Genomic DNA, 57,671 nt, shown 5'->3' on the forward strand with positions numbered 1-57,671 from the left:
ATGGTCGATCAAGCGCTGCGCGGCGTGGTGAAAGACATTCTTGCGCGTGTGGCCGAAGAAGGCCTTTTCGGCGAGCATCATTATTACATCACCTTCCAGACCAATCATCCCGGCGTTATGTTGCCCGAGAATCAGCGCAAAGCGCATCCTGACAACATCACTGTTGTCTTGCAGCACCGATTCTGGGATCTGAAGTCTGAAGACGATCATTTTTCAGTCGGCATGAGCTTTGATGGCATGCCTACGACTTTGGTTGTTCCGTTTGATGCGATGCTGGCCTTTGTCGATCCGTCCGCCAACTTCATGCTGACCTTCAGCGTTGAAGAAGAAATGGATGACGACGATTTCGCCTATGACGAAGATGACGATCTTGATGCCGATTTGCTTGACGGGGATGAAACCGCACCGACCCTGGTTGCCGAACCATCGAAATCACGCAAAAAATCCAAACCGGATTCGAGTGAAACCGGCGAGGTCATTGCACTGGATGCATTCCGCAAAAAATAACGATTTTTAAAAAGGGTGGATTTATTCCGCCCTTTTTTTGTACCCGAACCAACGGTGCGTTCGCGCATTCCGGTTTCGATATGCAGGCATGATCCTAATGTATCGTGGAAATTCGACGCGTTTGGCGCTAAGAACAGCCACATAAAGAACAAACCCACCTTGTTTTTGAGAGAGACGAGAGCCTTCCCATGAGTGATTTTGTCTATAAACCCATGTTCGAACAGGGTAAGGACACCACCCCGTATCGCAAGATCGGGGATGAAGGTGTTTCGACCGTTGACGTTAATGGCGAGACCTATTTGAAAGTCGAACCCGAAGCGATTGAGAAACTGACCCTTCAGGCGTTTTTTGATTGTTCGCACCTGTTGCGTCCGGGCCATCTGGCACAGCTTCGCAAAATCCTTGATGACGACGAAGCCACCCCGAATGACAAATTCGTGGCGATGGATCTTTTGAAGAACGCATCGATCGCATCGGGCGGGGTTCTGCCGATGTGTCAGGATACCGGAACGGCAATCGTCATGGGCAAACGCGGTGGCAAAGTCATCACCGATGGTTCCGATGAAGAAGCGCTTTCCAAAGGTATTTGGCAGGCCTATCAGAAACATAATCTGCGTTTCTCGCAGGTTTCCCCTGTTGATATGTTCGAAGAAAAGAACACCGGGTCGAACCTGCCAGCCCAGATCGATCTCTATGCGACCAAGGGCGATGAATATAAATTCATGTTCATGGCCAAAGGCGGCGGGTCGGCCAACAAAACCTTCCTGTTCCAGCAGACCAAAGCGCTTTTGAACCCTGAAAGCCTGCGCAAGTTTCTTGATGAGAAAATTCGCACATTGGGGACCTCGGCTTGTCCGCCCTACCATCTGTCGATTGTGATTGGCGGGACGTCTGCCGAAGCCTGCCTTAAAACCGTTAAAATGGGATCTGCGCGTTATTATGACAGCCTTCCGACCGAAGGCGGTGAACATGGTCAGGCCTATCGTGATCTTGAATGGGAACAGAAGGTTCTTGAGATGACCCGCGAAATGGGCATCGGCGCACAGTTTGGCGGCAAGTATTTCTGCCACGATGTGCGCGTGATCCGGTTGCCGCGTCATGGCGCAAGCTGCCCGGTTGGTCTGGGTGTGTCGTGCTCTGCCGACCGTCAGATTCTGGGCAAGATCACCAAAGACGGTATCTTTATCGAGGATCTTGAACATGATCCGGCGAAATACCTTCCGCAGGTGACGGACGAGCATCTTGATGACGAAGTGGTCAAGGTTGACCTGAACCGTCCGATGGATGAAATCCGCAAACAGCTCTCACAATATTCGGTCAAAACCCGTCTGTCGCTGACCGGGACGGTTATTGTGGCCCGTGATATTGCGCATGCCAAAATCAAGGAACGCCTTGATGCGGGCGAAGAAATGCCGGAATACCTGAAAAATCATCCGGTCTATTACGCCGGTCCGGCCAAAACCCCGGAAGGCATGCCTTCGGGTTCGTTTGGTCCGACCACGGCGGGGCGTATGGATGCCTATGTTGAACAGTTCCAGGCCGCTGGCGGTTCGTTCGTCATGCTGGCAAAGGGCAACCGTTCCAAGCAGGTCAAAGATGCCTGTAACAAATATGGCGGTTTCTATCTTGGCTCCATCGGTGGTCCGGCTGCACGTCTGGCGCAGGATTGCATCAAGAAGGTCGAAGTTCACGAATATCCGGAACTTGGCATGGAAGCCGTCTGGAAAATCGAAGTCGAAGATTTCCCTGCCTTCATCGTGATTGATGACAAGGGCAATGATTTCTTCTCTGAATTCGGCATCTGATTTCAGAGCGATTGCCAATATGACGAAAACGGCGCAGGGGAAACCTTGCGCCGTTTTTCATTGGGCACAGAGCCTATGCATAGCTGACCCGTGGTCAAGGGGCTTGCGTCAATTTGGGGCACATGGTCTGTTTCAGACCAAACCAAATCAAACCCTTACCGGATAAATTGATATGTCTGAAACTTCCGCGCTTCGTGCTACCAGTGCGACGGAAAGCCGCTTTGTCGGTGTGACATCTGCTCTTGCCACTGTCTGCATCTGGGCGGGGTGGCTGATTGCCACCCGCTATGCCATGACTTCAAGCTTTACAGCCGTTGATATCGGCCTTTTACGCTTTGTCGTGCCGTTTGTTCTGTTATCCCCCATCTGGATCAAAAAAGGCATCTGGCCCAAAGGGTTGTCGTTGATTAACGGGCTTATGATGCTGGCAGGATCTGGCGCGTTTTATACCCTGATGGTTGCCAGCGCGTTGCAATTCGTACCGGCCAGTCATGTGGGTATTTTATTGCCCGGTGTGATGGCCGTCTGGGCGGTTCTGATTGCGGTTGTCCTGTTTGGTGAACGTCCGGGGAAAGTCCGCATTGCCGGATATGGTGCAGTGATTGTTGGCGTCTTGTCGTTGGTTGCCCTGAAACCGGCAGGTGAGATCAGCAATGACATGTTGCTTGGTTATGGTCTTGTATCAGCGGGTGCGTTTATGTGGGCGTGCTACACCCATGCCATGCGTCAAAGCGGGCTGGGCGCGCTTGAAGCCGCATCCTTTGTCGGTTTCTGGTCCTTTGTCATTATGGCGATCATCGCACTTTTCACCGGCACGACATTGGGCGATGCGCCAAGGGGGGATGTGATGATGTTGCTGACCGCACAGGGGCTTTTGGCGGGCTGTGTGGCCGTGATTACCTATGGTCTTGCTGTGCGTCATATCGGATCGACCGGGGCATCGGCCTTTGGCGCGATGACACCGGCACTAACCGCGCTTGGCGGTGTGATCGTGTTGGGCGAAGCAAGTAACCTTGCCCTTGTTCTGGCAGTGGTTCTTGTGATCCTTGGCGTGATGACGGCATCTGGTGTCTTTCGCCGGGCGAAGGCATAAGCCGTTCACTAAAAACACATTTTCCGAAAGTGTCCTCCCCTAGGGATGCCATATTTTGGATAAACTTTACCGCGCATGCGAAAGGCCCTTTTCGCGTGTGCGGTATTACGCTAATGTAACAGGATGTGAAGGCAACGACGCCATTCACATCCCGATTGATCGGCAGGCAACGAGGCTTGCGCAACGTGTTTGGACTTCCGGATGGAAGGCCGACCTGTTTTAGCCTCGGAGTACCCAATATGTTTGCCGGTCTTATTCGTTCCATTTCCCCCGAAAATGACCAGGATTTGCGTCGTGCAAAAAACAGCACGGGGCTTGCCGATATTTTGCGGCTGTTGCGCAAGGTCAGTTCGGTTGCCGACGCGGCAAGTGCACGGAACGATGCGATTTCCGATATCCTGAATGCGGTTTGTGATTACTGCAAATGGCCGGTTGGCCATGCCTATTTGCGCGACGGCGATCAATTGTCATCGGCAGGTATCTGGTCAATCAGTTCTTCGATTGCGGCATCGACAATTGCCGAGTTTCGAACCCAGTCTGAGCAAACCGTTTTTGCCTTGGGGCAGGGGCTGATTGGATCGGTTGCGGCCAACGGGGCGGCGGTTTGCATTGCCGATGTGACGCAAAAGGACGGGTTCTTACGCGCCGGTTCTGCCGCCCGTAATGGATTGCGCGGCTGCTTTGCCTTGCCGGTCAAACTTGCCGGACGGACCGAAGGGGTGATTGAATTTTTCAGCCCCGATGTGGCTGAGCTGGATGACGAGATCCTTGAGCTTCTTGGGTTTGTTGGCGGGCAGGTTGCCCGTGTGCTTGAACGCGAACAGATATTGAAATCACGCGAACAACTGGCATCTGATTTCGAAAGTCAGGTTCAAGGCACGGTCGGGATGCTGGGCGCTGCGGTCAGTCAGATGCGCAGTGCGCTTGATGTTTTGGGTGATAGTACCGATCAAACCCGCACCTGCAGCGATGGCATTGATCGGGCCGCCCACCGGGCCCTGTCACGCATTGAAAATGTCGCCGTTCAGATGGAAAATCTGAAAGATCAATTGGTGGTCGTTGGCGCAGATGCCGCCGAAACGGTTAAAACCACCCATGAAATTGGCCGTCAGGCCCGTGATATGCGCGATGGCTTTGCGACCTTGCAAGATCGCGCTGCCGATGCGGAAAAGATGTTGTCATCGGTTGCGGCAATTGCGGCACAGACCAAGATGCTGGGTCTAAATGCCTCGATCGAGGCGGCACGTGTTGGCGAGGCGGGCAAGGGATTTGCCATTGTCGCCAAGGAAGTCAAAGCCCTTGCCGGGCAGTCTGCCAGTGCGACCGATGAAATTTCACGCTGGATGACCTCGATGCTCGATGCGATTGCCAAGGCGGGCAGCGATATCGAACAGATCGCTGTTGCCATGGATGATCTGCAAACCCGCGCAGAAGCAACGGCGTCTCAAACAGATCAGCAGGCCGGGATTTGCATTTCTGTGGCATCGGATGCCGATGCCGCCGTCGGCGAAGCCCGCTTGGTCGGGGAAAGTGTTGTCGAAATCAGTGGTGCAATCAAGCACACCGATACCGTTTCAAACGAACTGGGGCATGCTGCCAAAAACTTGGAAGCGCAAGGGGCGGAACTCAGCAACCGGGTCGAAGGATTTGTTGGCAAAATCCTTGTGATGTAGGGGTGTTATGCCCCTCTATAGGTCGCTTTTGGATACTGATGGCAGATGGGCTGTGCGCTTTGCCACCCATCGGGCAAGGGGCGGCCCAAATGCCAGAACCATAAAGAACCTTGTAGCCTGCAAGACCAAGATAAAGGACAGATCGACATTGGTGCTGGCGGCAATGATGGCGACCGAATCAAGTCCGCCGGGGCTTGTTGCCAGATAGGCGGTAAGCGGATCGACATCCAAGAAAATCACCAGCAATGCGGAAATCCCGGCGCAAAATCCGATCAAAACGACAATGGACAGCAAAACCTTGGGAAAGGCATGTGCCGCATGGCGAAGTACGGGCGGGGTGAATTTAAGCCCGATCACCCAGCCGATCATGGCATAGGTCAATCCAAGGAACCATTCGGGTAAAACAACGTCAAGAACGCCGCTGACATGCAAGATCATGGTGACAATGATCGGAACCAACAGTGGTCCCGACGGCAGACGTGATTTTGCCCCGATAAAACAACATGCTGCTGCAAGACCAAGTGTGATGGCAAAGCCGCCAAGATCAAACGATGGGAACCAGTCGTGCGGCCCCATTGCAGCAAGCAGGGCGGGATCAACCCAGAAATTGGCAACGCTTGAGGCCACAGCCACCACAATCACCACCCGGACATATTGCATAAAGGCGACAAGGCGGGCATCGGCGCCAAAGGCCTCTGCCATGATGACCATTGCCGATGCAGCCCCCGGTGATGATCCCCAAATGCCCGCTGTACCGGGTAAAACCTGTTTAACGCACAGGATCCAACCGAGAAAGCTGCTGGCCAGCAAGGTTATGGTCGCCACACCAATGATCAGCGGCCAGTCCTGTGCAAAGGATGTCAGGATGCCAATGGTCATTGATCCACCGATCATGGTGCCAAGAATGGCCTGCGCGCCAAGATAAAGCGGCTTGGGCGGGGTGATGGTCGCGCCATTGGTACCCATGAAAATACCAATGACCATGGGCCCGACCAACAGGGATGCCGGAACGTTCCAGTGATGCAACAGTACCGAAAATGCCAAGGATACCGAAACCATGACGCCCCATTGTGCGGCTTTGGGCAGGCGACCTAGGCGTTCTTTTGGCGGAAAAACAGGGGCTTCTATGTGATCTGGTGACACGAATATTGGCCTTTGCAAAGAAGGAAGGCGGATTATCGCGGGTGGCGCGATTGGGTGGTGTGCCGACGTTTGGGGCGTGTCGGCGGGGCAGGTTTGGTCATTATAACCTTATAATCATTCGGGAATCGAGACTTTGCGAACTGGCGGTCACGCAAAACAGCCCTGCGCCAATGATTGCACTTGGACAGATGATGGCAAGTTTCGTATGTGTAACAGGATCGAATGTGCCGGGAGTTTCAAGTGATAACCGATGATCAGATTGAATTCCTGTTTGATGGTGATGAAAACGCAAAGCTGACCATCGTTCTTGCCCATGGGGCAGGGGCGCCGATGGACAGTCCGTTTATGAATGAAATGGCGGGAGCTATTGCCGATAACGGGTGGCGGGTTGCGCGGTTTGAATTTCCCTATATGGCCAAGCGCCGGAGTGATGGCAAAAAACGCGGGCCGGTTTTACTGGACTTCTTTGGTGAGGTTGTGCGCCAGCTTGGCGATCCCAACCATCTGATCATTGGCGGCAAATCCATGGGTGGGCGCATGGCCAGCATGGTTGCGGATGACCTTGGGGTGGCGGGGCTTGTTTGCCTTGGCTATCCGTTTCATCCGCCGGGGAAGCCTGAAAAATTGCGTACCGATCATTTGCTGGGCTTGAAAACATCAGCCCTGATTTGCCATGGCACCCGCGACCCGTTTGGCAAACCCGATGAAGTGGCAGGATATGGTTTATCGGATGCCATCAAACTTCACTGGGTTGAGGATGGTGAACATGATTTCAAACCACGCAAAAGTTCAGGTCGAACGCAAAGCCAGAACATAACCGATGCCGCCAAGACGATTTCGGACTTCGCCAATGTCATGGTGAAATGAGAAGCAGCCCGCCAATTGACGGACTGCTTCGTTTTCATGCAGGGGAAGAAGATTGGGTGTTCTTTCCTAGCCGTTGGGAAGATGGCAAACGGCTTCGATATTCACCCCGTCCAGATCAATAATGAAGGCTCCATAGTAATGTTCCCCGTAATGCGGACGTAAACCCGGTGCGCCATTATCGATACCACCAGCTGCAAGGGCAGCCGCATAAAAGGCATCAACGCTTTTACGATCTTTGGCCTTAAAGGCGACGTGGCTCATATGCCGGTCGGCCTTCATCAGGCCGCCAATCCAGAATTCGGGGCCGTGTTCGGTTCCGAAACCTGCGAAATCGGTGGTGCCTGTGGTTTTGGCATCTTCTTCATACTGGATGCCAATCCCCAGTGGGGCCAAGGCCATTAGATAAAAGGCCTTTGATTTCTCGAAATCGGAAACTGGCAAGGAAATGTGATCAATGATCATGGGGCATTCTTTCGTGATTTTTGGGCGCGAAGGGGCTTAGGCCAAGATAGCTTGGGCGTCGTCGAGAAAGTGCTGGGCATATTCCGGTGCGACTTCACCATTCTGACTGGCGACATCAATCCGAACCCCGTTGGGATCAAGCAGGGCAAAATGGCGTTGCCCCCATGGTTCATCACGCAGATCAACAGCAAATTCAAAACCGGCAGCACGCAGTTCATCAGCGGCGTCAGATGCATCTTCGACTTCAAGGCACATGACACTGCCTTCGCCCAAGGTGGCGGAGTGGAAAATGGCAGGCTGAGTATCATGACCCGGTTTCATCAGACCCAACTGGACAGATGGAAAATCTGACCAGACAAGCTGGCAATACCATTCGCCGTCAAAGACCGGGGTAAAGCCGAGTTTCTTGTAAAAGGCGCGGCTTTGGGTGAATTTTTCGGTGATAATGATTGGATATGAGTTGGTGACTTTCATCGTCATGCTCCTGACGTTGGTGTTTGATCCTGTCCCGATTTCTGCATGGTTGCACATCCCTCCTGACAGGAGCCTGTCAGGAGCGTTATGATAATTATCAGGGCAGGATGACGAAGGAGCGATCATGAGAAGGGCCGACCGATTATTTCGCCTTGTTCAAATCTTGCGCCGCCGCAAACTTTGCCGTGCACGTGATTTGGCCGAGGAACTTGAAGTTTCCGAACGCACGATTTACCGTGATATTCGCGACCTTGCTGCATCGGGTGTCCCGGTCGAGGGCGAGGCGGGGGTAGGCTATATCCTGCGCGATGGGTATGATTTACCACCTTTGATGTTTGATGCCGACGAGATCGAAGCATTGGTGGTTGCCGCCCGGATGGTGCAAAGTTGGACCGATCCGCAAATGGCGCGTGCCGCGGGCGATGCCCTGACCAAGATCGAGGCCGTTTTACCGGAAAAAATGCGCGGACTGATTGGCGGGGTGCCGATTGCGGTGGCCGAGATCGCACAGGAACCAATTGCGATATCCATGCCCGATTTGCGCCGCGCGATCCGCGAGCGCAATCTTATTGATATTGATTACACCGATGCCAAGGGGGATCATACCAAACGCCGGGTCTGGCCTTTGGGGATGTTGTTTTTTGGCAGCACGTGGCTTTTGGCGTGTTGGTGTGAGTTGCGCGAAGCATTCCGTGTTTTTCGTGCCGACCGGATTGTCATCATGGAAATTTCAACCAGTAAATTCCGGCCCGTTCCGGGGCGTTCATTGCGCGATTATCTGATATCCGAAGGAGTCGAAGGCGAGATATTGAACAATATTGGTCGCTAACAGATTGGTTCGTACCGATTGACAGCTTTGTGCGTCTTTGACGGCCCGTTGGGCAGGATTGCAGCAGGTAATAAAATAACTTTCTGCCGGACTCTGCGCGATTAAACGGATCAATCCGGCCTGTATATCCATCTATACATGGCAAATTTACCTTTTGTATGACGAATAGGTGATGAAGGTATGTTCTCTGCCGCGTTTTCTGTGTAGTCTTTTGCTATGGTAATGAACGCATTGGGTTTTTGATACCGTGGCTTCCGGTTCTTTTTGGCAAGGATTTGCCGACTTAATCAAGATACAGACCGAAAAACCTGAGCTGATCCGTGCTCAGGTAGAGGCGTTGTCACGTTTGATTCCGGTTCTATACATGCTGTTGCTGGCCAACGCAGTGGCACTTGCCTACACCCATTATGGGATCGCGCCAGACTGGTTGACAGTTTATGCCGTTATCATTCTTGGCGTGATTTGTGTGGTGCGGGCTATTTCCTGGAGCCGGGCCAGTGTGGTTGTTGACGATATTGATGCCTGCATCCGCAACCTGAAGCGAATTAGAGTAATGGCTGCGGTTATTGCCGTACTCTTTACGACCTGGGCAATCACGATGTTTGGATATGGTGATCCTTATCAGCAGGGTCATGTCGCATATTTTATCTCGATTACGGTTGTGGGCTGTATCTTTTGTCTGGTGAATTTCCCACCAGCGGCCTTGTTGGTTGTCGTGATTGTGCTTGGCACATTCGTTCTGTTTTTTGGATTTAGCGGCAACGAAGTTTACGTCGCGATTGCCGTCAATATGGCGCTGGTGTCGCTGATGATTATTCAAATCATCAGAAGTTATTATGCCAACTTCTCCGGTCTGGTTGATACGCAGCTTGATCTTGAAAATCAGCACCAGAGAACAATTGAATTGTCGCGCCAGAACGAAGCATTGGCGTTGATTGATCCTTTGACTGGGCTTTCCAACCGGCGTGCCTTTTTCGTGACCCTTGATAAGACCGTCAAAGGGGCTCAGGCGACAGATCGGTTTGCTGTGGCGATGATTGATCTTGACGGGTTCAAACCGGTCAATGACGTGCATGGTCACCCGATAGGCGACGAACTTTTGATGCAGGCAGGCGAACGTCTGCGGCGCATTTTGGGGGAAGATACGCTTTTAACTCGTCTGGGCGGGGATGAGTTCGGTATCCTCCTGACCGAGTATAAAGATGCCATTGATCTGATCGAAATGGGCGGGCAGCTTTGTGCGGCATTAAACCGTCCCTTTGCATTAAGTGGGGTTACGGTTCAGGTGTCGGCATCCTTGGGGCTTGCGACCTATCCGACGGTGGCGCGCAGTTCGAACGGGTTGTTTGAACGGGCGGATTTTGCGTTGTATCACGCCAAGAAAAACTGTCCGGGCGAAGCTGTGTTGTTTGCAGCCCACCACGAAACTCTGATCCGCCATGATTCCCAGATTGAACAGGCCTTGCGCAAAGCGGATCTGTCCAAAGAATTGACCCTTCATTATCAACCGGTTTTCGACACAGATACGGGGAAGGTCAATTCGGTCGAAGCCTTGGCGCGTTGGGACAGTGATTTGATGGGCCGCGTGTCGCCGGGCACGTTCTTTCCTGTTGCTGAAAAGACCGGTCAGGTCGGTTTCCTGACCCGCGTTTTGTTCGAAAAGCTGTTGGTCGATATGGCAACATGGCCGACGGATGTTTCGGTGTCTTTCAACCTTTCAGCCCGCGATATCGTATTATCGGACACGGTGGAATGGCTGATTGATGAAATCACAGAGCATGGCATTGACCCAAAACGGCTGACATTCGAGGTGACGGAAACTGCGTTCTTACGTGATTTCGCCGCAGCCCGTACCAGCATTCGTTACTTGCGCACACATGGTGCGCGGATTGCGCTGGATGATTTCGGGATTGGCTATTCCAGCCTGCGCTATGTCCATGAACTGGAATTCGATACGCTTAAGGTTGATCGAAGTTTCGTCACCCCCTTACCGGTCAATGAACGCAGCCGCCGCATTGTTAAGACGGTGATTGATATGTGTGCCAATCTTGGCATCGAGTGTGTGCTTGAAGGCATTGAAACGGAAAGTCAGCGCGATGCGATCCATGCATTGGGCGGCCGATTGATGCAGGGGTATTTGTTTGCCCGCCCTAGCCGTGAGGCGGTGTTTACCCCGTTGCATCAAACACTTAAATCCTGATTTGATCCCCAAGCCGGTTTGTAACTTTTCTTGGCAAGATGTCAGAAGGTGCGACTCGGTTAATCTTCCTGCAACCAGATGGCGGTAATCTATGTTCCGCGGGACCATCAATACGTTCACCTTGATGCGTTAATCGGTCCCGAATTTTGGCGGGAACGGGACATTCGGCAATGTCATCGCAGACACAGATTTCGCAGCCATTTGAAATGGCCATCACAAGCGAGATTGATCTTGCGCCTGAAATTCGAAGTCGCCTGCGGCATCTGGTTGACAGTTTGCCCGGCCAACCGGCACGACTTCGGGTCTTAGGGCATGTCCTGCTTGATCTGGGCTTAAGCGAATTGGCGTTGAACGCCTTTGGCCGGGCTCTTTTGCTTGATGATCTTGATGCTGCGACCCATTTGGGGTTGGCGCGCACCTATACCCAGACAGGGCGGCGTGAAACGGCACTCGAACATCTTGAAATCGCGATCAGCCTGCGCCCGGATGCCCGTGAATTGCGCGTCTTGGCCGCCGATCTTGTCGGATGCCGGGATAAAATGCGCGCCCTTGATCAATTGGGCACGGTTCTTAGCCATGATCCCGATCATGCGGGTGCGCGCAAAGGGCTTGCCAATTTGGTTCGCACGGTGATCTCAGGACGGATTGCCGCCAAACGTGAGATCGTGGTCAAAGATCGCGCGGAAGTCATTGTCGATCATTCGACATTTGTCTGGGGCGATGCAGAGCCATTTGGCGATATTGTTCTATCATCACTTACCCGCGGGCGCTACGTTTCCTAGGAAAATGCCGGTGCGCCATATTCAGGTTGCGCTTGGAACGGCCGCAGATTGCAGTGATACGATTGTGAAATCGTCAGAAAGCTGTGCCGGGGCGCGATCCATGAATTGGTCGGCGATCTGTGCAGCCAAGTCGACTTCTTTCCCACCTTCCAGAATGGTTTCACGCAGCATCGTAAGAAGTTTTTCCTCGCTCAGGAATTGCCCGTCATCAAGAGTGGTTTCGATCAGGGCATCACTGTACAGCAACAAAAAGCTGTTCCGGTCGAAGGGAACTTTGCGGTTTTCATAGCGCGCATCGCGGATCACCCCAAGCGGGAGGCCCGTCCCGTCAAGATAGCGTGCTTCGCCCGTGGCGCTGTTGCCTAAAACCGGTGAGGTGCAAGCCGCACTGGCATAGGTGAATGTATTCTCATGACGATCAATAATGCCATACAGCATGGTGGCATATTGACCAACGGGCAACAGTCCCTTGAGGTGACGGTTAAGGATCTCAAGATATTCGCCTGGATCCCTGTCGCGCACTTGTTCCGACCAAATAAGCGAATGCAGGCGGAATGTATTAAGTGCCGCCCCCAATCCATGTCCGGCAAAATCAACGATGTAAACGCCAAGCTGGTAGGAATTGATGGGGACCAGTCCCCACATGTCACCGCCCAGTTCCGAAGACATCTGAAAAGTTGCGCTGATGCGCATGCCGTAATCAATGCCGGTGCCGCGGTAATGTTCTGGTGCAGGGTTAAGGTTTTCTTGCATGTCACGGGCAAGTTCAAGTTCGGATTGGGTCCGTTCCTGATAGGCTTGCAACTGTTTGACCAGCAAGCGATTTTCAAGATGGATTTTTATGCGTGCAATCAGTTCCGCCTTATTGAGCGGCTTTAAAATAAGATCGGTCGCGCCATCAGTGAAGATCCGTGTTCGGCCCTCATTTTCTTCAAGTGCTGTTTGGGCAATGATGGGTATTTCGGCATAAGCAGGATTTGCCCGAACGGCCTTACAGACGCCGTAACCGTCAAGTTTTGGCATGATGATGTCGAGGATGATCAAATCAGGGGAATGTTCCTTGATTTGCGCCAAGGCATCTTCGCCATCCTTGGCAAAAACAAGATTTGTATAGCCATCTGCGCGCAAATAGGACGCGATAATTTCACGCGACAACATTGTGTCATCTGCAATCAGAATGGTCGCATTCTTCGGATTGCGCAGTTCCCCGTCTTGTCCGTGACCATCGTGTTCTTCCAGATTAGTCAGGAAAGTAGGATCGGCGGGCAAAATGTCGGTTTGGTCATGAGAAAATTCGAGTTCAATAGTCCGACCGCCGCGCGAAAAATTCACGGAATGGCATAGACTTCGGACCAAGGGTAGACCACGGCCGAACGTCGTTTCATGGGCGGAGACATCCTTGATTTCTTTTTTGTTCGGGGGCGTGAAGCCGTTGCCCTGATCATGAATGGAAATAAGGAGATGACCGTTTTTTCGTCTGCGCGCCGTCAAAACCATGGCACGGGCACCATGCTGATTAGAGGCAAGGCGGCGTTGGGTTTCTTCGCCTAACTCGGTGAAGCTGTCCATCGAAAGGTGGCCGCGTGTATTGAGCTCAAGATTGCCGTGAAGAAGTGAGTTCGCAAAGGATTCCTGTACCGCCATCTCAACCGTCGGGGCACTTTTTTCGCTAATCAAGCCACGGTGACGCAACGCAGTTACGAATTTGCGTGCAATTGGCAGGTGATAGGCGCATCGCGTTGAAAGGCATACCGTTAGCGCATTTTTGGGTGCGTTTTTCGGGGATACCAGCGGGGGTAGATCGCCCAGATCCATTCCAGGCGAGCATGCGATAAATATTTCGCAATTCAAACGGATCAAGCTGCCCAGCCAGTCGCGGTTGACCTGCGCGGGCAAAAAGCAAACCGAGTAACGTTTGTTTTGCGGAAAGTCTTCGGGGGTTTGGCCGGTTACGTATTTTACGGCAATCTGATCTGGCTGTTCCCAGATGATGCCATTGGCAAGCATGCGTGCCACACTGTCTCGCGTCAGAGATTGCGCAAGGGCAACCGAATGGTTTGTGCGGCTTTCGCTGCCAACGGCCATCAATTTAGTCTTCCAGTTTGAACAAGGTGTCGAAACGGGCGACTTCCAGCATGCGTTTGACTTGTCCCTGTGCGCCTTTAAGGATCACGGTGGTGTTGGACTTTTCACCTTCATCACGGGCGAGCAGCAACATGCCGAGCCCGGCAGAATCAATAAATTCTATCGCAGTAACATCCAGAACATGCGTTTCTGCCTGATGGGTGCGCATTTCTTCGATCAGTTTGCGAAAACTGGAATGATCACCAAATGTAAAGCGGCCACTAAGCTCAACCGTCGCTGTGCCATTGGCGAATTCTGTCTTGTAGTTCAATTTTAGCTCTCCTGACAGCTTGTAACGCCGTTAAACTATGCTTTTTTAACCATAATATGATTGTGTATGGTTTGGACAGCCACTGCAAGACTGTTAGCAGTTGTGACAGGCACAGCTCTATCGGTATGTTAGGTCAAGTCATGAGTGGCTATATCGGGACACGAATACAAAAATGCCAGAGCAGGCACGCATCGTAATTGTAGAAGATACGCTTTCGCTTGCGAGAGTTTATCAGGACTACCTACGCGCAGATGGCCATTTGGTTGATCATGTGGTTAACGGTACAGATGCGATTAATTGCTTGCGGCAAGACCCGCCAGATGTGCTTGTTCTTGATTTAATCTTGCCCGATATGGATGGCCGCGAAGTTCTTCGAACGGCGGCGCAAATATGCCCGAAATGCAAAGTTGTCGTGATTACGGCCCATGGTTCGGTCAATGTTGCCGTTGAAGCGATGCGTGAAGGGGCGTGGGATTTCCTCTTAAAGCCATTCACAGCCGACAAGCTGCGTGAAACCGTATCGAAAGCCTTGGCCGGTGCCGCGACGGTTCCCGATGTCCCTGATATCGAACTGGACGGTGCTGATGCGGACGAGATGTATTTCGATATCATCGGCGGATCGGACACGATGCGTGACATTTATCGCATCATTGAAAATGCTGCCCCTAGCCGGGCGACGGTTTTCATTACCGGGGAATCAGGAACAGGTAAGGAACTGGCGGCTGAAGCCATCCATCGACGTTCGGAACGAACGAAGGACCCGTTCATCCCGTTAAACTGTGGTGCGATTCCCAAAGATCTGATGGAAAGCGAGATTTTCGGGCATGTCAAAGGTGCGTTTACCGGGGCTGTGGCCGACAGGGAAGGGGCAGCACACCGTGCCGAAGGCGGCACCCTGTTCCTTGATGAAATCTGCGAGATGGATTTGGAACTGCAAACCAAACTTTTGCGGTTCATCCAGACCGGAACCTTTCAGAAGGTTGGCGGCAGTTCGATTGAATCAGTCGATGTGCGGTTTGTCTGTGCGACCAACCGTGATCCGCTCGAAGAAGTTAGAACCGGTCGGTTCCGCGAAGATCTTTATTACCGTCTGCATGTGATTCCGCTGCATATGCCGCCCTTGCGCGAGCGTGATAAAGACATATTGCAGATCGCCAATTTCTATCTGGAACGCTATACCCGCGAAGAACACCGTGATTTCGAACGGTTTAGCCCCGAAGTTTCGGCCCTGTTTGCCCGCTATGCTTGGCCTGGAAATATTCGCCAGTTACAAAACATCATTCGTAATATCGTTGTTCTGAACAACGGTACGGAAGTCACACTTTCGATGGTTCCCCGCCCGGTCAATAGTGGCACAGACGATGATAAATTCGGATCAGCGACGATCGAAGCCCCACCACCCCATCCTGTGGTCTCAGGAGATATCAGCGGTACGGGACGGTTATGGGAAGGCGACCCGGAAGCCTTGGCCTTTCTTGCCGGAGCGCGGCAAATGCGCAAGGTTGTTGAAAATCAACAGTCTGGAAAAGCCAATCAGCTTGTCGGTGTCGGGGCGGCATCAAATGACGGTGCTGCGACATCCCCCCAAATGCTGGGCACAGGCGGGTTGGGGTATTCTGAAATACGCCCACTTTGGCAGGTCGAAAAACAAGCCATTGAAGAAGCAATAGAGCGATGCGGTGGGTCAATACCGCGTGCTGCGGATGCACTGGGGGTCAGTCCATCGACAATCTATCGCAAGAAACAGTCCTGGGAAGACGACGGCGTTTGAGGGCATAACCCAATCACGCTTAATTTGATTGAATATCTGCCCAATCTGTCAGGGCGACTTCAAGATTTTGCCAGTCTTGCTGTGTGCCGGGAAAGCCAAAACGAACTTTCTCCCGGTCATGATCAAACAATCGAACCAGAATACCGCACTGGGCAAGATATTCCGCCAGTTTCTGGCAATCAGTCCCATGGTAATAGCGAAACAGATCCGTTCCGCCAAACAGCGCGAGGGCTGTTTTATCGGCAATCAAGTTATCAAGACGCAGGCTATCCGTTGTAAGACGAATACGGGTTTCTTCCTGCCAAATGCGATCAGAAAAGGCCTGTGTCCCAATCGCGATCGTTGGGCCGGGAATAGCCCAAGGACCAACACGTTCGGCAAGATCACGCGCGAGATCAATGGCCATAACCGCACATCCAAGACGTGCACCCGCCAACCCAAAGAACTTACCAAACGAACGTAATACAATCGTTCTGGGCAGGTCTTCTATCATCGGGCAAACCGATAAATCGGGTTGGCAATCCATAAATGCCTCGTCGAGGATCAACCAACAATCGCGTTGTTGGGCAAGTCGGGACAGATCCGCAATGTCAGTCGGTGGAAACATCGCGCCGTCAGGGTTGTTGGGATTGACCAGAATGACGACGTTGCCACTTTTTGCCGATGTCAGAATTTCAGTCGCACGGGCAAGACGTTTATCGGGCGTGGTTTCATCAATGGCGCAATCATGTCCTGCACGTTGCCAGCATCGGGCATGTTCACCGTAGGTTGGCCCCATGATGTGGACCTTGCTGATTGCAGTCTGATCTTTGAGCCAGAATGGAATGGTTTGAATAAGAGACTGGGTGCCCGGTGTGCAGACAACATAATCTGGGCCCGGCAGCGCGTAATAGTGAGCAGCAGCGCGTTTTAATCCATCGAGTTCTGATGCCAGAGGCAATCGTTGCCAATGGGCAAAGTCGATTTTGGGTACGGGATAGCCTTGCGGATTAATCCCGGTCGACAGATCAAGCCATTCGGCGGGCGGAATTCCGTATTTTTCTGCCGCGGCATCAATTGCGCCGCCGTGATTGATTGTAGCCACTTTGAGTGGCGTAACGGTGTTGTCTGCCATGATTGCTGCCAAGCTCAGTATGTGTCGTGCATTGTGTCATACATCGTGCCGCGCAGTGTAGCGAGATATCGAAGGGGACTTGCCATCAAAGTGTACACTGCGTATCGTCCGGCCACTTTCAATACCGGACATTCACCGATGATCACACCGAAAAACGCCACCCGGCCCGAGATATGGCAACAGCTTAATCCCCAATTGACGATTTCCACCGGGATTGATCCGGTTGTGGCTGTTGACGAAATCGGCGCAGGCGATGGCGGTTTTGTGGGTGGCGAATTGTCAGACCGGTTTTGGGAGGAGGGGTATTTTCTGATCGAAGATATTTTGCCAAGAGATGAGTTGGCAAAGCTGCGCCAGGGAATTGAGACCCTTGTTTCCAATGGAATGTCGCCTGCCCTGATCTATTTATATGACGAGGCATGGCAAGTTTTTCGGCGTTTGAAGCCGTTGCTGAGCCATTTCCTTGGTGAGCGTGTTGCGCTTCTTCCGCATTTCTGGGCATGGCATGTCGATCCCGGTCAGGACGGCCGTGGCTGGCCACCACATCGGGATTATCAGGGTGAAAGTGTTGTTGGTGACGACATGCTGATCAGTCTGTCTCTCTGGGTCCCGCTGAGCAAGGCGAGCCCAGATAACGGGTGCATGTACGTGTTGCCGCGTTCTTTCGAAAAGTGTTATGATTTAGCGGTTACTAAACCAGAAGATGTTTTTTTGCAGGATGTAAGGGCGCTACCAGCCGGGCCGGGGACGGTGATGGGGTGGCGACAGGATTTATACCATTGGGGCGGGCGTGCAAGTAAACATGCGTCGGAACCACGGATAAGTTTGTCACTTGAATTCCAGAACGCAGTTTTTGATCCGCTGGCGGATCAACTTCTGGATTTGGAAAAAGCACCGGAATTTATGGATCGATTGGGCTTGATCGCGAGCCAGTTCGAGAAATACCAGCATATGCAGTCCATCGATGCCGATACTGTAAACTGGGCGAAGGCAGTTCTGGAGAATTATTCAGTCAGTCGGGGCGGTTAAAACCCCGGCGGGTGTCGGGGGAAGGCGGATATATGGTCCGATTATTGGCCTATGCAGGGTTTACTCTGATCACTTTCCTGACAATTACGCCTGTTTTCATTTTCTATTCTTCTTTGCCCGACGAAATTGTTGGCAAAATCACCTTCTCAGTCATTGCCTCGGTCGAAATCATCGCGCTGTTAACCATCGCCATTGGCTGGATGGTCTATGAGCTGACGCGCCGTGCCCAATATGTTTGCCTCGTGATCATGATGGGGCTTTTGCTGTTGGGCGATCTTGTCGGGTTGCCACGGTTATTTGGCGCCAATGATATTCTGGGCAGCGAACAGGCCCTTGGGACTTTTACCGGTCTTTTGGTTCTGGTGACCCGGTTTCTCGCGGCCATGGCATTTGCCTTAAGTTGGCATTACGCCAACAAGGATGATCAGATATTCGTTCAGGAACAGGTGATTATTGCGGCATTTGTGATTTTTGTTGTCGCCTCTTTATCGATGGTGGCACCGATCACGTTCTTGCCGAATGTTGAATTTGGACTGAGCCACGCCTTTCAGGACATTTCCACCTTGATCCTGACACCGACCCTGCTGATGGCCTTTATCGGGGCGGCAGGATATTTGGTGCGTTGTTTTGTCCGGCGTTCGGCGATGGAAGCTTTATTGTGCATTTGTATGATGATTGGTGCGTTTAATCATCTGGCTTTGTTTTATCTTGCACCAAATGGCGCGGAACTGGCCGCACGATTCATCATTCCGTCAAGAATGCTGACTTACAGCATGACCCTTTGTTACATGCTGCTGTCGCTGCGCAGCCATTTTCTGCGGTCCTATCAGGCAAGTTCGGCAAAAAGCGAATTTCTGGCAACCATGAGCCACGAAATCAGAACGCCTTTGAACGGTGTTTTGGGGCTTGCGCAGTTGTTGCGCGAAAGTGAGCTTACAAAAATGCAGCTGGAACGGGTCAATGGCATCTTGTCGTCGGGCCGGACCCTGATGGCTTTGCTGAACGATATTCTTGATATGAGCAAAATCGAAGCTGGCCGGGTTGAGCTTGAGAACCGTCAGTTTTACCCATCAGACATCATGTATGATCTGAAACAGTTTGTTGGCGCTGTCGCCAAAGAAAAGAACCTTGATGTCGTCGTTGATGACGGGGTTTTTAATGATCTTATGTTGACGGGGGATGAGGTTCGTCTGCGTCAGATCTTATGGAACCTGATGTCAAATGCGGTGAAGTTCACCAAAAAGGGATCCGTCAGGCTTGAAGTTGCGAAGGTCGAAGAAAGGCTATCGTCACTTGAAGATGTGCGCGCCTTGCGCGACGGCGAAATGCTGTTTCATTTTGCTGTTATTGATACGGGGATCGGTATTTCCGACGAACGGCAAAAGCTTATTTTTGCGCCTTTCACGCAGGCGGATAATTCGACAATGCGTGAATATGGCGGTACCGGGTTGGGGCTTTCGATTGCGTTTAGTTTGACGGAACTGATGGGCGGCAAGATGATGGTCAGCAGTGTCGAACATCAAGGGACACGATTTGATGTCTGGCTGCCATTCAAGTTTGAACACACCGAAAGACATCTTGTAAGCACTGCTGAAGAACCCTTGGATAGTGGGGACACTGTTCTTGCCGGCGCAAGGGTCCTTGTCGTGGAAGATAACGAGATCAATGCCAACGTTGTCGGCGGGATGCTTAAGCGCCATGGCATCGACGTCACATTGGTCGCCAATGGGCGTGAAGGCGTTCACGCCTTCCGCGATGGGGCCTTTGATCTTATTTTGATGGATGCCCATATGCCTGTTCTTGATGGCGAAGGGGCAACCCGCCACATTCGTGAAATTGAACGATTTAATGGTGGTTTACGTATTCCGATTGTGTGTCTGACGGCGGAGGCTTCTTCGGCACGCCATCGCGATTTTTTGGCAGCCGGCATGGACGAGGTTTTGACCAAGCCGGTCGAAGAACGAAAGCTTTATAGTACGCTGTTGCGGTTCTTACGCGATCGGGTGCGTGGCACACACCAAAATGACGAAGATGAAAGTGCGGCACAGCCAACCATAAGTGCCAAGCCATTGGAAGCGCCTACACAGCACTTCAATGTTGTTGCTGATCGGGATCATGATCACAGTGATCAGGTGCAGGGCGATGATATAGCTGTGCTGAATAAAGCTGTTTTGGTTGAGGAAGTTGCAGAGACCCACGATATTGAAAACGCATCTGCGACGAAAGAGATGAAGATGGATTTGATTGATCAAGGTCGGTTTGACGAGGTGTGTGCTGCCCTTGGTAAGGAACAGCTTGCGATGCTGGTTGGCTTGCTTCCTGCTTCCTATCAGGAGGAACGCGAGAGGTTGATTGAAGCTGCAAACAATGGTGACAGCGACGTGCTGCGTCGGGCTGCCCACACCATTAAAGGGATGGCCGCAAATATGGCGGGGCAGAAACTTGCAGCAGAAGCACGCAAGCTTGAAACATATGACGGCAGTTTTGGTAAGGAATTGCTCGAACGGATAACGGCACTTGATAAATTGGCCGAGGACACTGTGGCCGCGATGCAAGCAGCGTTGCGTTAGGGCGCGGTCTGCTGGGGCGCCTTGGTCATCAGGTCGCGCGTAATATACCAAGAACGGGCTGACCAGCGATGGCAGCCCGTTCTTGGTTCTTATTACCTGAATGGGTTTTAACGTGTGATCAGATCAAGGCTGTGGCGTGAAACGCATTCATTGCCATTTGCGGTGACGATCACCGAATGACCGGGACACATGGCAACGCCATTTTCGCTATCCATCAGGATCATGTGCAGGAAGAACACCATGCCCGGTTCGGCAATAACCGGGTTGTCATGGTAAAACATCGGCCAATCCATCCAGTTCGGGGCAAAAGTCGTCCCCATAGAATAGCCACACGCATTCAAACGATGGGCGAACATGCCACCTTTGTCGCAAGTTTGGGCATAGGCATCAAAGACCTTGCCGATGGGTTCTCCCGGACGAAGCGCCTCGCGGCAGGCGGCCATGGCGTCCGTTGCCACCTTATGCATTTCGGCATGGCGGGGCAGGGTGTTCCCAACCGGGATCGTGCGCATCATAGCAGCATGGTAGTGACGATAGGCACCTGCCCATTCAAGCGTAATCTGATCGTTCTGGGCGATGTTTTTGCGGCCGGAGAAATAGCGACATAAAAGCGCATCGCGCCCGGCACCAATGATGAATTCATTACCGGGGTAATCACCGCCACCGGCAAAGATCGCACCTTGCATGGCGGCAAGAATATCACCTTCAAACGCACCGGCATGGACGGTTTTAAGGGCCGCATCCCACGCATCATCTGCCAGTTCGGCAGCCTTGCGGATATAGTCAAGTTCAGCCGGGCTTTTGACCACACGCAGTTCGGAAACCAGACCGGAAGCATCTTCCAGCGTGCAAAATCCATCCAGCGCGGTTTCAAGTTTTTTGCCATTGGCCGCGGTCAGGCCATAGGCATCATATTCAACGCCAAGCTTTTTGCCTGAACAGCCAAATTCAGCCAGCATATCGCGCAGTTGAAATGCCGGGTTCACATTCGGGCCATCGACCCAGATGCGGATATCTTCAATGTCAGAAGTATGCTGTGCCTGGCGCAAATCGGGGGCGCGGGTGATCAATGACACACGGCCATCGGTGCTTAGATACAGGCATTGGAAAAACACATAGCCAAAAGTGTCATATCCGGTCAGGTAAAACATGCTTTCCTGACGAAACATCAAAAGGCCATCTAACCCGGCCTGTTCAAGTTTCTTGATGGTACGCGCGCGGCGGGTTGCCAATTCTTCGCGGTCAAAATGTAGTGCCATCCGAGGCCCCCTGATGTTGTCTTTTGAGCGATGCTATCAGAGATATTTTGAACCAAATAGAGAAAACACTAATTCAACGATAAATTGCCGTTAAAATGTAATTGTATCGGGTGGGCAAGGACTTATTTTTTGTTGCTGCCCAGTCGCTTACACGAAATCAGGACGAAAAAATCAGGACGGGGAATAGAAATTCCAGGAAACGGCCCTAAATGAAATGTTACGGCACTTTTACATTCAGGGGAGAAATTTGTGCCGCAATCGCTTGTGACCGTCCCATACAGGAGGCAAGAGTGGCGAGCTTTAAAAGACTCTCTGGCGAGATCGAACGGGAAGAACCCGCGTTTCGCATGCATCGGAAACCCGTTTTCGACAAATGGCGTCGGGATGATCTTTATCATCTGGCCCAGCAGCACGGTATTGAAGACCGTGCGAATATGACCAATGAAGAACTGGCGCGTGCCCTTAGTCGTGCTCAGTCAGGTTCGCCGTAAAATACGCAACCTGTGAAACCCTTACAGGAATAATCCAGATCACCCTGCTGATGTATCCGTCAACGGTCATTGGACAATTGTGAAATTGTCCAGATTGCGGGCCTTTTTGCGTGGCTGGACGCTAAAGCATGTTGCAATGATGATCGCACAATTTGACCTTTCAGGTTCAATTGTTTATCCCGGCTGATTATAAGGTTTTTGTAAAATACCTTTGTCGTCGAACTGTCTGTCTTTTGGGGAATGCGAGTTGCGAAGCTACGGGGCGTGGTTGCTGGGGTTGTGTGTGTGGTTCTTGGTGCTGTCACCGGTTCATGCACAGTCCGTCATCGCTGAAAATGCACAGGAGCCAGTCAGGGTTGCCTTTATCAATCCGGGTTATGGTGATCGGGGATTCTGGAAAGACGTGCGCGATACGATGCAGGCGGCCGCGGATCAGTTTGGTTATGAGCTTATTGTATTTGACAGTGACCGCGACTGGAAGATGATGACTGAAAGTGCGACACAGGCATTCGCACTTCAGCCTTTGCCTGATTACATCATTGCCGTGAATGAACACCAGCAAGGCACGCGTATCATTCTGGAAGCCAATACGCGTGGCATTCCCGTGATCATGTTGCTCAATGATTTGACCGAGGCACAAAAGAACGCCTATGGGCGTCCCGTCAAAGACATTGAAAACTGGATATTGACCCTGACACCGGACAATGAGCGTGCCGGTTTTGAAATTGCAAAGTCGTTGATTGATGCTGCCAAACAGGCCAGCAACGGCCAGTCGCCCGATGAGGTGTGTTTGTTGTCGATTGCTGGTGATCGCAAAACGCCGGCATCCTTACAGCGGCTTGACGGCTTGGATCGTGCGTTAAGTCAGTTCCCCAATCTCAAAGAACAGCGTCGGATTGTTGCAAACTGGTCTTTTGACGAGGCATATCGTCAAACATCCGCCTGGATCAGCCGTGGGGGATGTGTTGATGCGGTGTGGGCGGCGAATGACGACATTGCGCTTGGCGCGATTTCGGCTCTTGAAGACGCAGGACGTGTTCCGGGAAAAGACGTATTTGTTGGCGGTTTGAACTGGTCTTCTGAAGGATTGCAAAACGTCGCTGCCGGAAAAATGAGCCTAACCCATGGCGGACATTTCTTTGCCGGGGCCTGGGTCATGGTCTTGTTGCATGACTATATCAATGGGGTCCAAACGATCAAAGATCATCCAGAGATATCTTTCAAGATGGAGGCGATTACGCGCAAAAACATCGCTGACTTTGAAGAAGTCCTGACGATGCGAGACTGGCGAAAGATCGATTTTACCCGGTTTAGCCTTGCCAATTCGCCGTCGGGAGCCGAGTATAACTTTGGACTGCATCCCACGAGCGGCAGATAGTCTTCATTGCGAAGTTTGTCGGTATTTAGATGACGAAGATGAGGTGAGAAACGGTGGCGAAGCAGTCGGATCAAAAGCATGATGATGTGCTCGCCGGCTTGAAGCTGGGAAGTACCATTGCCGCACGTCAGCTCAAATATTCATTGTTTCTTGCCGCTATCCTTGGGTTTATTATCGTTGGTGTTCGGGGGCTTCAGGACTACGAATGGCTTGAAGATGTATATCATCAGGGAACCCAACGTTCGACATCCTCCAGCGTTGCTGTTGCGACCCAGATCCTTACAAACCGCGACCTCGAATTGGCCGAAGTAATGGCGCGTGGTATGATGAACAATCGTTCTATTGCCCGTGTTGCCCTATTGAATGCAGAAGATGGCATCTTTTTCGAAATAAAACGCCCTGCAGGTGAAATACCGACATCGCGATGGGCCGAAAAAATGTTTGGTGGGCTGCAAACCATCGTTGTTCCGGTCCGCGACCCGAATAAGAAACCCGCAACAACCATCGGCGAAATGGTCGTAGACCTGAACCCGCAAGTCTTTGTTTCCGCATATATGAGCCGATTGTCATGGTCATTCATGACCACAATGGTTTTGGCTGTGCTGATGGCCGCTGTCTTTGCAGGGATGAGCTATTTTGTCTTTTCGCGGCCATTGGTGCGCCTTGGTGCTTATCTGGTAAAGTCAGACCCGACAGATGACAAAAGGCCGTTGGAAATGCCACCCCATCATCGTTATGACGATGAAGTGCAGTTGTTGGGGTCTGTGACGGTTGGCTTGTTCGGGATGATCCGTGGACAAGTGGGACAATTGCGCAAAGCACGCGATGAACTGCAAAATGCGAACATTAATCTGGAAGCGCGTGTCGAACAGCGCACCAAAGAATTGAACGAAGCGATGCAAAAGCTTGAAGTTCTGGCATCGACAGACCCGCTTACGGAACTGCCAAACCGGCGGGCATATCTTGGCCGTCAGGAAGAAGCGATTTCGATCTGGTGTCGCCGGGATACACCCGTTTCAATCATTCTTCTCGATATTGACCGGTTCAAGTCCTTTAACGATACATATGGCCATCAAGCAGGCGACGCTGTGCTTGTTGAACTGGGCAAAACGATGAAAGGAACCTTGCGCACGATTGATGTGCCAGCAAGGTTAGGCGGAGAAGAATTTGCTGTTTTGCTGCCCGGTGAAGAACTTGAAGGGGCAATGAAGCTTGCGGAACGCCTGCGTGTTGCCTTTGAAGAAACCCGCGTTGAGTTTGGCGGCAACACTCTTTCATTCACCTCAAGCTTTGGTGTGTCCGGCTTGCCATCAAAATCCGGAATGACGGGTTTTAGCGATGACGTGATCCGTCAGTTCGATGCCCTGAAAAACCGGGAGATTTCGGAAATCTCGGCCACGCTTTATTCGATGGCGGACAGTGCGCTATACCTTGCCAAGGAAAGCGGGCGTAATCGCTGTGAAGTTGCCGACTTCCAAGAACTGATGGAACATGCAAATGCTGCTGCGTCTGAGGCGTAGCTGCTATCAGTTCCGACCGTCGTCATTACCCTGACGGGAAATTCGGATATCGCGGTGGATTGAGACGCTCATCAATAGGCCGAAGCTGACCAGAATGGTCATCATGACCGTTCCGCCATATGACACCAGTGGCAATGGCACGCCAACCACCGGGATCAGACCCATCACCATTGCAATATTGATAAACACATACAGGAAGAAGGTCGAGGTCACGCCAATCGCGACCAGACGGCCGAACTGATTGCGGCATCTCAGCGCGATAATATAGCCATAGGCGATCACCAACGCATAAAGCGACAGCAGGGCCAGGCCACCAACCAGACCGAACTCCTCGCCAAGCATGGTAAAGATAAAGTCGGTTTGCTTTTCAGGCAGGAAGTTCAGATGGCTTTGCGAACCAAGCATGAAGCCTTTACCAAACAGTCCCCCGGACCCCAATGCGATTTTCGACTGGGTGATATGATAGCCAGCACCAAGCGGGTCGTTTTCCGGGTTAAGGAATGTCAGAACACGGTTCTTTTGATAATCGCGCAGGAACTGCCAGCCAATCGGAATGGCTGCCATGGCACTGCCAAGGATAAGGGCGAATTTCCATACCCGTACCCCGGAAAGCCAGAAAATCACGCCACCACCGGCTATCAGCAACAAGGCAGTACCAAGATCAGGTTGGCGCAGAACGAGTGCAGCAGGTGCCAGCACCATCAAAAGCGGCGGGATCAAAAGCGGGATGCGCCCGGTATCTTCCACCGTCAATCCGTGGAAATAGCGCGCCAGTGCCAATACCAGCGAGATTTTCATCAGTTCAGATGGCTGAAGCTGGAAGAAACCAAGGTTGATCCAGCGTTGTGCGCCCATGCCGATATCGCCTTTGATCTCAACCCCGACAAGCAAGACCAGTGCGACGAAATAGGAAAAATAGGCAAGCTTTAGCCAGACCCGTATATCGGTCACGGCAATGATAATCATCAAGGCGGCCCCAACACCAAACCGCATCATTTGGCGTTCTGCCCATGGTTCAAACGATCCATTGGCAGCCGAATAAAGCATCGCAAAGCCGATACCCGACAGGGCAGCGATCAACAGGACCAAAGTCCAGTTTAACAACAATAAACGGCGGCCAATCGGAACGTAATCCGGATCTTCGCCAATGCGGTATTTGCTCATCGCCATTGATCAGCCCTCGTCTTCATTGTTTTGGGCTGCTTCCGAACGTCGTTGCGCGCTGTTGGGCTGGTTGGCTGCGGAAATACCCTGACGGGCAGATTGCAGTTCCTGGGCCTTTAGCAGCAGGTCACGGACAATCGGGCCGGCAACGCTTGACCCGCCACCACCATGATCAACCACGACCGAGCAGGCATAGCGCGGGTTCTCAACCGGGGCAAAAGCAACAAACAATGCATGATCGCGGTATTTCCACGGCAAATCGTCATTGTCGAGAACCCCGGTCGTTTGGCGTTCACGCATGGTAATGCGGCGCACCTGACTGGTGCCACTCTTGCCCGCCATTTCCATGCCTTTGGCCGAAATACGTGATCCATGGCCGGTGCCACGCAATTCGTTGGTCACACCATTCATGGCATCGCGAATGCGTGCAAGGCTTGCCCGGCTGACTTGAAGTTCGGGGAATTCTTCAGCCTCACGCGTGGTGACACCTTCGGGGGTGACATGATCACGTGTCAAATGCGGGCGCACAGCTTTGCCCGATGCAAGACGTGCTGTCATGGTGCAAAGCTGAAGCGGGGTTGTCAAAACATAGCCCTGACCAATCGATGCGATCAGGGTTTCGCCACCTTGCCAACGTTTGCCAAGCTGGATTTCCTTCCAGTCCTTGGTCGGGATCAGGCCGCTGCGTTCATTGGGAAGGTCAATTCCGGTATCTGCACCAAGACCAAGCTTGTTGGCCATGGCAGCAATCCGATCGATGCCAATTTTTTGCGATATTTCATAGTAATAGACATCGCAGGAATGTTTGAGTGAGTCATGCATGTTCATCCAGCCATGCCCCCCGCGTTTCCAGCAATGGAAGCGCGATGTGCCCAGATCAAGATAGCCATTGCAGAAAAACCGTTGCCCCGGGGTAATGATCCCGGCCTCAAGCCCGGCAAGGGCGACACACATTTTAAAGGTCGAGCCGGGGGCATAGGTTCCGTTTACCGCCTTGTTTGATAAAGGCGCATAAGGATTGTTGACCAGACTGTTCCACAATTTGTGTGAAATGCCGGTGGTAAAGGCATTCGGGTCATAAGCAGGGTGTGATGCCAGCGCCAACACTTCACCGGTATGGATATCCATGACCACGGCTGATGCGCTTTCCTGATCGGAAAGGCGTTGGTTGGCATACCGTTGCAATTCAAGGTCAAGCGTCATGACGACAGTATTGCCGCTTTCGCCTTCTTCACGTTCAAGTTCGCGAATAACCCGGCCTAGGGCGTTTACTTCGACCTGACTTGTCCCCGCCGATCCGCGCAGCGCAAGGTCATAGACTTTTTCAACACCGCTTTTGCCAATGGTAAATCCCGGCAGCTCAAGTAGCGGGTCGCCCGTCAGTTCCTTTTCCGAGACAGCCGCAACATATCCCAGCGTATGGGCAAGATGCGGGCCTTCGGGATAGTCACGCGACCGTCCTGCATCAATGATCAGACCGGGAAGGTCAGGGGCGTTTACGCCAACACGGGCAACTTCATCCCATGTCAGATTGTCGCGCACAGTGACAGGAACGAAGGATCGTCTGCGTTCAACATCGCGCTCGACACGCTCGATTGTATCGGGGCCAAGTTCAATGATCTGATCAAGAATTTCGAGTGTGCGACGGACATCGGGTGTCTGTTCGCGCACAATCATGATGTGATAGTTCTGCCGGTTTACCGCCAAAGGTGCGCCAAAACGATCTGTTACCAATCCGCGCGGTGGTGGCAGCAACCGGTGAGAAATCCGGTTTTCATCGGCAAGAGTGCGATAGCGGTCGCTTTCAAGCACCTGCAGATAATACATCCGTGCGGCCAAACCGGTCAGTAAAACACCCTGACCTGCGCCCAGTATCAGGGCGCGTCGGGTGAACATTCTGAACCTGTCTGAATCACGATGCCACATGGGCGGAGAATACCTGTCTTGTCTCTTTAACCGATGCGGTTAAATTTCGCTGATTTCGGCCCGTTTTATCTTTCTTGATTGGACTTGGAAACCATCTTGTTCAAGCATAGCCGATAGCTGTTGCCAAAACATCAATTTTGCAATGATTTTCGGGGTGGTGAGCCGACTTATACATAGCGCAGAAGGCTGTTTTGCGCGCGTGCCAAGGCCCAGGCGACAATGGGAAATAAAACGGCGGTCAGTATATAGCTGACCAAGGTTGCCTTGATCGGCAAAAACGCCCCAATCAGGGCTGAACTCAGCAACCATTGAACCAACAGGGCCGGTATCGCGACCAAGGCAAATCCCCACCACATGACGACGAACGGCTTGTTATGGAAAAAACGCCCCTGACTGGCCGATCCGGTTTGAACCAGCAACAAGACCAGCGAACTCACACCAAGCGGCAACCCCATCAAAAGATCCTGCAACAGGCCAAGGAAGAAGGCGGTAACCGCTGTCAAAAGGTCCGGACGGTTCACAGACCAGTAAAACACCGCCATCAGCGAAAGGGCCGGTGAGGCGGTCGATAGAAGCGGGATACTGACCGGCAGCAAATTGATCAGAAGAAGGATAAAGACGCTGAATGCCGGAAGTAAACCACGTGCGATAACGTCCATTCGATGCCAGACGCCGGGTTTCACGGAAGTTCCCCTACCGGCATTTGCGGTTTCGCGTGCGTATCCACATCTGCTGGCGCGGATGGGACAACACCAACGCCGGTTGGAATATCTGGCGCAAGTTGGGTGTCGTTTGTATTGACCGGTGCCTGACTTTCGCGGATGCGCTGATCGCTTAGAATACCTTGCAGGCCGTAATCGGCAACACGCAGATATTCAAGCTGATGACGGCGGAACAATGGTGCGACGCGCACCGAATTTTCCGAAACCGATGACACCACGCCAATGGGAATGCCCGGCGGGAATGCGCCGCCATGGCCGGATGTCAAAATGCGGTCACCCGGCGCGACGGCGGCATCGGCGGTCAGGAATGTCAAAAGCGGGCGGTTGGTATTGTCACCGGACAGAAACGCACGATCACGGGAATTTTCAACAATGACCGGCACGCGTGAATTGATGTCCGTGATCAACAGAACCCGGGATGCCTGATAACCGGCTTCGGCAACGCGTCCAACAAGGCCCTCATCGGAAATTACTGCTTGTCCTTTGGACACGCCATCACGCGAACCAGCGGAAATCATCACACTATGGGCATAGGCCCCGCCCATATCGGCAATAACACGTGACGTCACAAGATGCAGAACGGGGGGGGCGGTGTAACGGGCAAGGTCACGCAGACGGGCATTTTCATGCGACAAATTGCGGGCGGCTTGCTGCCATGCCAGCAATTGGTGGTTTTCCCGACGCAGGCGTTCATTTTCCTCATACAGATGTGCGAGGTTGTAAACTTGGTCGGTGATTTCATTGATGCTGGCAGCCGGACGGGAAACGATGTTCATAACCGGGGAAACAAGATCAGCAGATGCAGCGCGGATGCGTTCGATTAAAACTGTATCCGCTTTGCCCAGCAACATCAGTCCGAAGGCCGAGCAAATCAGCAGTATAAAAGCGAAACGGTGAACCGCCGTGCGTAACGGCGAAAATATTCGCTGCTGCGGACCGCCATGCTGTGCCAATGTGTTCCCCGCTATTTCCCAGAAGGTTGTCTTATATCCCGATGGGGATATTCAACCATAACGAAATCACCGAGTCGCGTCCAGAGTGGATACGACCCGGTGATGATATTTTAAGTCTGATTTTCTTAATAAGCTGTGTGCAGAACGTTACGCAGCATCTTTTTCTCTTCCAGTGCGCGACCGGTACCCAGTGCAACACAGGAAAGAGGATCGTCTGCAATCGAAACCGGAAGGCCGGTCGCGTGGCGCAGAACATAATCAAGATTGCCAAGCAATGCGCCGCCACCGGTAAGGACAATACCCTTATCAACGATGTCAGCAGCAAGTTCCGGCGGGGTTTGTTCAAGTGCGACTTTCACCGCCTCGATAATCGCCGATACTGGTTCTGCAAGACTTTCCGCGATCTGACGTTCAGAAATCAGCAGTTCCTTTGGAACGCCATTCATCAGGTCACGACCACGGATTTCGACGGTTGCCCCATCTCCATCATCAGGGGCGCAAGCCGATCCGATTTCTTTCTTGATGCGTTCAGCCGTGCTTTCACCAACCAGAAGGTTATGGGTGCGACGGATGTAAGCAATGATCGCTTCATCCATTTTGTCGCCGCCAACGCGAACGGACCGTGCATACACGATACCGCCAAGCGACAGAACGGCAACCTCGGTGGTGCCACCACCGATATCAACAACCATAGAGCCGGTCGGCTCGGTTACCGGAAGACCGGCACCGATTGCAGCAGCCATTGGTTCATCAATCAGCCAGACTTTGCGTGCGCCAGCACTCTCGGCACTTTCCTGAATGGCGCGGCGCTCAACAGCGGTCGACCCTGAAGGCACACAAATGATGACTTCCGGACTTGCGAAGTTGCGGCGATTGTGAACTTTACGAATGAAGTGCTTGATCATTTCCTCGGCGATGTGGAATTCCGCAATTACACCGTCACGTAACGGGCGGATCGCCTGAATGTACCCCGGGGTACGACCGAGCATTTGTTTGGCCTCTTCACCAACTGCAAGTACCTGTTTCTTGCCTTTTTCGTCGGTGATGGCCACCACGGATGGTTCGTTAAGGACGATGCCACGCCCTTTGACGTAAACCAGTGTGTTGGCGGTACCCAAATCCACCGCCATGTCGGAGGATAAAACCCCAAGAAGCTTGGAAAACATTCCTGCCCTATGCCCCGGTTAATAGTAAAATCTTGAATACGAATGTACCGGCTTTGATAGCCTAAGGATTAAGCCGATGCACGAATAATCTGCGCAGGGGATTGAGGAATAATTAAGGCGCGTCATTTTCCTGAAATAAGGCGGCAAAAACATGATCAGGAATATGGTCTTGGCGGTTTAATTCAATTTTGCGTATTTTTTTCTGTTACATGGCTTTCCAAAAGGAAATTCGTCACCATGGCGACTATTGCGGGACTGCTTTCTATTGAAAGGAGCTTGCGAGTCGCTTGTTTTTCAATTGTTTCGCCACTTTCGAACACTTCAAAACGGACGGGTTCCCGGTTGGGAGCAAGGTCAGGTGAAAGGTCCCTGTCCAGTCGCCAATGACACCAGGCAGGCGGGTTAAACGGATCATCTTTCAGCCCGATCAGAAGACTGGGAGCCAAATTGTCCATTTCCGACATACATTGCGGGCGCAGACCAATTAACGCCTTAAACTGCGTTTTCGAATGTTTGGCGTGTCCGTGGCGATAAATCGCCAATTGTGCGGCCCCTGCACCATAGCCATAGCCAAAAACAGCAATGCGGTTTGGATCAATTTCGTCTTGCGTGGTCAAATATTGAAGGGCGCTTAGGGCATCAAAGGCCCAATAGGTCAGGCCGTGTTTGGGAGCTTCAAGGGATCCTTCGGTGCAATAGGCCTGTGACGGGTGTGCCTGATTTGGTGAAATCAGCAGGACACCAATCCCGTCATTTTGCAGTTTTTTGATCCAGCTATCAGGAAAACGATCATTACAGTCGGGCAGGGCAACGATTGCGGCATGCCCGGTATCAGATGCCAGTGCCGTCGATGTTGGGGGGTAATACTGCGCGGGAATGTCTGCTTGCAGGCTGTTATCGACGTCTGGAACCGTCTTGCCTTGTGATGCGAGGCGCTGACGGAGCGCGCTTTTGGGGTAGGGCTGGGCTGGGACGGTTACCGATTGCCCGTCAACGGCCGGCGCGGGGAGGCTGTCAACGGGGTTCAAGCCGATTGCAGCTGCGCACAGCAACACACCAGCCGTTATCTGACCCAGATGGTTGGATACAAAGGCATCACGTTTGAACATGTGTAAATCCCTTTCGCGTGCTTGAATGTAGCACAGGGAAGGGTATTTGAATATTCACAGCATGGTGTGGAATGGTTTTTTGGGCTGATGACAAATGCACATAAAAAAGGGTGGCGAAACCGCCACCCTTTCAAAAGAATTACAGGCAAGAAAGTTACTCAGGATGCCATGGCGTCCGGCGCGGTTTTCTTGCTTTTTTCGATCAGTTTGTTCACCGCAGTGACATAGGCCATGCAGGATGCGACAACCGTGTCGGTGTCAGATGCATTGCCAACCACGGTGCGGTCTTCGCCGTCGAGTTTGACGGTGACGGTCCCTTGGGCGTCAGTACCCTCGGTCACGGCATGGACCTGATAAAGTTTCAGGCGCCAGTCATGCGGGTAGATTTCCTTGATCGCGTTAAAGGTCGCGTCAATCGGGCCATCACCGGTGGTTTTGGCTGAACGGACTTCACCGTCAACGCTGAGTTCCAGTTCGGCAGTCTGTGGGCCTTTTGAGCCACAGGTAACCGTCAGGCCAACAAACTTGATATGTTCGTTGTCGCGCATGCCATCATCGACCAGTGCGACAATGTCATCGTCATAGACTTCTTTCTTCTTGTCGGCCAAATCCTTGAAGCGGGCAAAGGCATCTTCAATGGTGTTGTCGCCCAAGTCGGCAAAGCCCAGTTCTTTAAGCTTTTCGCGGAAAGCATGGCGACCGGAATGTTTGCCCATGACCAAGCTTGATTTGTTCAGGCCTATGGATTCCGGTTTCATGATTTCATAGGTTTCGGAATTCTTCAGGAAGCCATCCTGATGGATGCCGCTTTCATGGGCGAAGGCGTTCGCGCCAACAATTGCCTTGTTGGGTTGAACGACAAAGCCGGAAACGGCCGACACCAGACGCGATGCGTTCATGATCTTGGTGCTGTCAATGCCCGTGGTGAACGGGAAGGCATCGTTACGGGTGTTGATCGCCATGACGATTTCTTCGAGGGCGGCATTACCGGCACGTTCGCCCAGACCATTGATCGTACATTCGATCTGACGGGCACCGGCATTCACCGCAGAGATCGAGTTGGCAACCGCCATCCCCAGATCATTGTGGCAGTGAACGGACAGGATCGCCTTGTCGATGTTTGGCACGCGGTTAAACAGCATGGTCATCAGATCGGCATATTCGGTCGGTGTGGTGTAGCCAACCGTATCCGGGATGTTGATTGTCGTCGCACCGGCCTTGATCGCAGCTTCAACGCAGCGGCACAGGAAGTCATGTTCGGTACGTGATCCGTCTTCTGCCGACCATTCGACATCATCGGTGAATTTACGTGCCAGCGTGACACTTTCAATCACCTTCTCCAGAACGCGTTCCGGTTCCATCTGCAATTTGAATTTCATATGCAGGGGGCTTGTTGAAATGAAGGTGTGGATACGCTTGTTTTCAGCGGGCTCCAATGCCTCGGCAGCACGTTCAATATCGCCCTTGGCCGCACGGGCCAGCGAACAGATGGTCGGGCCAGAGATCTGTTTGGCAATTTCATTGACGGACTTGAAGTCACCGTTCGATGCGATGGCAAAGCCTGCTTCGATAACATCGACCTTCAATTCCGCCAGTGCATGCGCCACGCGCAGCTTTTCGTCAAGCGTCATCGATGCACCGGGGGACTGTTCCCCATCACGCAAGGTGGTGTCAAAAATGATGACGCGATTGTCGTTTGCACTAGCCATTATCTTGTTTCCTGATCAAACGGGCATTGCCCGGTATATAATTTCTGTCTGGAAGGAGTGCGGGCCGTCTGGCGCGACTTTTTCCCCTGAGCTGCGGTAAGTGGATCGACATATTGTCTTTGTGATCCGAACCGGCTTTTTCGCTCAGGGGCGAGTAAGTCGTAGCGAGCCTAAGGCTGCGAGACCAAGGAGACCGAGAAGCAGGTTTAGGGCAGACAGCGCAAATGCGCCCGAAGCTTTTGCTTCAGTGCAATCGGCATATGCATCAATGTTGCAAATGTCTGCGGTCATCGGTCTTCATCAATTGGCTTCACATGCCAGTCATAGCTGGCGACGTCCCCAATTTCGTTGGACCGCCCGCCGAGGTCAAGTAATTTTTGTACTTTTGAGTGTGTTTTTTGGGTGGAATTTAGCGAGGGGCTTTGCCGATGTCCGGGTATCTCACGATTTTCAACGTATTTTCCGGATTTGGGGCGTGGACGTGATTGGCGTAAACAGGTCTGTATTCCAGCCAATTTAATCGGCCCTGACCCGAAAAAGATGCTGGTCGGAAATTAGGTTATCGGGTAGTGATTTTCCCCCGACAAAAGTCATGCCCCATATATGACCGTCAGGAATGCGCGCCACCCGAAGTCACAGGAATATTCCATGATCAGTTTATCATTGATCGGGGCTTTCATCCCGACGGCCTTTTTCGTCTCGATCACGCCGGGCATGTGCATGACATTGGCACTGACCCTTGGCATGACAATTGGTCTTAAACGCACACTTTGGATGATGGTGGGCGAACTTGTCGGTGTCGGGATTGTGGTTGTGGCATCGGCGCTTGGTGTTGCTGCTGTGATGTTGCAGTACCCTGACGTATTTGCCGTTTTTAAATATGTCGGTGGTGCCTATCTGGCATGGCTTGGCATTCAGCTTTGGCGTTCACGCGGGCGGATGGCAATTTCATCCGAAGTGGAAGGGGCCAAGACGGCAACCGCGTTCGGATTGATGACGCAGGGTTTTGTAACTGCCATTTCCAACCCGAAGGGCTGGGCTTTCATGGTTTCGCTTTTGCCGCCATTCATCAGTCTGGAACATGCAATTGCGCCGCAGCTTTCCGTTCTGGTTGCGATCATTCTGGTCACGGAACTGATTTGTATGACGCTCTATGCGACGGGCGGTCGGTCTTTGCGCAAGTTCCTTGAAAAAAGCGGCAATGTCCGCGTCTTGAACCGGGTTGCCGGTACGTTGATGATCGGCGTTGGTGTGTGGTTGGCGACCAGCTAATCGTCTATTGTTCAGTTCTCGTTTCCAGCGTTGAAGCGCCAATAAGTTGTTATTTTTTGGTGTGTTAATGTTTGTTTTGTCGGTCCGTCGTAACTATATGTCATAAAATAATTATTGCAGGATGATCAGTGATGCGTGAACTGCGCTGCATTGTTTTTGAAGATGGCGAACTGATCAAGGCGCTTATTGCCCATGGGCAGCGTACCGGCAAGGCGATGCCGCCTGGCCAAATCAGCAGTTTTGAAATCGAGCGAACCCCGGAAGTCGTCGCACGGATGGTGATTACCTCTGACGCAGGGGAAAGGACGGTTGTTCCAACATCCGGTGCGCAATTGGCGGCTGCGATGATTGCTTATTGTATTGACCGAAGGGTGCCTGTTCCCGCACATGCTGCAAAATCAATTACCGTGATTGACGGACATGTTGCATTGAAAATTACCCTGCGCCCGGACTAGGGATCGATTGATAACGGGTCTATCGGCAAGCAAAATATACAAAAGGCGCGGTTTATGTTCCGCGCCTTTGTTATTTTGGAGGGCAGGTCAGTATTTTACCACTGCATCATTTTGCCTTTGAGCGCACCCATACGATCATCTTCATTCTTGAAGTTCTGACCCGATGCAATGCCATCTTGCATCTTGGTCATCAGCAGCCATTGCTTGACCTTCATAAACCGTGGGGCAAGGAACTGATAAGTGTCCTTGACCAGCCGCACGGCAAGCGGGCCGCGTTCAAGTTCAAGTTCTTCCCACTGAATGATCAGCGGTTGCCAAGCACGCAGGCGCTTATACAGGTCATCACGTTTGGCGCGAATATATTGGCGCTGTGATGTGAAGTTACGCAAAACAGACATGATCTCGCCTGTATTGGCGTCAACTTCTTCAAAGGTTGTCTCGAATTTTTTCTTGGCGTCATCAAGCAGTCGGATGGATTGCGTGACGGTTTCAAGAATGCCCTTTTCATGGGCGTAAATCCGGCGCAGTTCCTGCAGTTTACGGTCAACCATCAAGATTTTGCGATACCGCACGCGAAGCGTCTCAATATAGGACAGTTCATCCGCAACCTGATGAACAAGACTGACGACTTCCTCGCGGTTTCCTTTGCCGATACCAAGTTTTTCGGCCACCTCGTCAAAGGCTTGGTTGATCTTTTTCTTGGTGTTCGGGTCTTCGGCGATCTGCATCAGTTCGTCCGGGTCGGTGATGAGTTCTTCACTCCCAGACATCCAGGTCACCAACTGCATGGTTATACGGTTATAGGCAATCGCCTGATGGGCTTCATCGACTTCCCATGATGCTTCACCGGTCAGGATTTCAAGCGGAAGATTATCCCCGGGACGCAGGATATTGATGAAGTTAAGTGACTTGTCGATCAGGCTGATAAGGTCGCCATCCTTGGATTCAGGATCAATGTCGAATTCGCGACAAATGGCGAGAAGTGGCAAAGACACAACAGAACCTTCTGCCATTTTAAGGACAAAAAGAGCTTCGTCTGAAATATCAGACTTCTGAAAATGACATTCTTCGAACGTTTTGAAAATCTTGTGTTCAAGCTCGATCTTGCGTTCGGTTTTGGGTGTCTTCATATGGTTGCTCCGCCCTGCAAAGCCTTTGTACTTATTATGTTGTACATCCCAGGTGTGATTGTAAGAGGTTCAAACCTGTAGATTATGGCCCGTCAGGACACCTGTGTTAGCTCGATGTCTTTTTCTAATTGTAACTATTGTTGTAGCGATCTCTTTTGTCAGAGATTTAGGCGCTTGTTGACTTGATTGTCGCCGTTTTGCGCGTTTGCAGATCAGTGCAAAATACAGGTATTTCTTCCTTCCTGTTTTGCCTGATAGAGCGCATTGTCAGCACGGTCAACAAACTCAAGTATATTCTCCCCTAGCTGGTAGGACGTCAAGCCAATAGAAACGGTTAACTTACCGAAATCCTTGCCAGTTTTTTTATTTATAATGCGTTGGTTTGACACATTATCCCGTAACTTGTTCGCCAGTTTTGCGGCGTTTTCCTTGGATGTGTCTGGCAATATGACTGCGAATTCCTCGCCGCCATATCGGGCAACCGTATCGGCACCTTTGGTCGAGCGTACCAAGACGCGTGCGACCGCCTTGAGAACGCCATCTCCGGCACGGTGTCCGAAATTGTCGTTAAAGTCTTTGAAGTGATCGATATCGATCATCAGCAAGGACAATGGTGCCCCGGATTCCATGGTTGTTGTCACCGCATCACGCAAGGACGTGTCAAAGTTCTTGCGGTTGGCAATTCCCGTGAGCGTATCGGTCATGGCATCACGGCGCACCATCTCAAGCTCGGTGCGAACACGGCGGACTTCATTGTGGTATTCTTCAATATTGCCATTGAAGGAGCCAAAACACCCGCGCGCCTTGCTTGTTGTGTCAGAAAGGCTGCGGCTGACAGTGCGGGCATCCTCGACAGTGATGTCTTCAGCAAGCAGCCGATGGGATGCGGTATCCAACTCGTTACAAAACTGTTCTGTGTCGCGCATGACCGTATGAACGGCTTCTTCTACACGCTCGACGGCGGCCTGGAGGCCTTCTACGCCCTGATTAATGTGCTGCTGCAATGCGTGCGTTCCCAGATACTTGTGGTAAATCCGAAAAACGGTTTCCTCGTCAAGTTCCTGGGTGTTGCGGATGAGCACTTTAATAAGCTGGCTTAGTTCCGGGACTTCATTTGTAAGATAGCTATAAAACACGTGATAAACCTGCGGCGTGGGCTGCAAGTTGAGCTCATCAATAAGCATCATGACGTTATGTGCAATGTCACGTGGGTTTGCGATCTTGGTTGTCGCTGTCACTGCCTAATTTCCGATCCGAAAGTCTTTCCCATTCAGGTAATCAGTGTCCCGTTTCGTGTTTATCGCATCTTATGACTGATGCTGTTGGAAGACGCGCCTGCCATTTATATGTACGCGTTTTATAAACCTTTGCCTATCATCGTTCGAACCATGGGTGATTGTCACGTGAAACCGTCTGTTGAAAAATGACAAAATCAGACATTCCTTTCATGTGGGCAATCAAGTGATTGAGCACAACAGCTTCTTGAAGTGAAACGTGCCCCGCGCCACATGCCCATAATCACCAAGTTTGCCGTCAGGATCATGGATATGGTGTTTTTGCGATCATTATTGATTGGGGCGTTGCTGGTTTTTGGCGTCAAAGGGCTCGCGGGGATTGTTTTAAGTGATGCCAATGCCACAGGTGTATCGGTGTCGTCAGGCGTTTCTGTGCCCATAAAAGTCGGGAATGTTGCTTTGGCGACACCGGAATGGCAAAGCCGCCTTACCGATTCCCAGTTCATATTTTACGACGCATTAATATCGGCGCCGAATATTGAGTGGAATGATGGGGTGCCGTATGACCGCCTGGTTAGTCTGTACGAAAGCGGCGATCTTGATTGTATTGTTGGCCCGACGTATTTCCCAAGAGAGGGAAAGGTCTTTTCCGACCATGAGATCCGCTTCGAGATGGTGATGTTTGGACGGCGTGGCGAAAGTCTTCTAAAGCGGGACACAATCACAGTTGGATATCTTGCCACCTTGCCCCGATTTGATTTGCCAATTGTTCAGCCGGTTGAATGGTATGGTTTAAGGACGATCCAACAGGGAACTGATTTGATCAAGATCGGCCGAATAGATGTGCTGATTGCTCATAACGGTTTTTTTGATGGTGATCCCGTGATCGAAGAAATGCCATTTCCGCCGGTTCATGCAGTTGACCTGACTTTGCAATGTCATGACACCCCGTCTGCCCGTACATTCCTTGCCGCCTTCGATGCGCGTTTGCGCCATGAATATGACAATAGCGACAGCCGTATCTTTGAAGGCAGACTGGGAAAAAGGAACAATGTTTCCTGATGGGACGGTACTGGTCTCGTCCAACCTAGTGCGTTGACGTAACCTCTGGCAGTCGCCGGTGAGCCAAAGCTTGTTATTGCACGTATATTCAAGGCACGGTTCTTACGACGACATCTCTTGAAAAGAGTTCAGAATGCTGTTTTACAGCTACACAGGAAGCGCGAATTGAAACATCAGGGCAAGTGTTCTTCAGGCTTCCTATGCCAGTATCTGGTTGTGTTGTTTGGCCTGCTTTGCTTTCCTGTTTCCGCACATGCAGAAGGCCCCGTTCGGATCGCAAGCAATATCGGGTTTGATGCAAACTGGCTTGCGCATGCGTTACCGGATCAGCGAAAGTTTGTGACCCGACTTCGGGCACAAAATCGTCCTGTGATATTTGAATCACTTCCTTACAATCGATTTCAAGAAATCTTGGAAAGTGGCGAAATCGATTGCGTGATGGGATCAGACCAGGCGGATTTTGAAAATAGCATCGCAACGCAAAGCAAGATCCGTTTTGAATTAAGGTTATTTCGCCGCGAGGGTGTTGATCTTCGATCTTTGCCGGTTGTGAATGTCGGGATCCTTGCCAATTTGCCAAGGCCGCATGTTCCCATAAGCTCTGAAATTCATTGGCATGATCTTAGGAGTCTGGATCAGGCGGTCGAATTGCTGGTCGCGGGCCGTCTTGATGTCATCGTAGGGGATGCCACAAACATTCGAATGTATGGCAGAGCCGAAATTGTTCAGGCCGATCTTCCGCCTGTGATTATCGCCAACTTGTCTCTTATTTGTCGGGATACAGAACCCTTGCGTGAATTCGTCGGTGGCTTCGATTCATCTATGGGGGTGTCGAACTTGCGACAATCGCAACCAGATGAAAGCCGTTACACGGTTATGAATGGTTGGTAGCGAAAAAAGAACTTCATACATGAATCCATTGCACTAAGGCCAAAATTCGGTAATTATTGAAACGGTGCAGTACATCTTGCGGGGGCATGGTTGCTTTCTGGTTGATAGAAATCATGCTCTTTTCGGGTGTATTGTAGGGACGATTATCTAGCAGTTCCTCAAAAGGGAAATGCGCTTACTAAACTAAGGACGACTACGGATATGGCTACCGGAACGGTTAAGTGGTTCAATGCGACCAAGGGTTATGGCTTCATCACCCCTGACGAAGGCGGCAAAGATGCATTCGTGCATATCACCGCTGTTCAGCGTGCTGGTCTGCAGGGACTTGATGAGGGTCAGAAGGTTCAATTCGAGCTGATTGAAGGTCGTAACGGCCGCATGTCGGCAGAAGAACTCTCCATCGGGTAATTAATTTTGGATTGCAGCTTTTGCTGACAACCGTTAACGCGCCGGGTTTCCGGCGCGTTATGCGTTTGTGATGTTTTGTTGTAGGCTGTGCCAACATGAACATCAACGCACTGTATTCCTTTCCATGCGCCTTGACCTGCCGTCTGCACCCATAACCAAAGATGCCAATTGCCAATCAGAATGGCGCCATGCCGTAAGGCGGGCATTGCTTGGGTGGCGTGCGGCCTTGGATGCCGCAACGCACGAACATCTTTCCGATCAAATCCGGATGCATTTTGCGGCTTTCTTGAAAGACCGGGCTGCGGCAACTGTCGGGTTCTATTGGCCGATCCAGAATGAAGTCGATTTGCGTCCGGTGATGGAAAATCATCTGGAAGCAGGGGGCAGGGCCGCTTTACCCGTTGTGCCGGGCAAAGATCAGCCGATGGTTTTCCACAATTGGACGACGGATACGGAAATGGCACCGGGTTTTGCCCGCATTCCCGAACCGCGTGATACAGAAAAAGTCCAGGTCCATGTATTGCTCGCCCCGCTGGTCGGGTTTGACCCGGCCGGGTATCGGCTTGGCTATGGCGGCGGGTTCTTTGATCGCACATTGGCCGCGCTAAAACGCAAACCGCTGGTGGTCGGTATTGGCTTTGAAGCCACACGCCTTGATGACATCCTGCCGCATCAATATGACGTTCCGGTCGATGTCGTGATTACCGAACAGGGGGTGCGCTATATGTCCGAGTGCACAGCATCCGAAGCCGAGAAAGCAGACCAGACATCACCGCCATGTCATCTAGGCGACTGAACTTGAAATCGGTGCAGGGGCTGTGCTGATCAGTCCGTGATTTCAGTCTTCGGTGCGTTCAGTACCTTCGCGATCACGTTCATAAAGTTTGCGGATCGGAAAGGCAGGCAGCCAGTTTTCGCGGCGATCCGTAAATAATTCATAGGTCGGCTTGAACTGACTGGGTTCATCCAGTGTGCCCAGATTGACTTCAATCTCATCGTCGCTTTGCGAATAAACCGACGACCCGCACTTGGTACAGAAATGCCGTCCGTCATAGTTGCCGGTTACGCCGCTGACCGTGACAGAGGTTTGTGGGAAGATGGCCGAGGCATGGAAAAGCGCACCATGATGCTTGCGGCAATTAAGGCAATGACAAATCCCGACCCGATAGGGCGTGCCTTTTGCGATAAGCCTTACTTTGCCACACAGGCAGCCGCCGGTAACTTGATCCATGTCGTGTCTCCTTTGAACTTGTTCGTGTGAACAGACAGTCCATCATAGTGCTGCGCCAAACGTTTGTTCAGATCGCTTGCGATGCCAGCATATAAAGTGTTGTGGAGTGTTCAGCTTTGGAGAATGTGCACGTAATAAATAACACCCGCCTTCGCTACGCTATGGCGAGGCATTCCGTTTCACACGTTTCGTCTCGAGACAGTCTCGTCGAAGCTAAATTTTGCCTTTGGCAAAATTAGTGAAGACGGATGGCTGGGGAACCTGGACTCGAACCAGGACTAGCGGAGTCAGAGTCCGCGGGTCTACCATTAACCTATTCCCCAGTAGGGTGAACAAGAGTGTTCAACACAAGCACTGGACGCTGTGGAGGTGTGTCGTAATGGATTGGAATTTGATTGTCAAGGCGGCTGTTGAGCAGGCTGAAACTGAATGATTGTTCGTCTTAAATGAAGTGTGGAATGTTAAAAATGCTTCTTGGCAAAAGCTCGCCCGGAGGACGATTTCAAGTATTTTTCGAACTCTTCGGCTTTGGATGAATCGTCAAACCTGATGCCTGTTCGGATTTTCCATGGCTTGAACTTGTTCGTGTGAACAGACATTCCATCATTGTGCTGCGCCAACCGTTTGTTCAGATCGCCGGTTATGCCAACATAAAAGTGTTCTGGAGTATTCAGACTTTGGAGAATGTACACATAATACATAGCGCCCGCCTTCGTTGCGCTTCGCTTCACTATGGCGAGGCATTCCGTTTCACACGCTTCGTCTCGACATAGTCTCGTCGAAGCTAAATTTTGCCAATGGCAAAATTAGTGAAGACGGATGGCTGGGGAACCTGGATTCGAACCAGGACTGACGGAGTCAGAGTCCGTAGGTCTACCGTTAACCTATTCCCCAACAAAACTTAGGCCCGCCCGACACGTGATGCGTCGTGGCGTGGGGCGCTATGTATAAAACCCGCCCGGTTTTGGCAACACTTTTTTATTCCAATCACGCCAACCATGCGATTCCTGCATACGGGAATTGCCTTGTTCTCGATTGTCGTTACACTCATATAGCTGATTCGCGAGATCGTCATATAATTGTCGTGATCGTCAGCGACAAGTTTGGTGCAACGACATTTGAAGTCAGGTTTTGATAAGGTGAAACACGTATCTCCCCATAGCAACTCGCACAGGGCAGAACGCCCGGCTAGCGGCGCTGCAATGGGCGAGCACGCCGTGCTTGATGCACCTGACAAACCCGGCATGCCCAAGCCTGGTACCGCCGTTCACATCCCCGAAGGCGGCAATAAAGCATCACGGATTGTCGATTGCATCACAGCCCCGCTGTATGCCGCGATCGATCTTGGCAGTTCAAATTGCCGGCTTTTGGTCGCGCGTCCCTGCAATGACGGGTTCAAGGTCATTGATGCGTTTTCGCGGGTTGTGCGTCTTGGCGAAGGTGTCCGCGAAAAGGGGTATCTGTGCGAAGCTGCGATGGAACGTGCGATTGATGCGCTTCGGGTTTGCTCCAAAAAACTCCGCCGTCATCCCGGTGCACGGCTTCGCGCCGTTGCGACCGAGGCGCTGCGCACGGCCAATAACCGCGATGAGTTCCTAAAACGGGTTCTGGATGAAACCGGCATAGCGCTTGATATCATCAACCCCGACGAAGAAAGCCGTTTGGCCCTTCAGGCCTGTTCGGCGCTTCTTGATGATCGCCCTTATGCGGTGGTGTTTGATATTGGCGGTGGTAGTACGGAAATTTGCTGGATCAAGGTTGATCAGACGGGCAAGACCCAATGCATTGAAACCTTATCCATGCCGTGCGGTGTTTTGTGCCTGACCGAACGGTATGCATCGGTTGAGGAGCGCCGCGAACGGTTTGAGGCCATGCGCACCGAAATCCGTCAGCGTCTTGAAGAATTTGCCAAGCGCAATTGCTGCACAGACATGCTTGATGATGACAAGGTACAGATGGTTGGAACGTCGGGAACAGTAACGACCTTCTGCGGGATCGCCCTTGGGCTTGAGCGGTATGAACGCCATAAGGTTGATGGATCTGATCTTCGCTTTGATGATGCCGAACGTGTGACAGAACTTTTGCTGCGCATGGAATCAGATAAACGCAAAGGGCATCCATGCATCGGTAATCAGCGCGCCGAATTGATGGATGCCGGGGCGGCGATCTTTGCCGCGATTCGCGATATTTGGCCTTTGGCGACGTTAAAAGTCGCCGATCGGGGCCTGCGCGAGGGTATTTTGGTCGATTTGATGCGTGCAGACGGTCATGCTATTGACCCATGCGACGCGCGCCGTCATACAGTGTCGCATATTCCAGCCTCATCCTGACCGGTTAGACGTAAACGTCCCGACAGGGTAGTGGCCAACACAGAATTCAGTTCAGGAACGATCATGAGCGATAAAGGCAGCGGAAAAGGCGGTACACGTCGCCGCAAAGGTTCGGCCATTGCAGCCATTGATACCGGTGCACGGCGTGGCCTGCGTACGCGTGTCAAAAGTGCCAAGGGGCGCAAGATCTCGTCGACGCGCTGGCTTGATCGGCAACTGAACGATCCCTATGTCCAGGAAGCCAAGCGCCTTGGCTACCGGTCACGTGCAGCGTTCAAACTGATTGAAATCAACAACCAGTTTGATCTGCTGCGTCCGGGTATGCGCATTGTTGACCTTGGGGCGGCACCGGGTGGCTGGACGCAGATTGCCGTTGATATGGTTGGCTCCAAGCATGGCAATGGTCAGGTCGTTGGTCTTGATATCCTTGAATGGGAAGGGATTTCAGGGGCGACCTGTTTACAGGCCGATTTCCTTGATCCCGCCGCACCGGAAATGATCAAACATGCCCTGCAGGGCCCGGTTGATGCCGTGATTTCCGATATGTCCCCGGAAACCACCGGTCACCGTCAGACCGATCATATCCGTATTATTGATCTGGTCGAACATGCCCTTCTGTTTGCCGAAGAGGTTCTGGCACCGGGGGGTATTTTCATCGCGAAGGTGTTTAAGGGCGGGACGGAAAACGATCTTCTGAACCGGGTTAAAAAGAATTTCCGCGTTTCCAAGCATGCCAAACCACCGGCATCGCGTCCCGAAAGCCCGGAAGCCTATTTGATCGCGACCGGGTTCCGTGGGCAAAACAATGCCGAAGCTGATATCAGCAATGCCGAACTGCATGAAGACGATAACTGGTCACCGGTCGAATAGATCGGGACTGTAGGAAGTTTTCAAATGTGGAAAGGATGGCGAAAATTCGTCTTCCTTTTGCGCTACATCAAACCCCCGTTCCGACGCGCCAGGCTATAGTTGCAAAATAAATTTGCAACTTTGCATGGTGTGACAGCCTGACCGCGAAATACGGTCGTTGTGGGTGGGGTATCTTTGATGAAGCAGGAACAGCTTTTCCTGACGGGCGTCGAACGTCATTTCGATGAACACGAAATCATCGTTTCGAAAACCGACCTAAAAGGCCGGATCACATATGCCAATGATACGTTCCTGCACATAGCAGGCTACCGGGAACGTGATATTCTTGGCCAACCCCATAGCATTATCCGCCACCCCGATATGCCCAGATGCGTCTTCTCATTGCTGTGGCAGACGATCGAAGCCGGGCGCGAGATTTTCGCATATGTCATTAATCGCTCGGCAAATGGCGATCATTATTGGGTCTTGGCCAATGTCACGCCGACCTTTGGCCCGAATGGCAAGATCATCAGTTACCATTCCAATCGCCGTGTGCCGCGCCGGGATGCTTTGGCAAAGGTTATCCCGCTTTATGCCGCTCTTTGCGAAGAAGAAAACAAAGAACGCAATCGCAAGGACGGTATGGCGCGCGGGGCGGCGATGGTTGGGAAATTGCTGTCCGATGCCGGGATGGATTACGACGAGTTCGTCTTCACCCTTTAATATATCATCGCACCAAACGCTCGCATGTTCTTACGGTTGAACTGCGGCCTATAAGTGTGTTTGTGCATCGGGAACCGGGAAACAAAAAAGGGGCCTGCCTGACAGCAGCCCCATCGACCAGTTTCTAACGGAATGGGGAAAAGATTGCAGCAATAAAATCACAAGGCTGATATGGGTGCAGAAAACTTGGCATTTAGGCCGTAACGTGTATAAGTTCCGCGCCAACTCAGATTAACGAGGTGGCCAGATGACCCGCATAGCCGAAGCCCTGACGTTTGACGACGTACTGATCAAACCCGCAGCATCAGATGTGTTGCCTGCTCAGGTGCAGACCAATACCCGCATTACCAAGAAGATTGACCTCAGAATCCCGCTGCTTTCCTCGGCTATGGATACCGTGACCGAAAGTGCAATGGCGATTGTCATGGCACAACATGGCGGCATGGGGGTCATTCACAAGAACCTCGATATCGCCCAGCAGGCCGAAGCCGTGCGCCGCGTGAAGAAGTTCGAATCGGGCATGGTGGTCAACCCAATCACCATTCATCCCGATCAGACGCTGGCAGATGCGCTCGACCTGATGGATGTTAACCACATTTCCGGTATTCCGGTTGTTGAACGGTCTTCGAACAAGCTGGTCGGCATTCTGACCAACCGTGACGTTCGTTTTGCATCCAACCGCGCACAGCCGGTTTCCGAACTGATGACCCACGAAGGTCTGGTGACGGTGACCGAGAATGTGAACACTGAAGAAGCCAAGAAGCTTCTGCACCAACATCGCATTGAAAAGCTTCTGGTGGTTGATGAAGCCTATCGTTGTACCGGCCTGATCACGGTCAAGGACATCGAAAAAGCCAAGCTTCATCCAAATGCCTGTAAAGACGATAGCGGTCGTCTGCGTGTTGCAGCGGCAACCGGTGTTGGTGAAGCGGGCTTTGAACGGGCTGCTGCCCTTGTTGAAGCCGGGGTTGACGTTCTCGTTATTGATACCGCCCATGGCCATTCAGCAGGCGTGATCAAGGCTGTTGAGCAGATTAAGGCACAAGTCGGCGATACCCAGATCATTGCCGGTAACGTTGCAACCGCTGCGGCGGTCAAGGCCTTGGCCGAAGCCGGTGCCGATGCGGTCAAAGTTGGTATCGGTCCGGGGTCGATCTGTACGACCCGTATCGTTGCCGGGGTTGGTGTGCCACAGCTAACCGCCATTCTTGAATGTGCCGAAATGGCGCAGACACTTGATATTCCAATCATCGCTGATGGCGGGATCAAGTTTTCCGGTGATATCGCCAAGGCAATGGCAGCAGGTGCAAGTACTTGCATGGTGGGGTCGCTTTTGGCCGGTACGGACGAAGCACCGGGCGAAGTTATTCTTTATCAGGGCCGTTCGTATAAATCCTATCGTGGCATGGGATCAGTTGGTGCAATGGCACGTGGTTCGGCGGATCGTTACTTCCAGCAGGACGTTCAGGACAACCTGAAACTGGTCCCCGAAGGTATCGAAGGTCGCGTCCCGTACAAAGGCCCGGCTGGTCAGATTATCCATCAGTTGGTGGGTGGTTTGAAAGCATCCATGGGCTATACCGGTGCCGCAACCTTGGCTGATTTCCGCGAACGTGCAGAGTTTGTTCGCATCACCAATGCGGGCCTTCGTGAAAGCCACACCCATGATGTGACGATCACGCGCGAAGCCCCGAACTACCGTCCGGGCAGCTAGGCTGCGCTGCTTTGCTTCTTGATTGGCTGGTCTGCTCTGCATTTCATGCGGTTGGCGAACCGATAAAGCCATGATATGAGCGGCACAGAATTTATAAGATGACGGCAGGCTTTCCTGCCGTCATCGTCTTTTTTATCGTATTTATCGCAAGGTGTGCTGGCACTTCCCATATCCGAAGCAGCAGCATTACCCACAGACAGGTTGGATTTTCGCTTTGAAACCCGGTGCACGTATCGCCGCCGTTATTGAACTCTATGACGGCTGGACCCATACCCGAGACGACGCAGACCGCGTTGTATCAGCCTATTTCGGATCACGCCGTTATATCGGTGGTGGCGATCGCCGTGAAATCAGCGAACGTTTCTATAACCTGATCCGTCATCAGGCCCGTCTGGGTTGGTGGTTGGCCGAATGCGGGTATGAGTTTCAGGACGGTCGTGCACGCATGATCGCTGATCTGGTGTTGCATGACAGTTTGAAAATGGTCGACCTTGAAGACCGTTTTTGTGGCGAACAATTCTGCCCGGACCCGCTTCACCCCAATGAAAAGCATCTGATCAACAAATTGTCTGGCCAAAAACTGGACCATGATGCGCAGCCAGGTGCGGTTAAAACCGAACTACCAAAATGGCTGTATGCGGAACTGATGAAGCTTCATCACGAAAATCTTGCTGACGAAATGGCGGCTTACAATAAGCCAGCCAAGCTTGATCTGCGTGTGAACCGCCTGCAAGGCACCGTTGATGATGCCATCAAATCGCTCAATGCGGACGGCGTCAAAGTGATCGAAAGAACGCCTTATGCCCCGCATGGTCTTCGGTTGCCGCTGGGTGTCAACATGCTGGTGACGGCCGCCTATAAAGATGGCCTGATCGAAATTCAGGACGAAGCATCCCAGATTTGCGTCAATATCGTCGATGCCAAGCCGGGTATGACCGTTCTTGATATGTGTGCGGGTGGCGGTGGCAAAACGCTTGGTATTGCGGCGGACATGCGCGGCAAGGGTCGTATTCTTGCCTGTGATACCCATGGTGCCCGTCTGGACAATGCGCGCAAACGTGCGCGTCGTGCCGGGGCTGGTGATTGCATTCAACAGCGCATCATTTCCGATGAGCGCGATACATGGTTGCGCAGCAAGTCGGGTTTCTTTGACCGTGTTTTGCTTGATGTTCCATGTTCGGGACTGGGAACGTTGCGCCGTAATCCGGCTTTGCGCTGGCGTATTGGTCAACGCGATGTCCGTGCGATGATGGCAGAACAAAGCAAAATCCTCAAAGCCGGTGCTGCGCGCGTAACGCGCGGCGGGCGTTTGATTTATGCAACCTGTTCGATCATGCCCGAAGAAAACGAACGTCTGATTGAAACCTTTATGCGTGATCGCAAGGATTTCAAACCGGTTCCGATCAGTGATATCTGGCCGGACGCACCGAAATCCGTTCCGGTTCCGGGTGGGAAAGACAAGCCGTGGCTGCGCCTTTCGCCAAACGTTCATGGCACCGACGGTTTCTTTGTTGCGGTGTTCGAACGGACGGCAAAAAAATAATGGCACCTGCGGCAATGGCATATGGAACCCAGATCCAGACCGCTGCCGCCCTTAATCTGCCTGCACAAAAAAAGGCCCTGCGCACATATGTCGCAGGGCCAGTTTTGTTTTACCGTAAACGCAAGATTGCGTTGAAGACATCTTCTACAGGCTGCTCAGGCAACCAAATCAAACCGGGCTTAGAGGACTGGACAGATCAATTATTCTGTCTTCTGGGCCGGTTCGTTAAGAGGATCTTCCTTGGCGGCGCCATCGTTGTTAAACAACTTGTCCATGCCCGGAACTGTGCTGCCATCTTCTTGTGCCTGTGGTTTGGCTTCGTTCTGGCTATTTGTCATCGGGTCAGACGGCACCGGTGCTTCACCGACTTCGGCATCAGGGGCCGGAATTTTCGGGATTTGAACAGCACCGGTCGCATTGCTGCTGTCTTCAGTACCAAACAATGGAAGCGTCGCGCCGTCGTCTTTTTGAGTCATGGCGATCGCGGTCGCGGTACCGGCGATCAGAATAAGGCCAGCAACGGCCATTGCGATTTTACTACCTTTGGAAGTGCTCATAATCTTGTGTCCCTTGCTTTGATCAAGTGTGCTGTGCTCATGAATGGACGCGATGTTTCCCGCGTTCCGTTGATGGGTAATCTGCCCGATCATTGCGATGGAAAAAGGGACCAATTGTGTATTTTTCAGGGGAAGATGCGCGTAAAAACGCCGCAATCCTCCCCAAATGTCCGGTTTCAGGGCAAAAGATTTTCGAATGCATCATTGGGGGACCATCTGCGCCGGGTTGCCCATCATGATGGTTTGGCGTATGTACGGCGCAACCCCATCTTCGACGGAGATACGGCCCGATGACTGATCGCGTGCTGATTATTGATTTCGGATCTCAGGTCACCCAGCTTATTGCACGTCGTGTACGTGAAAGCGGTGTCTATAGCGAGATCCATCCTTTTAATAACATCTCGGATGAATTCCTTGATGAATATGCCCCAAAGGCCGTGATCCTTTCGGGTGGCCCGGCGTCTGTCCATTGGGACAAGGCACCTTCCGCCCCGACCAAGGTGTTTGAGCTTGGCGTTCCGATCTTAGGCATTTGCTATGGTCAGCAGACCATGGTCAACCAGTTGGGCGGCAAAGTCGCAACATCTGACCATCGTGAATTTGGCCGCGCCTTTGTCGACGTGATCGAAGACTGCGCGCTGTTTACCGGTGCGTGGGCCGAAGGTGCCCGCGAACAGGTCTGGATGAGCCACGGTGACCGCGTTGACGCATTGCCGGATGGTTTCCGCGTTGTTGGTAAATCTGAGGGCGCACCGTTTGCCGCCATCGCCAATGACGAGAAGAAATTCTATGCGGTTCAGTTCCACCCGGAAGTGGTCCATACCCCGCATGGCGCACAGCTGCTTAAGAACTTCACCCACGGTGTTGCGGGATGTTCTGGCGATTGGACGATGAATGCCTATAAAGACGATGCGATTGATAAAATCCGCAAACAGGTCGGCGATGGCAAAGTCATCTGTGGCCTGTCAGGCGGTGTTGATAGCTCGGTCACGGCCGTTCTGATCCACGAAGCGATTGGCGATCAGTTGACCTGCGTGTTTGTGGATCATGGTTTCATGCGTTCGGGCGAAGCCGATCAGGTGGTGAACCTGTTCCGCGACCATTACAACATTCCGCTGGTTCATGTTGATGCCTCTGACACCTTCATCGGTGCCATCGAAGGCGAGATCGATCCGGAAACCAAACGCAAAACCATTGGTCGTCTCTTCATCGAAGTATTTGAAGAAGAAGCCAAGAAAATCGGCGGTGCTGATTTCCTGGCGCAGGGCACTCTTTACCCTGACGTGATCGAAAGCGTGTCCTTCACCGGTGGTCCGTCGGTTACGATCAAATCACACCACAATGTCGGTGGCTTGCCTGAACGCATGAACATGAAGCTGGTCGAACCGCTTCGCGAATTGTTCAAGGATGAAGTGCGCGACCTTGGCCGTGAGCTTGGCTTACCTGACAGCTTCGTTGGCCGTCATCCGTTCCCCGGACCTGGTCTTGCTATCCGTATTCCGGGCCAGCCGATCACGCGTGAAAAGCTTGATATCCTGCGGAAAGCCGATGCGATCTATCTTGAAGAAATCCGCAATGCGGGTCTGTATGATGCGATCTGGCAGGCCTTTGCGGTTCTGCTTCCGGTGCGCACCGTTGGCGTGATGGGCGATGGTCGGACATATGATTATGCCTGTGCGCTGCGTGCAGTGACCTCAACCGATGGCATGACCGCGGACTTCTATCCATATCCACCAGAACTTCTGGGCCGCATCGCGAACCGGATCATCAACGAAGTCAACGGCATCAACCGTGTCACCTACGACTTCACATCCAAACCACCCGGAACCATCGAGTGGGAATGAAGCCGGTGATTTCAGCGGCTTTCGCGGACTATCGGTATTCTAGCCTATCTCATTGAAAATAAACAATAATATGTTGATATCTATCGGCCTCTATCGCCGACAAGCGAAACATTCTGACGGTATCCCTGACGGTATGTGTTTTGGCCTCCTGGACGCTCGCGCGGCATACCGTCAGGCTGAATTTCCGGTACTCCCCACGAGAAACGCAATTATCATATTGAAATATAACGATAAATATGAGGTTCTTGACGGTATATTTTCTGACGGTATATTTTGATCTTTGATAGATCGAAATTGCCCGAAAGTCGCCCAAACATGTTAACAGACGCTGCTATTAAGCGATTGAAACCGCAAGATAAATCATACAAGGTCGCCGACCGTGACGGTATGTATGTGACGGTCATTCCTTCAGGGGGTATCACCTTCCGCTATGACTACCGGCTCAATGGCCGACGCGAAACGCTGACCATCGGTCGCTATGGCCCGGATGGCGTTTCGCTATCGGAAGCGCGCGAAAAATGCCTCGCCGCGCGCAAGCTGGTGGCGCAGGGCATCTCGCCCGCCCAGAAGAAACAGCGCGAGAAACGCAAACTCTCCGCAACGCCAAGCTTCGGCGAGACCGGCAAGCAGTGGTTCAAGGACGCCAAAATGGCGGATAGCACCCGCTCGATGCGCAAAGCGATTTTCAACCGCGATATCCTGCCCGTTTGGAAAAATCGTCTTCTATCGGAAATCACACCCGACGATCTGCGCGCACTCTGCCTCAAGGTGAAAGAGCGCGGCGCGCCGGCCACGGCCATTCACGCGCGCGACATCGTGAAACAGATTTACGCCTTCGCCATTCTGCACGGCGAAAAAATCGCCAACCCCGCCGATGAGGTTGGCCCCGCGTCCATCGCCACTTTCGCGCCGAAAGATCGCGCCCTCTCGCCCGCCGAAATCCGCCTTATGCTGGCTGAGTTAGAGCAGGTCGCGACCCTGCCGACCATCCGGCTTGGCCTCAAACTTATCCTGCTCACCATGGTGCGCAAAGGCGAATTGCAGGATGCGGTCTGGGATGAGGTCGACTTCGAGAACGCCGTCTGGAGCATCCCCAAGGAACGGATGAAGAGGAAGAAGGCGCACAATGTCTATCTGTCGCGGCAATCGCTCGACATCATGATCGCGCTCAAGACCTGCGCGGGGAACTCGCGTTATCTATTGCCATCCCGCTACGACGCCGACGCCCCTATGTCGCGCGCCACATTCAACCGCGTCACTATGGCCATCATCGAACGGGCGAAAAAACAGGAATTGCCGCTTGAACCCTTCACCGTCCATGATCTGCGCCGCACCGGCTCGACGCTTCTGAACGAACTCGGCTTCAATCGCGACTGGATCGAAAAATGCCTTGCGCATGAGGACAGTCGCTCATCGCGCGGCGTCTATAACAAGGCCGAATATGAACCGCAGCGGCGCCATATGTTACAGGAATGGGCCGACATGATCGACGCATGGGCTTCGGCCAAGAAACATACGCCAACGCTCCATCCGCCCAGCATGGAAGCGATTGCGCTTGATCCAACTTGATTTGGATTATTTGACAGGCCGCGTCTTGCGCAGCCGAACATCGGGCGCAGGTGCTGTCTCAATTTTTCCAGCGTGGGAGGCGCGCCGCCGTTCTTCGATCCAGGCCTCGACCTCGGCCAAATCCCAGACGACACAACGTGGCGTCAAATAAAACCGCCGTGGAAATTCGCCCCGCTGTTCCATCTCATAGATCGTCGTATCAGCCAGCGGCACGATCTGCCGAAGTTGCGTCCGACGAATGGTGCGTCGAACCGAACGCGATGCCAAATGCGGCATGACAGGCAGGGCGTCCCCGCGCTCGTCAGCACATTGCCGTCTGCCTTCGATTTTCTGTCCGTCGTCCATGCTTTGGTCCGCCTACGGAAAGTGTCCCGTGAAATATCGGACCAAAAATCCCACAAATGGGCGAAATCTCTTATATCCTTTATGTGCGCCGATGTTTCCTCAATTACGGATTCCTCGGCAATAGTACCTTGCACCTACACGGCGCGGTCTCGTAGAGCAGATTGTCACCCATTTCTTCTTCGGAATGCTTCCGGGCTCATGCCGGTATGTCTTTTGAACGCCGTTGAAAAATTGCCGAAATTCTCGAAGCCGAGATCCAGCGCGATTTCGGTGATCGATTTCTGGGTGCCCAACACAAGTTCTACGGCAGCGGCCATCACTGTGTTGTGGGCAAATCGGCAGGGCGTCTCACCAAAGCTTTGTTTGAATGCGCGCTGGAAATGGCGTCTGGACAGGCCCGCCGCTGCCGCCAGTTCGTCGACGTTGAATTCCTGCCGCCCATGCGTGCTGATATAATCGAGCGTAAGGCGCTGCTGAGCACTGGTCAGTCCGCCCGCAATCGAAGGCTGCACCGTTCCGCCTGCGCCGAAACACGCCAACAGGTGAATGACAAGTTGCGTGGCGATGGCCTCGGCGCAGGCCCGGAGGTGATGCCCTTTTGCGCCGATTTTACCGCAAAGTGCCGTGCAGAGGCTTTGCACGAGCGCGTCGTTGAGCGCGGCCTGGGGGCGCAGGCGCGGCGCATGGCCTTTGAACTGCTCGCGAACGACGCGATCCACAAAGGCTGGTGTGAACGTAATGATCGCCGCCCGCTGCTCCCCCTCCCACGCCACTTCCATCGGTGTATGTGCGGGCACGATATGAAACTGACCTGCTTCGACGCGATGGCGGGCGGGTTGCAATTCATACGGCCCGCGCCAATCGATCTCGAAGGGTTCATCCTCATGCATGATCAGGGTGACTTGCGGAGAGACCAGGCGCGCGCCTTGCGGATTGGGATGGAACAGGTAGCGGTTAATCACTGCGGCCGGATTGACAAAGCGCCCGAGAAGCTCTGCGAAGGGCAATGGCGCGTCCGCGGAAAAATCGATCATAAAAACATCTGACATATCACCCCCATGAATGCATGAATCCACTTGGGGCAGGCTGCCCGTAATATGACAGGCAACCTGTCTTCCAAGATCAAAGTCTACTTATGCAATCATGGCGCGAATACGGCCATTGTGAGGAAATGTCTGACAATAACTGTCGGATTTACTTAAAACTCTATGAATATTTCGTGGCGCAATTTCAAAAGCTGCGACCCTTTCGCAAAAGCGCGCCCGCCGTTTCCTATCGATAATCATCGATAGAGCGGACGGAAATCATACCAAGGCCAACAAGCATTCTTCCGTCTGCTGATGATGATCACGGCAAGGAGGAATGCTGCCATGTCTGAGGAGAAACCCGAACCGGGCATAAGTCCAAGCGCCGACTGGCGCGAACCCGAACACTATAATCCGTTACTTAACTGCGACCGGCATTGCTGGGCGGGCGAGTGGCTGCGCAGGAACCCGGCGTTCCTCGCTGACCTGCGGGAAGCCCGATGCAACCCGCCCGATGAATCCGGACACATCCTTTGCGATCAGGACTGCCGATTGGCCCGCTGGGGCGTTCGCTGTTGCCGGATCGACGGAGAGATGGCGTTCTTCTGGCTGCCGGAATGCAATCCGCTGGTCTTGCAGGTAGAAGCCAAACCGCACGTCGACCCAGGCAACACATTCGATTGTCGCCAATGCCCTTTGTTCCGCGCCGTCGTACGCGGCGATGACGGCCAGCATCTTTTATTCAGCGACGGCACGCGGCATCTGCAACTCGCGGTGACAGAGGGCGATGCGCTCATCGGCCCGGCACTGCTGAGTTGCACGCTTTGCGGCCTCAAGGATTTCGAGATCAAGCCGCTGACCCTACAGCGCCTGTGCCGCTTGGCGCGCAGTGGACGCTTGCTCAAATCCCTTTACCCACCCGAACGCCGCGCTCGCCGCTGGATCGAGATGCTCCGCGCCTTTGACGGGGCGGCGTTCGGGGCCAGCCAGCGCGACATCGCGGCGGTGCTGTTCGGGGATCGGGCAGTCCGGGAGGATTGGGAGGCCGGCTTCCTGCGTACCCGCGTTCAGCGCCTGCTCTCCGGCGCGAGGACCATGGTGCGGGGTGGCTACCGACGGCTGCTGGACCCAGAGGAAAAGGGACGTCCCGGGCGGGTGAAGGGCTGACAGCCAGAGAGAGGGTCGGTCGGCCCGGAACCCGAAAAAGGAGACCTCCCATGTTTCAACTTGTCAAAGGCAGCGCCGTCATCGGTATGGTGTTTTTCGCCTTGGTGTCCTTCTGGCCCGCGCTCGATAGTGAGCACAAAGGCCCGGCCCGCGTCATCGATGCGGATACCAGCGAGGTGGGTGGCAAGCGCCACAGGCTTTACGGCGTCGATGCCATGGAGATCGACCAGATCTGCCATCGCCGCGATGGTGCCGCATGGTCCTGCGGCAGAGAGGCCACCGCTGCGCTCGCTAAATTCCTCGAAGGCCGGACGGTCAACTGCGATATCTGGCAAAAGAAGACACGCGATGCCTATGGTCGCTTCATCTCGATCTGCTACGCGGGCAGCGACAATCTTTCAGCCTGGGTCGCCAATGAGGGCTGGGCCATCGCCGACCGCGATGCCAACCGCCTCTACAACTACACCAGCCAGGAAGGCATGGCGAAGTTCCTGCGCAAGGGAATCTGGGGCGGCACATTCGATCCGCCCGCCGAATGGCGGCGCAAGCAGCAGGTTGGAGAGCGGCCATGAACGCGCTGTTCCCACCGCCAGCCGATACATCCACCATCAAGCTGCGTGTGCTTTCGCTCGGCGCCGGAGTGCAGTCGACCACGCTGGCGCTGATGGCCGCCCATGGCGAGATCGGGCCGATGCCCGATTGCGCCATCTTCGCCGATACCGGCTGGGAGCCGCGGGCGGTCTATGAGCATCTCGCCTGGCTGACGTCGCCGAACGTGCTGCCCTTTCCGGTGCATATCGTCTCGGACGGCAATATCCGTGACGGGCTCGTGAAGGGCGCGCAAGGCGAACGCTGGGCTTCGATCCCCGCCTTCACCAGATCCGCATCGGGCAAGGTCGGCATGATCCGCCGGCAATGCACAAAGGAACTGAAAATCGTCCCGATCCGCCGCAAGGTGCGCGAACTTATCGGCATCGCAGGCAAACGTTCACCAAATCATCCGGTCGTCGAACAGTGGATCGGCATATCCTTCGACGAGATCGTGCGCATGAAAATGTCGATGGAACCGTGGCAGGTGAACCGTTTCCCGCTCATTGAGATGGGCATGACGCGCCGCGACTGCCTGCGCTGGCTGGAGCGGCACGGTTATCCCGCGCCGCCGAAAAGTTCCTGCATCGGCTGCCCCTATCACAGTGACACTCTATGGCGGCAGATGCGAGAGGAGGATCGGGAGGCCTGGGACGACGCAGTCGCCATCGACCGGATGATCCGCACCGGGTTCCGCAATCTGCGCGGCGAGGTCTTCCTGCATCGTTCCTGCCTGCCGCTCGACGAGGCCGACCTCGATACATTGGCCGACAAGGGACAGCTCGATCTCTTCGCTGACGAATGCGACGGCATGTGCGGTGTGTAGCCGTGTCCCATTTCTATAACTCGGTTATCCGAGACGCATGAATACCGTGAATCGTCCACAAGGTATTTCGGAGATTGAAATGCGCCAACACAGTCCCCAGATACACTAGATATTGTGATTATATACCAGGCAAGGCTACTAGAATTTGCGATTTTTGCGCTTGGCAATCGACGCTCGAAAGTGCTAAAAGCTCAAGAACAGATACAGAACAACGAGAATGCCATGACGCCAAATACCCGATTTACCGAATTCATCAAGGACATCACGCCGAGCGAGACGACTGTCTCGAACTGTCAGAGTGCCCACTCGACTGTGCGCAAGGCGCTCTTGAACGACGAAGAGTTCAAGGACAAGGTGAAACGGGTCTTTCTCGGCGGTTCCTACAAGCGTTCTACAGCCATCCGGCCGAAGACCAAGAACGGATCGACGGAGCGTCCGGACGTTGATCTCTATGTGATGGTCGACGGCAGTCCCTGGGACTCGGACCCGGCGGCGCTAATGGATGATCTTTACGCAGCGCTAAATCGGGCGCGGGATGATCTCGGCATCATTACCATCAAACGGAACAGGTGCTCGATCGCGTTGTCAATGAACAAGGCGGACCTCGATGTCTCGATCCTGCTGGCGCGACAAGACGACAATCTCTATCGGATAGGCAACCGCAATACCGGAGAATGGTACAAGACCGATCCCGAAGAACACACGGACTGGTCGGCCAAGCAGAATTCCCGCTGTTCGGGGCGCTTCAATCCGATGACTCGAATGGTGAAGTGGGCGCGCCGTCAGAACAAGACGG

The 57,671-nt window shown here is 52.8% G+C and carries 53 protein-coding genes and 2 tRNA genes (2 of these 55 only partly in view); 31 read left to right on the forward strand and 24 right to left on the reverse strand.

Annotated features, from left to right (window positions below; translation table 11 throughout):
• The 4 genes from RIC05_RS02660 to RIC05_RS02675 form a co-directional block, all read left to right on the forward strand.
• Positions 1–507, forward strand: the 3' portion of a protein-coding gene (locus tag RIC05_RS02660; RefSeq protein ID WP_350046278.1) for an SspB family protein. It extends 99 nt beyond the left edge of the window; only the last 507 of its 606 coding nucleotides appear in the window; its start codon lies beyond the left edge, outside the window; it ends in the stop codon at positions 505–507.
• 188 nt (positions 508–695) lie between these two features.
• The gene (locus RIC05_RS02665; RefSeq protein WP_350044018.1) at positions 696–2,312 is read left to right on the forward strand and encodes a fumarate hydratase; all 1,617 of its coding nucleotides are present in this window, start codon (positions 696–698) and stop codon (positions 2,310–2,312) included.
• 172 nt (positions 2,313–2,484) lie between these two features.
• Positions 2,485–3,405 (forward strand): DMT family transporter, encoded by a 921-nt coding sequence (locus RIC05_RS02670; RefSeq protein WP_350046277.1) that lies wholly within the window; start codon positions 2,485–2,487, stop codon positions 3,403–3,405.
• Between the two features lie 239 nt (positions 3,406–3,644).
• Positions 3,645–5,078, forward strand: a complete 1,434-nt coding sequence (locus RIC05_RS02675; protein WP_350046276.1) for a methyl-accepting chemotaxis protein — start codon at positions 3,645–3,647, stop codon at positions 5,076–5,078.
• A 15-nt stretch (positions 5,079–5,093) separates the two neighbouring features.
• Here the strand turns inward: RIC05_RS02675 and RIC05_RS02680 are convergent, their stop codons facing one another.
• The gene (locus tag RIC05_RS02680; RefSeq protein WP_350046275.1) at positions 5,094–6,221 is read right to left on the reverse strand and encodes an AbrB family transcriptional regulator; all 1,128 of its coding nucleotides are present in this window, start codon (positions 6,219–6,221) and stop codon (positions 5,094–5,096) included.
• 240 nt (positions 6,222–6,461) lie between these two features.
• On the opposite strand from RIC05_RS02680, the gene RIC05_RS02685 reads away from it, so the two are divergent.
• Positions 6,462–7,088, forward strand: coding sequence for an alpha/beta family hydrolase (locus RIC05_RS02685; RefSeq protein WP_350046274.1), 627 nt, complete (start codon positions 6,462–6,464; stop codon positions 7,086–7,088).
• 66 nt (positions 7,089–7,154) lie between these two features.
• Here RIC05_RS02685 and RIC05_RS02690 read toward each other — a convergent pair whose 3' ends face one another.
• Together RIC05_RS02690 and RIC05_RS02695 are read right to left on the reverse strand one after the other, a co-directional pair.
• On the reverse strand, positions 7,155–7,550 hold the full coding sequence (locus tag RIC05_RS02690; protein WP_350044023.1) for a VOC family protein: 396 nt from the start codon (positions 7,548–7,550) through the stop codon (positions 7,155–7,157).
• 36 nt (positions 7,551–7,586) lie between these two features.
• Positions 7,587–8,024: a VOC family protein gene (locus tag RIC05_RS02695; RefSeq protein ID WP_350046273.1), complete on the reverse strand. Its 438-nt coding sequence runs from the start codon at positions 8,022–8,024 to the stop codon at positions 7,587–7,589.
• Positions 8,025–8,148: 124 nt separating this feature from the next.
• On the opposite strand from RIC05_RS02695, the gene RIC05_RS02700 reads away from it, so the two are divergent.
• The 3 genes from RIC05_RS02700 to RIC05_RS02710 all read left to right on the forward strand — a co-directional run bounded on the left by RIC05_RS02700 (position 8,149) and on the right by RIC05_RS02710 (position 11,835).
• Positions 8,149–8,853, forward strand: coding sequence for a helix-turn-helix transcriptional regulator (locus RIC05_RS02700; RefSeq protein ID WP_350046272.1), 705 nt, complete (start codon positions 8,149–8,151; stop codon positions 8,851–8,853).
• A gap of 337 nt (positions 8,854–9,190) precedes the next feature.
• A complete protein-coding gene (locus tag RIC05_RS02705; protein WP_350044026.1) occupies positions 9,191–11,053 on the forward strand; it encodes a putative bifunctional diguanylate cyclase/phosphodiesterase in 1,863 nt (620 codons plus the stop codon).
• Positions 11,054–11,223: 170 nt separating this feature from the next.
• Positions 11,224–11,835, forward strand: a complete 612-nt coding sequence (locus RIC05_RS02710; RefSeq protein WP_350046271.1) for a hypothetical protein — start codon at positions 11,224–11,226, stop codon at positions 11,833–11,835.
• Positions 11,836–11,856: 21 nt separating this feature from the next.
• Here RIC05_RS02710 and RIC05_RS02715 read toward each other — a convergent pair whose 3' ends face one another.
• Together RIC05_RS02715 and RIC05_RS02720 are read right to left on the reverse strand one after the other, a co-directional pair.
• Positions 11,857–13,920, reverse strand: a complete 2,064-nt coding sequence (locus RIC05_RS02715; RefSeq protein WP_350046270.1) for a SpoIIE family protein phosphatase — start codon at positions 13,918–13,920, stop codon at positions 11,857–11,859.
• A gap of 4 nt (positions 13,921–13,924) precedes the next feature.
• Positions 13,925–14,230, reverse strand: a complete 306-nt coding sequence (locus RIC05_RS02720) for an STAS domain-containing protein (protein ID WP_350046269.1) — start codon at positions 14,228–14,230, stop codon at positions 13,925–13,927.
• A gap of 172 nt (positions 14,231–14,402) precedes the next feature.
• Between RIC05_RS02720 and RIC05_RS02725 the strand changes: the two genes are divergently transcribed.
• Positions 14,403–16,001, forward strand: coding sequence for a sigma-54-dependent transcriptional regulator (locus RIC05_RS02725; protein WP_350046268.1), 1,599 nt, complete (start codon positions 14,403–14,405; stop codon positions 15,999–16,001).
• A gap of 19 nt (positions 16,002–16,020) precedes the next feature.
• On the opposite strand, the gene cobD is transcribed toward RIC05_RS02725, so the two are convergent.
• Complete coding sequence (gene cobD / locus RIC05_RS02730; RefSeq protein ID WP_350046267.1) at positions 16,021–17,115, reverse strand: threonine-phosphate decarboxylase CobD; 1,095 nt, start codon at positions 17,113–17,115, stop codon at positions 16,021–16,023.
• A gap of 138 nt (positions 17,116–17,253) precedes the next feature.
• On the opposite strand from cobD, the gene RIC05_RS02735 reads away from it, so the two are divergent.
• Complete coding sequence (locus RIC05_RS02735) at positions 17,254–18,144, forward strand: phytanoyl-CoA dioxygenase family protein (protein WP_350046266.1); 891 nt, start codon at positions 17,254–17,256, stop codon at positions 18,142–18,144.
• A 32-nt stretch (positions 18,145–18,176) separates the two neighbouring features.
• On the forward strand, positions 18,177–20,714 hold the full coding sequence (locus tag RIC05_RS02740) for an ATP-binding protein (protein ID WP_350046265.1): 2,538 nt from the start codon (positions 18,177–18,179) through the stop codon (positions 20,712–20,714).
• Positions 20,715–20,821: 107 nt separating this feature from the next.
• Here the strand turns inward: RIC05_RS02740 and RIC05_RS02745 are convergent, their stop codons facing one another.
• Positions 20,822–21,973 (reverse strand): M24 family metallopeptidase, encoded by a 1,152-nt coding sequence (locus RIC05_RS02745; RefSeq protein WP_350046264.1) that lies wholly within the window; start codon positions 21,971–21,973, stop codon positions 20,822–20,824.
• A gap of 290 nt (positions 21,974–22,263) precedes the next feature.
• Here RIC05_RS02745 and RIC05_RS02750 point away from each other — a divergent pair, with 290 nt between their 5' ends.
• The 3 genes from RIC05_RS02750 to RIC05_RS02760 all read left to right on the forward strand — a co-directional run bounded on the left by RIC05_RS02750 (position 22,264) and on the right by RIC05_RS02760 (position 25,362).
• A complete protein-coding gene (locus tag RIC05_RS02750) occupies positions 22,264–22,464 on the forward strand; it encodes a hypothetical protein (protein ID WP_350044035.1) in 201 nt (66 codons plus the stop codon).
• Positions 22,465–22,747: 283 nt separating this feature from the next.
• On the forward strand, positions 22,748–23,842 hold the full coding sequence (locus RIC05_RS02755) for an ABC transporter substrate-binding protein (protein ID WP_350046263.1): 1,095 nt from the start codon (positions 22,748–22,750) through the stop codon (positions 23,840–23,842).
• A 53-nt stretch (positions 23,843–23,895) separates the two neighbouring features.
• Positions 23,896–25,362 (forward strand): GGDEF domain-containing protein, encoded by a 1,467-nt coding sequence (locus RIC05_RS02760; RefSeq protein WP_350046262.1) that lies wholly within the window; start codon positions 23,896–23,898, stop codon positions 25,360–25,362.
• 6 nt (positions 25,363–25,368) lie between these two features.
• Here RIC05_RS02760 and rodA read toward each other — a convergent pair whose 3' ends face one another.
• From rodA to RIC05_RS02795, 7 genes are all read right to left on the reverse strand, one after another.
• The gene (rodA, locus tag RIC05_RS02765) at positions 25,369–26,532 is read right to left on the reverse strand and encodes a rod shape-determining protein RodA (protein ID WP_350046261.1); all 1,164 of its coding nucleotides are present in this window, start codon (positions 26,530–26,532) and stop codon (positions 25,369–25,371) included.
• 3 nt (positions 26,533–26,535) lie between these two features.
• Positions 26,536–28,422, reverse strand: coding sequence for a penicillin-binding protein 2 (gene mrdA, locus RIC05_RS02770; RefSeq protein WP_350046260.1), 1,887 nt, complete (start codon positions 28,420–28,422; stop codon positions 26,536–26,538).
• Between the two features lie 197 nt (positions 28,423–28,619).
• The gene (gene mreD / locus RIC05_RS02775) at positions 28,620–29,135 is read right to left on the reverse strand and encodes a rod shape-determining protein MreD (protein WP_350046259.1); all 516 of its coding nucleotides are present in this window, start codon (positions 29,133–29,135) and stop codon (positions 28,620–28,622) included.
• The gene (mreC, locus tag RIC05_RS02780; protein ID WP_350046258.1) at positions 29,132–30,127 is read right to left on the reverse strand and encodes a rod shape-determining protein MreC; all 996 of its coding nucleotides are present in this window, start codon (positions 30,125–30,127) and stop codon (positions 29,132–29,134) included. The genes mreD and mreC overlap by 4 nt, the downstream gene beginning before the upstream one ends.
• A 125-nt stretch (positions 30,128–30,252) precedes the next feature.
• Positions 30,253–31,293, reverse strand: a complete 1,041-nt coding sequence (locus RIC05_RS02785) for a rod shape-determining protein (RefSeq protein ID WP_350044042.1) — start codon at positions 31,291–31,293, stop codon at positions 30,253–30,255.
• A 182-nt stretch (positions 31,294–31,475) separates the two neighbouring features.
• Complete coding sequence (locus tag RIC05_RS02790; RefSeq protein WP_350046257.1) at positions 31,476–32,402, reverse strand: alpha/beta hydrolase; 927 nt, start codon at positions 32,400–32,402, stop codon at positions 31,476–31,478.
• 158 nt (positions 32,403–32,560) lie between these two features.
• The gene (locus RIC05_RS02795) at positions 32,561–34,111 is read right to left on the reverse strand and encodes a 2-isopropylmalate synthase (RefSeq protein WP_350046256.1); all 1,551 of its coding nucleotides are present in this window, start codon (positions 34,109–34,111) and stop codon (positions 32,561–32,563) included.
• A 648-nt stretch (positions 34,112–34,759) separates the two neighbouring features.
• Here RIC05_RS02795 and RIC05_RS02800 point away from each other — a divergent pair.
• Both RIC05_RS02800 and RIC05_RS02805 read left to right on the forward strand, forming a co-directional pair.
• Positions 34,760–35,383, forward strand: a complete 624-nt coding sequence (locus tag RIC05_RS02800; protein WP_350046255.1) for a LysE family translocator — start codon at positions 34,760–34,762, stop codon at positions 35,381–35,383.
• Between the two features lie 131 nt (positions 35,384–35,514).
• Positions 35,515–35,838: a hypothetical protein gene (locus tag RIC05_RS02805; RefSeq protein WP_350046254.1), complete on the forward strand. Its 324-nt coding sequence runs from the start codon at positions 35,515–35,517 to the stop codon at positions 35,836–35,838.
• A gap of 95 nt (positions 35,839–35,933) precedes the next feature.
• On the opposite strand, the gene RIC05_RS02810 is transcribed toward RIC05_RS02805, so the two are convergent.
• Both RIC05_RS02810 and RIC05_RS02815 read right to left on the reverse strand, forming a co-directional pair.
• The gene (locus RIC05_RS02810; RefSeq protein WP_350044047.1) at positions 35,934–36,968 is read right to left on the reverse strand and encodes a hypothetical protein; all 1,035 of its coding nucleotides are present in this window, start codon (positions 36,966–36,968) and stop codon (positions 35,934–35,936) included.
• 212 nt (positions 36,969–37,180) lie between these two features.
• Positions 37,181–38,206 (reverse strand): GGDEF domain-containing protein, encoded by a 1,026-nt coding sequence (locus RIC05_RS02815; protein WP_350046253.1) that lies wholly within the window; start codon positions 38,204–38,206, stop codon positions 37,181–37,183.
• A 456-nt stretch (positions 38,207–38,662) separates the two neighbouring features.
• Between RIC05_RS02815 and RIC05_RS02820 the strand changes: the two genes are divergently transcribed.
• From RIC05_RS02820 to RIC05_RS02835, 4 genes are all read left to right on the forward strand, one after another.
• Positions 38,663–39,265, forward strand: coding sequence for a hypothetical protein (locus tag RIC05_RS02820; RefSeq protein ID WP_350046252.1), 603 nt, complete (start codon positions 38,663–38,665; stop codon positions 39,263–39,265).
• 438 nt (positions 39,266–39,703) lie between these two features.
• Complete coding sequence (locus RIC05_RS02825; RefSeq protein WP_350046251.1) at positions 39,704–40,156, forward strand: hypothetical protein; 453 nt, start codon at positions 39,704–39,706, stop codon at positions 40,154–40,156.
• Positions 40,157–40,357: 201 nt separating this feature from the next.
• A complete protein-coding gene (locus RIC05_RS02830; RefSeq protein WP_350044051.1) occupies positions 40,358–40,564 on the forward strand; it encodes a cold-shock protein in 207 nt (68 codons plus the stop codon).
• 124 nt (positions 40,565–40,688) lie between these two features.
• Positions 40,689–41,360, forward strand: coding sequence for a 5-formyltetrahydrofolate cyclo-ligase (locus RIC05_RS02835; RefSeq protein ID WP_350046250.1), 672 nt, complete (start codon positions 40,689–40,691; stop codon positions 41,358–41,360).
• 42 nt (positions 41,361–41,402) lie between these two features.
• Here the strand turns inward: RIC05_RS02835 and RIC05_RS02840 are convergent, their stop codons facing one another.
• The 5 genes from RIC05_RS02840 to RIC05_RS02860 all read right to left on the reverse strand — a co-directional run bounded on the left by RIC05_RS02840 (position 41,403) and on the right by RIC05_RS02860 (position 42,689).
• The gene (locus RIC05_RS02840; RefSeq protein ID WP_350046249.1) at positions 41,403–41,795 is read right to left on the reverse strand and encodes a GFA family protein; all 393 of its coding nucleotides are present in this window, start codon (positions 41,793–41,795) and stop codon (positions 41,403–41,405) included.
• Entirely contained in the window at positions 41,756–41,854 is a 99-nt protein-coding gene (locus RIC05_RS02845; protein WP_350046248.1) for a hypothetical protein, read from the reverse strand. Before RIC05_RS02845 ends, RIC05_RS02840 begins: the two co-directional genes overlap by 40 nt.
• Positions 41,855–42,044: 190 nt before the next feature.
• Positions 42,045–42,118, reverse strand: a tRNA-Gln gene (locus RIC05_RS02850).
• Positions 42,119–42,256: 138 nt separating this feature from the next.
• Positions 42,257–42,496 carry a GIY-YIG nuclease family protein gene (locus RIC05_RS02855; RefSeq protein ID WP_350046383.1) on the reverse strand — a complete coding sequence of 80 codons (240 nt, stop codon included), beginning with the start codon at positions 42,494–42,496 and terminating at the stop codon, positions 42,257–42,259.
• Positions 42,497–42,615: 119 nt separating this feature from the next.
• Positions 42,616–42,689, reverse strand: a tRNA-Gln gene (locus tag RIC05_RS02860).
• A gap of 245 nt (positions 42,690–42,934) precedes the next feature.
• Between RIC05_RS02860 and RIC05_RS02865 the strand changes: the two genes are divergently transcribed.
• The 5 genes from RIC05_RS02865 (at position 42,935) to RIC05_RS02885 (ending at position 48,954) form a co-directional block, all read left to right on the forward strand.
• Positions 42,935–44,125 (forward strand): Ppx/GppA phosphatase family protein, encoded by a 1,191-nt coding sequence (locus tag RIC05_RS02865; RefSeq protein ID WP_350044056.1) that lies wholly within the window; start codon positions 42,935–42,937, stop codon positions 44,123–44,125.
• A gap of 63 nt (positions 44,126–44,188) precedes the next feature.
• Positions 44,189–44,995: an RlmE family RNA methyltransferase gene (locus RIC05_RS02870; RefSeq protein WP_350044057.1), complete on the forward strand. Its 807-nt coding sequence runs from the start codon at positions 44,189–44,191 to the stop codon at positions 44,993–44,995.
• 177 nt (positions 44,996–45,172) lie between these two features.
• A complete protein-coding gene (locus tag RIC05_RS02875; RefSeq protein ID WP_350046247.1) occupies positions 45,173–45,697 on the forward strand; it encodes a PAS domain-containing protein in 525 nt (174 codons plus the stop codon).
• 247 nt (positions 45,698–45,944) lie between these two features.
• Complete coding sequence (guaB, locus tag RIC05_RS02880; RefSeq protein WP_350046246.1) at positions 45,945–47,411, forward strand: IMP dehydrogenase; 1,467 nt, start codon at positions 45,945–45,947, stop codon at positions 47,409–47,411.
• Positions 47,412–47,625: 214 nt separating this feature from the next.
• Entirely contained in the window at positions 47,626–48,954 is a 1,329-nt protein-coding gene (locus RIC05_RS02885; RefSeq protein WP_350046245.1) for an RsmB/NOP family class I SAM-dependent RNA methyltransferase, read from the forward strand.
• Positions 48,955–49,154: 200 nt separating this feature from the next.
• Here the strand turns inward: RIC05_RS02885 and RIC05_RS02890 are convergent, their stop codons facing one another.
• On the reverse strand, positions 49,155–49,511 hold the full coding sequence (locus RIC05_RS02890; RefSeq protein WP_350046244.1) for a hypothetical protein: 357 nt from the start codon (positions 49,509–49,511) through the stop codon (positions 49,155–49,157).
• Positions 49,512–49,801: 290 nt separating this feature from the next.
• Here RIC05_RS02890 and guaA point away from each other — a divergent pair, with 290 nt between their 5' ends.
• Both guaA and RIC05_RS02900 read left to right on the forward strand, forming a co-directional pair.
• Complete coding sequence (gene guaA, locus RIC05_RS02895) at positions 49,802–51,355, forward strand: glutamine-hydrolyzing GMP synthase (protein WP_350044062.1); 1,554 nt, start codon at positions 49,802–49,804, stop codon at positions 51,353–51,355.
• A 315-nt stretch (positions 51,356–51,670) separates the two neighbouring features.
• Positions 51,671–52,924: a tyrosine-type recombinase/integrase gene (locus RIC05_RS02900; RefSeq protein ID WP_350046243.1), complete on the forward strand. Its 1,254-nt coding sequence runs from the start codon at positions 51,671–51,673 to the stop codon at positions 52,922–52,924.
• A gap of 6 nt (positions 52,925–52,930) precedes the next feature.
• Here RIC05_RS02900 and RIC05_RS02905 read toward each other — a convergent pair whose 3' ends face one another.
• A complete protein-coding gene (locus RIC05_RS02905; protein ID WP_502989533.1) occupies positions 52,931–53,269 on the reverse strand; it encodes a helix-turn-helix transcriptional regulator in 339 nt (112 codons plus the stop codon).
• A gap of 164 nt (positions 53,270–53,433) precedes the next feature.
• A complete protein-coding gene (locus RIC05_RS02910) occupies positions 53,434–54,318 on the reverse strand; it encodes a helix-turn-helix domain-containing protein (RefSeq protein WP_350046242.1) in 885 nt (294 codons plus the stop codon).
• 321 nt (positions 54,319–54,639) lie between these two features.
• Between RIC05_RS02910 and RIC05_RS02915 the strand changes: the two genes are divergently transcribed.
• The 4 genes from RIC05_RS02915 to RIC05_RS02930 all read left to right on the forward strand — a co-directional run.
• Positions 54,640–55,461 carry a DUF2285 domain-containing protein gene (locus RIC05_RS02915; protein ID WP_350046241.1) on the forward strand — a complete coding sequence of 274 codons (822 nt, stop codon included), beginning with the start codon at positions 54,640–54,642 and terminating at the stop codon, positions 55,459–55,461.
• Between the two features lie 50 nt (positions 55,462–55,511).
• Complete coding sequence (locus RIC05_RS02920; RefSeq protein WP_350046240.1) at positions 55,512–56,033, forward strand: thermonuclease family protein; 522 nt, start codon at positions 55,512–55,514, stop codon at positions 56,031–56,033.
• Entirely contained in the window at positions 56,030–56,875 is an 846-nt protein-coding gene (locus RIC05_RS02925; RefSeq protein ID WP_350046239.1) for a hypothetical protein, read from the forward strand. The genes RIC05_RS02920 and RIC05_RS02925 overlap by 4 nt, the downstream gene beginning before the upstream one ends.
• Before the next feature lie 222 nt (positions 56,876–57,097).
• Positions 57,098–57,671, forward strand: partial view of an SMODS domain-containing nucleotidyltransferase gene (locus RIC05_RS02930; RefSeq protein ID WP_350046238.1) — the 5' portion only. The gene runs 440 nt beyond the window's last position; only the first 574 of its 1,014 coding nucleotides appear in the window; its start codon is at positions 57,098–57,100; the stop codon falls past the right edge of the window.

Source organism: Thalassospira sp., assembly GCF_040218635.1.
Lineage (GTDB): Bacteria > Pseudomonadota > Alphaproteobacteria > Rhodospirillales > Thalassospiraceae > Thalassospira.

Bases quoted from the DNA above. Each gene is read 5' to 3' on its own strand.
- RIC05_RS02905 (WP_502989533.1), bottom strand. From the start codon at position 53,269: ATGGACGACGGACAGAAAATCGAAGGCAGACGGCAATGTGCTGACGAG.
- RIC05_RS02870 (WP_350044057.1), top strand. From the start codon at position 44,189: ATGAGCGATAAAGGCAGCGGAAAAGGCGGTACACGTCGCCGCAAAGGT.
- RIC05_RS02830 (WP_350044051.1), top strand. From the start codon at position 40,358: ATGGCTACCGGAACGGTTAAGTGGTTCAATGCGACCAAGGGTTATGGC.
- RIC05_RS02925 (WP_350046239.1), top strand. From the start codon at position 56,030: ATGAACGCGCTGTTCCCACCGCCAGCCGATACATCCACCATCAAGCTG.
- RIC05_RS02735 (WP_350046266.1), top strand. From the start codon at position 17,254: ATGATCACACCGAAAAACGCCACCCGGCCCGAGATATGGCAACAGCTT.
- RIC05_RS02725 (WP_350046268.1), top strand. From the start codon at position 14,403: ATGCCAGAGCAGGCACGCATCGTAATTGTAGAAGATACGCTTTCGCTT.
- RIC05_RS02875 (WP_350046247.1), top strand. From the start codon at position 45,173: ATGAAGCAGGAACAGCTTTTCCTGACGGGCGTCGAACGTCATTTCGAT.
- RIC05_RS02890 (WP_350046244.1), bottom strand. From the start codon at position 49,511: ATGAGCACTTCCAAAGGTAGTAAAATCGCAATGGCCGTTGCTGGCCTT.
- cobD (WP_350046267.1), bottom strand. From the start codon at position 17,115: ATGGCAGACAACACCGTTACGCCACTCAAAGTGGCTACAATCAATCAC.
- RIC05_RS02700 (WP_350046272.1), top strand. From the start codon at position 8,149: ATGAGAAGGGCCGACCGATTATTTCGCCTTGTTCAAATCTTGCGCCGC.
- RIC05_RS02695 (WP_350046273.1), bottom strand. From the start codon at position 8,024: ATGAAAGTCACCAACTCATATCCAATCATTATCACCGAAAAATTCACC.
- RIC05_RS02785 (WP_350044042.1), bottom strand. From the start codon at position 31,293: ATGTTTTCCAAGCTTCTTGGGGTTTTATCCTCCGACATGGCGGTGGAT.
- RIC05_RS02740 (WP_350046265.1), top strand. From the start codon at position 18,177: ATGGTCCGATTATTGGCCTATGCAGGGTTTACTCTGATCACTTTCCTG.
- RIC05_RS02665 (WP_350044018.1), top strand. From the start codon at position 696: ATGAGTGATTTTGTCTATAAACCCATGTTCGAACAGGGTAAGGACACC.
- RIC05_RS02915 (WP_350046241.1), top strand. From the start codon at position 54,640: ATGTCTGAGGAGAAACCCGAACCGGGCATAAGTCCAAGCGCCGACTGG.
- RIC05_RS02840 (WP_350046249.1), bottom strand. From the start codon at position 41,795: ATGGATCAAGTTACCGGCGGCTGCCTGTGTGGCAAAGTAAGGCTTATC.
- RIC05_RS02675 (WP_350046276.1), top strand. From the start codon at position 3,645: ATGTTTGCCGGTCTTATTCGTTCCATTTCCCCCGAAAATGACCAGGAT.
- RIC05_RS02835 (WP_350046250.1), top strand. From the start codon at position 40,689: ATGCGCCTTGACCTGCCGTCTGCACCCATAACCAAAGATGCCAATTGC.
- RIC05_RS02710 (WP_350046271.1), top strand. From the start codon at position 11,224: ATGTCATCGCAGACACAGATTTCGCAGCCATTTGAAATGGCCATCACA.
- RIC05_RS02920 (WP_350046240.1), top strand. From the start codon at position 55,512: ATGTTTCAACTTGTCAAAGGCAGCGCCGTCATCGGTATGGTGTTTTTC.
- RIC05_RS02745 (WP_350046264.1), bottom strand. From the start codon at position 21,973: ATGGCACTACATTTTGACCGCGAAGAATTGGCAACCCGCCGCGCGCGT.
- RIC05_RS02800 (WP_350046255.1), top strand. From the start codon at position 34,760: ATGATCAGTTTATCATTGATCGGGGCTTTCATCCCGACGGCCTTTTTC.
- RIC05_RS02670 (WP_350046277.1), top strand. From the start codon at position 2,485: ATGTCTGAAACTTCCGCGCTTCGTGCTACCAGTGCGACGGAAAGCCGC.
- RIC05_RS02690 (WP_350044023.1), bottom strand. From the start codon at position 7,550: ATGATCATTGATCACATTTCCTTGCCAGTTTCCGATTTCGAGAAATCA.
- mrdA (WP_350046260.1), bottom strand. From the start codon at position 28,422: ATGTTCACCCGACGCGCCCTGATACTGGGCGCAGGTCAGGGTGTTTTA.
- guaA (WP_350044062.1), top strand. From the start codon at position 49,802: ATGACTGATCGCGTGCTGATTATTGATTTCGGATCTCAGGTCACCCAG.
- RIC05_RS02825 (WP_350046251.1), top strand. From the start codon at position 39,704: ATGGGATCAGACCAGGCGGATTTTGAAAATAGCATCGCAACGCAAAGC.
- RIC05_RS02805 (WP_350046254.1), top strand. From the start codon at position 35,515: ATGCGTGAACTGCGCTGCATTGTTTTTGAAGATGGCGAACTGATCAAG.
- RIC05_RS02855 (WP_350046383.1), bottom strand. From the start codon at position 42,496: ATGTATTATGTGTACATTCTCCAAAGTCTGAATACTCCAGAACACTTT.
- RIC05_RS02810 (WP_350044047.1), bottom strand. From the start codon at position 36,968: ATGAAGACACCCAAAACCGAACGCAAGATCGAGCTTGAACACAAGATT.
- RIC05_RS02910 (WP_350046242.1), bottom strand. From the start codon at position 54,318: ATGTCAGATGTTTTTATGATCGATTTTTCCGCGGACGCGCCATTGCCC.
- RIC05_RS02900 (WP_350046243.1), top strand. From the start codon at position 51,671: ATGTTAACAGACGCTGCTATTAAGCGATTGAAACCGCAAGATAAATCA.
- RIC05_RS02715 (WP_350046270.1), bottom strand. From the start codon at position 13,920: ATGGCCGTTGGCAGCGAAAGCCGCACAAACCATTCGGTTGCCCTTGCG.
- RIC05_RS02795 (WP_350046256.1), bottom strand. From the start codon at position 34,111: ATGGCTAGTGCAAACGACAATCGCGTCATCATTTTTGACACCACCTTG.
- RIC05_RS02790 (WP_350046257.1), bottom strand. From the start codon at position 32,402: ATGTTCAAACGTGATGCCTTTGTATCCAACCATCTGGGTCAGATAACG.
- guaB (WP_350046246.1), top strand. From the start codon at position 45,945: ATGACCCGCATAGCCGAAGCCCTGACGTTTGACGACGTACTGATCAAA.
- rodA (WP_350046261.1), bottom strand. From the start codon at position 26,532: ATGGCGATGAGCAAATACCGCATTGGCGAAGATCCGGATTACGTTCCG.